42 protein-coding genes (2 of these 42 cut by a window edge) are annotated in these 57671 nt (G+C 38.6%); 24 read left to right on the forward strand and 18 right to left on the reverse strand.

The genetic code is table 11. The annotated features are described in order from the left end of the window. On the reverse strand, nt 1–801 hold the 5' portion of the coding sequence (locus R2S08_RS22335; protein WP_316837219.1) for an NEW3 domain-containing protein. It extends 57 nt beyond the left edge of the window; the window shows 801 of its 858 coding nt (coding positions 1–801); it begins with the start codon at nt 799–801; its stop codon lies off the left edge, out of view. Between the two features lie 147 nt (nt 802–948). After that, entirely contained in the window at nt 949–1467 is a 519-nt protein-coding gene (locus R2S08_RS22340) for a dihydrofolate reductase family protein (RefSeq protein WP_316837220.1), read from the reverse strand. Nucleotides 1468–1613: 146 nt separating this feature from the next. Here R2S08_RS22340 and R2S08_RS22345 point away from each other — a divergent pair, with 146 nt between their 5' ends. After that, nucleotides 1614–2024, forward strand: coding sequence for a helix-turn-helix domain-containing protein (locus R2S08_RS22345; RefSeq protein WP_316837221.1), 411 nt, complete (start codon nt 1614–1616; stop codon nt 2022–2024). 72 nt (nt 2025–2096) lie between these two features. On the opposite strand, the gene R2S08_RS22350 is transcribed toward R2S08_RS22345, so the two are convergent. Beyond that, a complete protein-coding gene (locus R2S08_RS22350; protein ID WP_316837222.1) occupies nt 2097–2597 on the reverse strand; it encodes a nicotinamide-nucleotide amidohydrolase family protein in 501 nt (166 codons plus the stop codon). Between the two features lie 288 nt (nt 2598–2885). Here R2S08_RS22350 and R2S08_RS22355 point away from each other — a divergent pair, with 288 nt between their 5' ends. Together R2S08_RS22355 and R2S08_RS22360 are read left to right on the forward strand one after the other, a co-directional pair. Beyond that, nucleotides 2886–3656 carry a hypothetical protein gene (locus tag R2S08_RS22355; RefSeq protein WP_316837223.1) on the forward strand — a complete coding sequence of 257 codons (771 nt, stop codon included), beginning with the start codon at nt 2886–2888 and terminating at the stop codon, nt 3654–3656. A gap of 188 nt (nt 3657–3844) precedes the next feature. After that, on the forward strand, nt 3845–4564 hold the full coding sequence (locus R2S08_RS22360; RefSeq protein ID WP_316837224.1) for a hypothetical protein: 720 nt from the start codon (nt 3845–3847) through the stop codon (nt 4562–4564). Between the two features lie 65 nt (nt 4565–4629). On the opposite strand, the gene R2S08_RS22365 is transcribed toward R2S08_RS22360, so the two are convergent. Then, entirely contained in the window at nt 4630–5520 is an 891-nt protein-coding gene (locus tag R2S08_RS22365; RefSeq protein WP_316837225.1) for an AraC family transcriptional regulator, read from the reverse strand. A gap of 440 nt (nt 5521–5960) precedes the next feature. Here R2S08_RS22365 and R2S08_RS22370 point away from each other — a divergent pair, with 440 nt between their 5' ends. The 3 genes from R2S08_RS22370 to R2S08_RS22380 all read left to right on the forward strand — a co-directional run bounded on the left by R2S08_RS22370 (nt 5961) and on the right by R2S08_RS22380 (nt 9273). After that, entirely contained in the window at nt 5961–7430 is a 1470-nt protein-coding gene (locus R2S08_RS22370; RefSeq protein WP_316837226.1) for a GH39 family glycosyl hydrolase, read from the forward strand. Nucleotides 7431–7437: 7 nt separating this feature from the next. Beyond that, nucleotides 7438–7749 (forward strand): L-rhamnose mutarotase, encoded by a 312-nt coding sequence (rhaM, locus tag R2S08_RS22375; RefSeq protein WP_316837227.1) that lies wholly within the window; start codon nt 7438–7440, stop codon nt 7747–7749. Between the two features lie 90 nt (nt 7750–7839). Continuing rightward, nucleotides 7840–9273: an arabinose isomerase gene (locus tag R2S08_RS22380; protein ID WP_316837228.1), complete on the forward strand. Its 1434-nt coding sequence runs from the start codon at nt 7840–7842 to the stop codon at nt 9271–9273. 177 nt (nt 9274–9450) lie between these two features. Here the strand turns inward: R2S08_RS22380 and R2S08_RS22385 are convergent, their stop codons facing one another. From R2S08_RS22385 to R2S08_RS22405, 5 genes are all read right to left on the reverse strand, one after another. After that, on the reverse strand, nt 9451–10599 hold the full coding sequence (locus tag R2S08_RS22385; protein ID WP_316837229.1) for an NAD(P)/FAD-dependent oxidoreductase: 1149 nt from the start codon (nt 10597–10599) through the stop codon (nt 9451–9453). Beyond that, a complete protein-coding gene (locus R2S08_RS22390) occupies nt 10589–11818 on the reverse strand; it encodes an MFS transporter (RefSeq protein WP_316837230.1) in 1230 nt (409 codons plus the stop codon). Before R2S08_RS22390 ends, R2S08_RS22385 begins: the two co-directional genes overlap by 11 nt. A 27-nt stretch (nt 11819–11845) precedes the next feature. After that, nucleotides 11846–12604: an AraC family transcriptional regulator gene (locus tag R2S08_RS22395; RefSeq protein ID WP_316837231.1), complete on the reverse strand. Its 759-nt coding sequence runs from the start codon at nt 12602–12604 to the stop codon at nt 11846–11848. A 64-nt stretch (nt 12605–12668) separates the two neighbouring features. Next, nucleotides 12669–13382 (reverse strand): RNA polymerase sigma-70 factor, encoded by a 714-nt coding sequence (locus R2S08_RS22400; protein ID WP_316837232.1) that lies wholly within the window; start codon nt 13380–13382, stop codon nt 12669–12671. A gap of 201 nt (nt 13383–13583) precedes the next feature. Further along, complete coding sequence (locus R2S08_RS22405; RefSeq protein WP_316837233.1) at nt 13584–14039, reverse strand: Lrp/AsnC family transcriptional regulator; 456 nt, start codon at nt 14037–14039, stop codon at nt 13584–13586. Between the two features lie 126 nt (nt 14040–14165). Between R2S08_RS22405 and R2S08_RS22410 the strand changes: the two genes are divergently transcribed. The 7 genes from R2S08_RS22410 (at nt 14166) to R2S08_RS22440 (ending at nt 30615) form a co-directional block, all read left to right on the forward strand. Further along, a complete protein-coding gene (locus R2S08_RS22410; protein ID WP_316837234.1) occupies nt 14166–15419 on the forward strand; it encodes an aminotransferase class V-fold PLP-dependent enzyme in 1254 nt (417 codons plus the stop codon). Nucleotides 15420–15677: 258 nt separating this feature from the next. Next, complete coding sequence (locus tag R2S08_RS22415; RefSeq protein WP_316837235.1) at nt 15678–16817, forward strand: FecR family protein; 1140 nt, start codon at nt 15678–15680, stop codon at nt 16815–16817. 212 nt (nt 16818–17029) lie between these two features. Next, complete coding sequence (locus R2S08_RS22420) at nt 17030–20335, forward strand: TonB-dependent receptor (protein WP_316837236.1); 3306 nt, start codon at nt 17030–17032, stop codon at nt 20333–20335. A 13-nt stretch (nt 20336–20348) separates the two neighbouring features. Next, nucleotides 20349–22049 carry a RagB/SusD family nutrient uptake outer membrane protein gene (locus R2S08_RS22425; RefSeq protein ID WP_316837237.1) on the forward strand — a complete coding sequence of 567 codons (1701 nt, stop codon included), beginning with the start codon at nt 20349–20351 and terminating at the stop codon, nt 22047–22049. Beyond that, on the forward strand, nt 22050–25253 hold the full coding sequence (locus tag R2S08_RS22430; RefSeq protein WP_316837238.1) for a glycosyl hydrolase: 3204 nt from the start codon (nt 22050–22052) through the stop codon (nt 25251–25253). Between the two features lie 40 nt (nt 25254–25293). Then, a complete protein-coding gene (locus tag R2S08_RS22435; protein WP_316837239.1) occupies nt 25294–26850 on the forward strand; it encodes a glycoside hydrolase family 28 protein in 1557 nt (518 codons plus the stop codon). 276 nt (nt 26851–27126) lie between these two features. Then, entirely contained in the window at nt 27127–30615 is a 3489-nt protein-coding gene (locus R2S08_RS22440) for a glycosyl hydrolase (protein ID WP_316837240.1), read from the forward strand. Between the two features lie 87 nt (nt 30616–30702). Here R2S08_RS22440 and R2S08_RS22445 read toward each other — a convergent pair whose 3' ends face one another. The 6 genes from R2S08_RS22445 to R2S08_RS22470 all read right to left on the reverse strand — a co-directional run bounded on the left by R2S08_RS22445 (nt 30703) and on the right by R2S08_RS22470 (nt 42252). Further along, on the reverse strand, nt 30703–32601 hold the full coding sequence (locus tag R2S08_RS22445; protein ID WP_316837241.1) for a GxGYxYP domain-containing protein: 1899 nt from the start codon (nt 32599–32601) through the stop codon (nt 30703–30705). A 10-nt stretch (nt 32602–32611) separates the two neighbouring features. Next, entirely contained in the window at nt 32612–34264 is a 1653-nt protein-coding gene (locus R2S08_RS22450; RefSeq protein ID WP_316837242.1) for a RagB/SusD family nutrient uptake outer membrane protein, read from the reverse strand. Between the two features lie 10 nt (nt 34265–34274). After that, entirely contained in the window at nt 34275–37259 is a 2985-nt protein-coding gene (locus tag R2S08_RS22455; protein ID WP_316837243.1) for a TonB-dependent receptor, read from the reverse strand. A 22-nt stretch (nt 37260–37281) separates the two neighbouring features. Next, entirely contained in the window at nt 37282–38346 is a 1065-nt protein-coding gene (locus R2S08_RS22460) for a LamG domain-containing protein (protein ID WP_316837244.1), read from the reverse strand. Nucleotides 38347–38515: 169 nt separating this feature from the next. Beyond that, nucleotides 38516–41044: a kelch repeat-containing protein gene (locus tag R2S08_RS22465; protein ID WP_316837245.1), complete on the reverse strand. Its 2529-nt coding sequence runs from the start codon at nt 41042–41044 to the stop codon at nt 38516–38518. A gap of 344 nt (nt 41045–41388) precedes the next feature. Then, a complete protein-coding gene (locus R2S08_RS22470; protein ID WP_316837246.1) occupies nt 41389–42252 on the reverse strand; it encodes a hypothetical protein in 864 nt (287 codons plus the stop codon). 61 nt (nt 42253–42313) lie between these two features. Here R2S08_RS22470 and R2S08_RS22475 point away from each other — a divergent pair, with 61 nt between their 5' ends. The 3 genes from R2S08_RS22475 (at nt 42314) to R2S08_RS22485 (ending at nt 44037) form a co-directional block, all read left to right on the forward strand. Then, on the forward strand, nt 42314–42517 hold the full coding sequence (locus R2S08_RS22475; RefSeq protein ID WP_316837247.1) for a hypothetical protein: 204 nt from the start codon (nt 42314–42316) through the stop codon (nt 42515–42517). 100 nt (nt 42518–42617) lie between these two features. Further along, nucleotides 42618–43187 (forward strand): hypothetical protein, encoded by a 570-nt coding sequence (locus R2S08_RS22480; protein WP_316837248.1) that lies wholly within the window; start codon nt 42618–42620, stop codon nt 43185–43187. A gap of 508 nt (nt 43188–43695) precedes the next feature. Beyond that, on the forward strand, nt 43696–44037 hold the full coding sequence (locus R2S08_RS22485; RefSeq protein ID WP_316837249.1) for a helix-turn-helix transcriptional regulator: 342 nt from the start codon (nt 43696–43698) through the stop codon (nt 44035–44037). 147 nt (nt 44038–44184) lie between these two features. Here R2S08_RS22485 and R2S08_RS22490 read toward each other — a convergent pair whose 3' ends face one another. The 3 genes from R2S08_RS22490 to R2S08_RS22500 form a co-directional block, all read right to left on the reverse strand. Then, nucleotides 44185–45114: a hypothetical protein gene (locus tag R2S08_RS22490; RefSeq protein WP_316837250.1), complete on the reverse strand. Its 930-nt coding sequence runs from the start codon at nt 45112–45114 to the stop codon at nt 44185–44187. A 267-nt stretch (nt 45115–45381) separates the two neighbouring features. Continuing rightward, a complete protein-coding gene (locus tag R2S08_RS22495) occupies nt 45382–46467 on the reverse strand; it encodes an HNH endonuclease (RefSeq protein WP_316837251.1) in 1086 nt (361 codons plus the stop codon). 21 nt (nt 46468–46488) lie between these two features. Further along, entirely contained in the window at nt 46489–47421 is a 933-nt protein-coding gene (locus R2S08_RS22500; RefSeq protein ID WP_316837252.1) for an ATP-binding protein, read from the reverse strand. A gap of 173 nt (nt 47422–47594) precedes the next feature. Here R2S08_RS22500 and R2S08_RS22505 point away from each other — a divergent pair, with 173 nt between their 5' ends. The 8 genes from R2S08_RS22505 to R2S08_RS22540 all read left to right on the forward strand — a co-directional run. Continuing rightward, nucleotides 47595–48662: a TIR domain-containing protein gene (locus R2S08_RS22505; RefSeq protein ID WP_316837253.1), complete on the forward strand. Its 1068-nt coding sequence runs from the start codon at nt 47595–47597 to the stop codon at nt 48660–48662. A 252-nt stretch (nt 48663–48914) separates the two neighbouring features. After that, a complete protein-coding gene (locus R2S08_RS22510) occupies nt 48915–49691 on the forward strand; it encodes a hypothetical protein (protein WP_316837254.1) in 777 nt (258 codons plus the stop codon). Further along, a complete protein-coding gene (locus R2S08_RS22515) occupies nt 49685–50290 on the forward strand; it encodes a hypothetical protein (protein WP_316837255.1) in 606 nt (201 codons plus the stop codon). The genes R2S08_RS22510 and R2S08_RS22515 overlap by 7 nt, the downstream gene beginning before the upstream one ends. A 19-nt stretch (nt 50291–50309) precedes the next feature. Continuing rightward, the gene (locus R2S08_RS22520) at nt 50310–51911 is read left to right on the forward strand and encodes a hypothetical protein (protein ID WP_316837256.1); all 1602 of its coding nucleotides are present in this window, start codon (nt 50310–50312) and stop codon (nt 51909–51911) included. Between the two features lie 864 nt (nt 51912–52775). Beyond that, nucleotides 52776–53012 carry a hypothetical protein gene (locus R2S08_RS22525; protein ID WP_316837257.1) on the forward strand — a complete coding sequence of 79 codons (237 nt, stop codon included), beginning with the start codon at nt 52776–52778 and terminating at the stop codon, nt 53010–53012. 35 nt (nt 53013–53047) lie between these two features. Then, nucleotides 53048–56047: a SusC/RagA family TonB-linked outer membrane protein gene (locus R2S08_RS22530; RefSeq protein ID WP_316837258.1), complete on the forward strand. Its 3000-nt coding sequence runs from the start codon at nt 53048–53050 to the stop codon at nt 56045–56047. Between the two features lie 11 nt (nt 56048–56058). After that, the gene (locus tag R2S08_RS22535) at nt 56059–57417 is read left to right on the forward strand and encodes a RagB/SusD family nutrient uptake outer membrane protein (RefSeq protein WP_316837259.1); all 1359 of its coding nucleotides are present in this window, start codon (nt 56059–56061) and stop codon (nt 57415–57417) included. A gap of 11 nt (nt 57418–57428) precedes the next feature. Then, nucleotides 57429–57671 carry the beginning of a TlpA disulfide reductase family protein gene (locus tag R2S08_RS22540; protein ID WP_316837260.1) on the forward strand. The gene runs 1080 nt beyond the window's last position, so the window shows 243 of its 1323 coding nt (coding positions 1–243); its start codon is at nt 57429–57431; the stop codon falls past the right edge of the window.

The following is a 57671-nucleotide window of genomic DNA, read 5'->3' on the forward strand; positions in this document are numbered from 1 at the left end:
GACCAATATACCAATCCACCCGGAAATCCATGACGTTGTGACTACCATTCTAAAAGCAGCCTGGGCATTGCTATTGGTGTTTGTTGCTGTAAAGGTGGCGGCATAATCTCCGGCGATTGTTTTGTCGGGAACCTTAAGATTTGCTGTTACGGCCTGCGTTTTCCCCGGCTCCAGTTGCGTTATCTTTGCAGGTTCGAAAGCCGCCTCCCAATTGGTAGGCAACTGGGAGGAGAGTTCAATGTCTTTCAATGGCAAAGTGCCGGAATTTTTTATTTCCAGATGAATTTCTTTATGACTGCCAGAAGTCAGTTCCTCACTCAGTTTTCCAGTCGGGGTGGTTAAGGCTATGCCATAAGATCCCTTTACTACTGCCTCCAGGTTCAGGAATAACGTATCCTTATTTGCTATTGCCTTTACAGGTATGGAATATTTTCCAGGTGCGGTGTTTGCAGTTGCATTAACCTCTATGGACACATCCCGGGTACCACCTGCGGTCATGTTGATAGAAGTAACCTGACTGCCGTCAATCTTGTAGCTGATCATCCAGCCTGCAGGCAAACTGGTCTTGAATTCAAAAACGGCTGGCTTACCAGATCCATTATGCAAGGTTGTATAATAGCGAAATGTCTCATTCGTTGCGGCCTCGATATTGATCAGTTTGGCCGTAAAATCAGAATGGACGTTGCCATTCGTAACTGGGTTTTGAGCATAAAGCGCAAGAGATGCTTTGAAAATGAACAGGAAAAATGACAGAAAGCTTAACCTCGCACAAAAATGAGTAAGTGAGAATTTTTTTAACATGATCTAAACACTAGAATTTTAATATAATAGCCTAAAAAAAATGTCTGGTTATGTTTTAATTTGACGGAACAAATCAAAAAAAGAAAATAAAATTTTCAAATGGATTTAACATTTTTTAACAAAATTCGGTGTGCCAGCTAGATTCCATTAATTTTTCTGAACCTGGTAATGAAGTTGAATTGTGTTATTGTTTAACTTGTTTACATTAAGTAAATTGAGTTTTACCTCGCTAGTTGCATTTTTCAACAGAGGTAGTCCGCCATCAAATAATACTGGTTCTATGATGAAGTAGATGTCATCAACAACTCCGGATTTTATAAATTGGCTTATGGTCATTGTTCCACCAATAATCACAGCCTGTTCATACCCTTCGTCCGTCAGTCGTTGTATAATTTCATGCGGATTTGCTTTAGTGAAATTTACAGTTGGGTTTGCAGGCTTTTCATCTTCATGCGTAGTTAACACAAGCGTTATACCATCGTTTTTAAGTGGTAAGTAATCAGGTGCAATAATATCATAGGTTGTTTTACCCATGATTACCGCCTTAAATTGCTGGCAAATACTATACATGCCCTGACCATACTCGGGCGAAAGCCAATCCGGTACATTTCTTGAATTAGAGATAAGTCCGTTCGCAGAAATTGCGATATAAATGCTAGTTTTCATATCAGAAATTTTAATAGTTTGGTAAATTGCATTTAGATTCTTCCCTAAACAGCTTGTTTATTAGTGGATTAATCTTTAGTGAAATTGTTAAAATTTCCCCTGATGCGCAATGACTGACAAAATTGTTAGTAACAAAATTTTTTACAATGAGAAAAAAAGAGTCTACAGATTATGCCAATGAACAGTCTTTATTCCAGCTTTGTGAACGCAATTCCGCTATAAGTATGATTAGTGGCCGCTGGAAGGGTCAAATAGTTTATTATATCTTTCAGGGAAATGATCGTTTCCACCTTTTGCAACAGAAATTACCAAATATATCTGAAACTGTTTTGGCAAGGCAGCTAAAGGAATTGGAAAGTCATGCTATTCTTGTAAAAAGAGAAATACCAAACACCATACCGGCAGGTATAAAATATATTTTGACCAATAAGGGCATTGACCTTGTTCCAATTCTGGACAGTTTATGTAAATGGGGAAAATTATACGCAGACGGAAAAAAAATTTCCATTCCTTCAAACGAGCAAGCTTTTACGGTTCCTAATCTTGAAACTGACTAATTATTGAAAAAAATAGATTATTCTAGGCAGTTAAGTCCTGAAATTATCAGACTTATACAACCCAGGCACTGCTTAATTAAAAGACAGGCGCGGATCACTTAAATGACTACAAAGCAAAAACGCAATATGCTGAATAGTTTGCAATATGATTTCTTCCGGGCTTCCCTGAAATACGACTCTTTCTGAGAATAAGGATTCGGACCGAAACCGACAATGAATAAACATTGTTCCGACCGGTTTTTGTTCACTTTCGCTTCCACCTGGAGTTGTGAGGCCTGTAATCCCAACATACAAATCAGAACTTACCAGGACTTCTAAGCCATTTGTAATTGCCTTTGTAACCTCCATAGATTCTGGAGTAAAATTATCTAACAGTTCTTTTGAGACATTTAATAAGGTTTCTTTCAGTTTCGCATCGTAACAAATAATCCCGCCCTTTAAAAAACTTCCAGCATTTGGAATTAGAGAAAATTCAGCCGAAACTCTTCCTGCGGTAGCACTTTCAACAAATGCGATAGTAAGTTCATTCTTTATCAGTAGATCTGTACATGTAAATAATATTTCACGGTTCATCTGCATAAACTTTCGTAAAACGTTTGTTTTAAAAAGGCTACCCCCTCCCAAGGATAGCCCTGTGTTGTTACACCGAAGGGGTATGAAGCCCTTTTCATATATAACTCTTTTAATATTGTTTAGTTTATTTTTTTTAAAACTAAACAAAGTCTATGGTCTAATTTCAAGACCATCTAAGAAAAATTTATAATTTCTGGTAACGCAGCGAGCATTTCATTCACGATCACAAAACAAAGCGCAGAAATTACTGTTCAATTGAATCAATTATACCTTAAAATCTCGCTTGTTATGAATGGATTATCTCCCTGGGCATTATCCTCAAGTTCTGAATTAGTGGAAAGCCAAACGGCACTCTACAAAACAGTTGCCGGAAGTTTTGAATTTAAAGTTTACCAGACCACCGACTCCATCTGGATCAAAGCTGAACTGCCCAATGGTGGGAGAGCTGCTTTCCGTGCAGCATTTAGTCCAGGAGGAACCCTGAAAATCACTAAAACCACCGAAAAGACACAAGGTGTCGATTTGGAACTGGACAGTGAAACTGGAAAACAACGGGTCGAAATCAACTTCGACCAGCAGCAATCCAATCCGGTATTGCACTACACCACTCACTTAAAACCGGAAAAAGATCTGCTGATTCCTTTCTGGCCGAAGGACATCCTGATGAACGGAAAAAACGGTCGTCCTGAAAATACAACTGGAAAGATTCACATTAGCCAGGAAGGGACAAGAACCGGTTTGATCTATCTGACACAGACCCGGCCAAAATCCTCGTCAATCCTTTACCTCCAAAACCTGACTGCGCTTGCCGATTACTGTGAGCAAACCGAGACCTCATGCGCCGATACTGTAGGTGGCATCTGGCCGGAACTTGGTTTTTCATTGCCGCCTGCAAAAGGCCAGCCCATAAAAGCAGACAAAGAAATCATCATCAATGATGCCTTTGTTGCAACCGCCGGTATGTCGGCAATATTTGGTACACCTATAGCAGCTAGAATCGGAAAAAAGGATGCGTATCAAAAATTGATCCATAAATATTGTTTTAACAATATTTTATAGAATTAACCAATGTTGTCCGTCGATAGGCCTTCATTCCTACCTGCTTTGGTGTTGGTTGTTCGATGATCCGGCCTTTTAGTGCTGATTGTTCGACAAAAGTCCCTGTTTGCCTAAGTTACGACCAAAATACGAATGAGGTATGCACTTGCTACCTCCCAGGTAGCAACCTGTTTAATGGGTTTAATAAGATGACTTCCAGTGAAATGATTTCGGCGCAACGAGATCCCAGGGATTCCGGGCCATCCAAAGATTCCTGTAGAAATGCTTTCAGGACTCATCCTACGGCTACTCGTCGATATTCAAAACCTCCTGAAAAAAATAGTCCTTTTCTTGCCTTGAAAGAGGATAGCCATGCAGAACATCATGATATACAAAAATGGAAATACAACGCGTTAGTATCCAATAGTTACAGTAATTCAGGAAAGATGAGGCTGGGTGTTGGCGGAGAAGTGGAGTATGCTTTGAATGGCAGGTTTTCTATCACTTCCGGACTTTCCCTAAATCAGCTTTCGGCCTTAAGCAAACTAGAAAAGGGTCCGCCTGATGTTCCGGGAAAAACCCTTACTTCTGTGCAAACTTCGATTTCCGGACTAGATGTACCCATAGATTTCAAATACAGCTTGAGTTCTAATACCTATGTGAGTATTGGTGTATCTGTTACAGGTGTGCTGCGAAAATCTCAGGTGCTGGCTTATGAGGAGAAAAAACTTGTTGATGTACCGGTATCCGGAGAGGATGGGCCAGGTTTCGAAAGTAAACTGATGTCTTCAACAGAAACGGTTCCCGTTGCGTCAGATGAGCTTCCGCAACAGAACTATCTTGGTTTTATAACTTGTCATACGGCTTTAACCAAAAGATCAGTAAAAAGCAACATTTGGTTATTGAGCCTTTTATTAAGGTTCCGATGAGGTCCTATTCAAATCTAAAGACCAATTTGACTTCTGGAGGAATCAGGCTTAAGCTGGAATTTTAATTATTCAAATAGTACATCCTGGCTTCTCTTTCTATATTCGGTTGGTTTTAAGCCTGTTTTCTCTTTAAATATTTTTGAAAAATAGAAACTGGAATCAAAATTCAAATCAATGGATATTTCTTTAATAGGGATATTGCTGTTGCACAGCATTTCTTTTGCCTTTTCTATCTTAAGCTGTAAATAATATTGTCCGGGAGATAATCCAGTATAATTTTTGAAGAGTTTGCGAAACCAGGAATACCCCACATTTAAATCTTGTGCAGCTTGTTGTGGAGAATAGGAATTGCTGATGTTGGAGCGAAAGAGTAATCTGGATTGGTTAATGATGGTCTCTTCTTCTTTGTTTTCAGCTGCGCTTTGCTTCATTGCTGCATGGCATGAACCAATCAGGTGGAGTACTGCGCCTGAGATCAGCGGCTGGTAGCCCGGTTTTTCCTCCTTTGTCTTTTCTATTATGCTGTTGTAAATATTAAATATACTTTCATTGAAGCCAATGTATAGACAAGGGTGCTCCGGATTAAGATAGCCTGAATGACAGAGGTTATCTACAATATCTCCTTTTATCCCGACCCAGTATTCATTCCATCCTGTGTTGCTGTCCGGTTTATATCGATGTCTTTCATTGGGGAAAAGCAATATAATCGTACCTGCTCTGACTTCAATCTGTTTAACACTTTCTGATTCAAAAATACCCTGACCATTTGTAATATAAATGATCTGATATTCTTGTAAAACCCTCCAGCTGTTCCAATCGAAATTATGGTGTGCCGGATGACTTTTAAATGGGTATACATTTGTTGCTTCAATATTTGTACAGCCTGCGTTAAGCACGGTTAAACCCCAGCTTTCATCTTCTTTACTTACCGGAAGGTACTTGTAAAAATTAATCATAGTTATACATCGGCTCAATCAATTACTAAAACTAATACTTTGATGCTCAATTTCACTCCATGTGTCAAAAAATACAAATGAATTATCAAATTTTTAATTTTTATATACAATAATCTTTTTAGATCGGTTTTGTTCCTGCTAAAATGAATCAAAAACTTTGGTTCATTTATCAAAACCTCTATTTAAACCACCCTGCTCTTTGGATACTTTTGAGTTAACCAAATATTTATCTGAAACTAGTAACCAAATAGTAATTATGAAAAGGAAATTTTGTTGTTCTCACAAACGCCATCCCTAATTAAAGGGATATTGATAGATTCTGTCAGCGCCCAACCCATACCTGGTTTATCGGTTAAGATAGCCAGCTCCAATGCTGGAGCTCTGACTGATCATCAAGGATATTTTTCCGTTTACACTCTTAAAAAATATAAATTAAATCAATGAAAAAGTTAATATGTATAATCCTATTTGGATTGCTGGATCGTGGGATCGGCTATGCGCAAACCCCTCAGTTGAACGTTAACTGGAACGAAACAATAATGGTTTCTAAATCCACTCCTACATTGCAGGTGGTAGGTAACCCCATGCTGCGCCCTAAAGGGGCAATGCGCGATGGAGCTATGAAAGCTCTGCGTGGTCTGGGGGCAGATTATGTAAGATACGTTCCCTGGTTTCCTTATCCTAAACTAGCGGTAGCTGAATTGGAAGCACCGGGGAAAACGACCTCCTGGGATTTTAGCTTGATTGATCCGATGACTATTGACTTTCTGGAAGCGACAAAGGGGCATCCTGTCATTATGAATTTTAGTACCATACCTCAATGGATGTTCAAGACAGAAAAACCGGTTTCCTATCCTGAAGATGCAAATCAGGTAGGCTGGAGTTACGCAGGAGGGACAGAACTGCGGGATACGACCATGAAAGAACTAACAGATTATTATGTCAGGCTGATTAGCTGGTACACCAAAGGAGGTTTTACCGATGAATTGGGCAAATATCATAAATCAGGTTATCATTATGATTTTCCTTATTGGGAAGTTTTAAATGAGCCAGATTTTGAACACAATATGTCGCCAAAAACGTATACCAAAATATATGATGCCATAGTTACTGCTATTCAAACCATATTGCCAGACGCTAAATTTGTTGGTCTGGCCCTGGCTAACGAGAAACCTGAATGGTTTGAATATTTTTTAAATCCGGCGAACCATAAACCAGGTATTCCAATTGATATGATCTCCTATCACTGCTATGCAAGTGCAAACTCCAATCAAAAATTTGATGCCTATGAATATTCGCTTTTTGACAGGGCTGAGCATTTTATAAACACAGTGAGCTATATTGAAAATATACGCAGGCGGTTATCTCCAAATACCAAAACAGACATCAATGAACTTGGTGCCTTACTGAACGATGAGATGCGTAACCAACCTATCCCTGCGGCTTTCTGGAACCTTTCCGCTAGCGTTTATGCTTATTTTTTTATTGAGCTCACCAAGGCTGGTATAGACATTATTGGTGAATCACAACTGGTAGGCTTTCCAAGTCAATTTCCTGATGCGAGCATGATCAATTATTTAAATAATAAGCCAAATGCAAGGTTTTGGGCTTTGAAATTGATTAAGGACCATATTCGTCCAGGTAGTCTACTGGTGAGAACAAATGTAGATGGAAATAATGGAGGAGATATTCTGGCACAGGCTTTTACGGATAAAGGGGTCAAGAGAATACTATTGTTGAATAAAAGAAATAAGACCATTACCCTCAAGTTGTCAGATGACCTTAAAGGTGCAGAGGTAAACACAATTGACGAATCTTCAGGGGATGATCAAGCTGTTCGGTCTTTAGTTAACGAAAATACAATTGTAGTGAAACCCTTTGCTGTTAAAATGATTGTCTTAAATAAATAAAAATACCATGATACAGATAGCCTTTAAGATGAAAATAAAACCCGGTTTTAAGTTCGAATATCAGAAACGGCATAATGCAATCTGGCCAGAGATGAAAGCGTTTCTTAAAGCAAGTGGTATTTGTGAGTATAGTATTTTCCATGATATAGAAACGAATACTTTATTTGCCGTGCAGCATATTGATGAGCAGGGTCAAAGACCGGTTGATCAAAGTGTTTTACAGAAATGGTGGGATTATATGTCTGATATTATGGAGGTTAACTCGGATCGTTCTCCGGTCATTACAGACCTGGAGCAGCTGTTTCATTTTAACCCGTAAGAAATCAGCGCAGGACAAACGGAATGTACACTTTCAACTAATTGGACCGGTGAACTTTGTTCAGGAAGTAATTAAAGAAATAAAGTAAATATGTATACAAAAATAAAGGTGAAAGTTGGTCTGTTTGGTATAGGCCTGGAAGCTTATTGGAGTCAATTTTCAGGATTGAAGGAAAGGTTAATCAGTTATGTCAATGTTGTTTCAAAACATATGGAGATGTTTGATGCCGAAATAGTTAATCTTGGTTTAATTGATACTCCTGAAAAAGCCTTTACATCGGGAGCGGAATTTAAACGTGAAGATATTGATATTCTTTTCTTATACGTTTCCACCTATGCTTTGTCTTCTACTGTGCTTCCGGTAGTTAAAAAAGCAAATGTACCAGTTATTGTATTGAACATTTCGCCAGAGGCTAGCATCAATTATCAGCATTTTAACAGCCTGGCAGACCGGACAACAATGACTGGCGAGTGGCTGGCACATTGTTCTTCCTGTGCCGTGCCGGAAATAGCCAATGTTTTAAAGCGGAGTAAAATCCCATTTTTTCAGATCACCGGGATGCTGAATGACGATCCTTATGTTTGGAAAGAAGTAGAGGAGTGGATAGAGGCTGCTAAAGTTGCCAGGATCATGTACCATAATCGTTTGGGTATTATGGGAAATTATTATGGCGGAATGATGGATATTTATACAGATCTTACCTTACAGTGTTCCACTTTTGGAGGTTATATGGAGGTAATTGAAGTAGATGAGCTATCTGGTTTAAGGGCCTTGGTTACGAGTAAGGAGATTGAGGCTAAACTTTTAGAGATAGAACAGGAATTTGATGTTCAAAGTGATTGTACTCCAGCGGAATTAACCCGGGCGGCCCAAACTGCTGTAGCCCTGGATAAACTGGTGGGGAAGTATAAGCTGGGCGCTCTTGCGTATTATCATAAAGGTACCGGTAACGAGGCTAATGAAAATACCATTACTTCGGTTATTCTTGGTAATTCGCTATTGACAGGCCAACATATTCCTGTTGCAGGTGAATATGAAATTAAGAATGTACAGGCCATGAAAATTCTGGACAGTTTTGATGCCGGCGGATCTTTCACGGAATATTACGCAATGGATTATGTGGACGATGTGGTATTGATGGGGCATGACGGACCTTGCCATCCACGTATTGCTGAAGGAAAAATAAAGGTGAAGCCACTCCAGGTCTATCATGGAAAAGTTGGGAATGGCTTATCGGTCGAAATGTCTGTAAGTCATGGTCCGGTAACATTACTCTCTGTTGTGGAAACTGGATTGGGTACATTAAAATTCCTGGTTGCCGAAGGCGAATCTGTTCCGGGTAGTATCCTGGAAATAGGCAATACCAATAGCCGATATAAATTTACTCCTGGTGCCAGAAAGTTCGTCGAAGCCTGGAACGAACAAGGACCTGCCCATCACTGCGCTGTTGGAACAGGTCATCTTGCTTCGAAAATTAAAAAACTTGGGGAAATATTAAAAATCGATACTATACAAGTTTGCTGAAAAAACATGATTCTTTTTTCCTTCCGTAGATAATAGTGTAGATCCAGATAAACACCTGTCGGATCTACACTATTACCAGCATTTAAAATTTTCTAACTTTGAGGTTAGCATAGCCATTCCATATTGTGGAATTCTTTTACAGTCCAAATTATCTAAGTTTGTATTACCAGTTACTTTTTATCTTCGGTCCTTTATTATATCGATTATATCTTCGTCTGAATGTATTCCTGCTTCTGCATCTGTTGTTTCCTGTTGGGCTTTTGATGCATATTTAAACATTCTTATTTCATAGCTTTGTATAGCCTCTTCAATATTTTGGTATTGTCCGCTTGTAAGATTTTCCGCTAAATAAAGGGCATCTAACAAGCCAATATTTACACCTATACCTGAAAATGGGGGCATTACATGGGCTGCATCTCCAATTAATGTAATATTATTTTTTGCTTGCCAAGGATTGTCCAGGGGCATTTTACGCATGGGCAAAAGCGTAAAAGTATCAGTTGCCAAAAATAATTCATGATAACTTTCATGCCAATTGACTAAAAGATTTTTAAGAAAAGTAATGATTGAGTTCTTGTCTTCGAAATTTAATTTGTGTTCAATTAGCCAGTTTTCTGGTTTTTTGAACGAAACGTAATAGTTTAAGGCATCGTTGGCTTTCGTTTGAGAGAAAAGCATTTTTTGCTCGCCTATCACCATCAGATTTCCTTTGCCACAAATTTCCTTAAAGTTTGAACAGTCGATGTCAGGATTGAGAACTTCCCCTTGAATGATGATTGTACCTGTATATTGGGGAGTAGCATCTGTAACATATTTCCTTAAATTACACATTCCTCCATTAGCGGCAATTATCAAATCTGCGGTTTCTACAAAGTTTCCATCAAAATTTAAATCATAGCCTCCATTGTTTTTTGTTAATGAAAGAAATTTTCTATCCCAAACAACTGTGCCATTATTTAGATTTTCAATCAACAGTTTCCTCAAATCATTCCGGTCAATTTCAGGTCTGTCATAAAGGTGTGCATCTTTTGGAAATTCTTCCATAATAACATGGCCATCAATGTTTGCCGCCCGTTCACCTGTTGGCCTGGCAATTTTATAGAAATCTTCAATAAGCCCTGCTTTTTCCAATGCTTTTTGTCCTGTGTCAATATGAATGTCAAGTGTCCCGCCCATAATTCTGGCATTTTCATTCTTATCACGTTCGTAAACGGTTACGCTTACTCCTTTTTGTTGCAATAGTTTGGCCAGTGTTAAACCAACTGGGCCAGCACCTATGATGGCTACTTTTTTATTTTCTAATAACATGATGTTTTTATTTTTCATTGATGATAAAACTGATTTTGTAAACTAAATAGATTGTAATAAGCATTGTAAACGAAGCTAAATAGCCTAAATAATCATAGTGAACCAAAGGGGAGTAATTATCTTTTCGTACTATAACAAATCCAGCAAGCATTGCTGTCAAACCACCAGCAATTTGCTGCAGAGAAGAGTTGATGCTCATAAAAGCCCCACGGTCTTGCGGATGGGGTATAGCTGTTGTAAGTGTTTGTGATGGGATCATCCGCATTGTAATAGCAGCCATCATCAGTAAATTAGTCACCACAACCAACCAAAAAGGTGAGACCGTATAATGCGTGTATATATTGATAATTATTATAGCGGAGATAGAAGCTCCGGCAAATAACTTGAACTTACTTACTTTATCTGCCAGTTTACCAATCAAGGGCATCGTAATTAAGCTAAAGATGCCTGTAATCATAAACATTAAAGGAAGCTGGGACCCTGATATTTTCAAATTATTAATTGCAAAGACACTACCAAACGGCATCAACATAAAGCCGCCGATAGAGAGTAATGCAGTATTTAAAAAACCTAATTGGTATTTACTTTGGGATATTGTGTGCCACAAGTGACTAAATACCGAGGTATTGGTCTGTATTTTCAAATGATTAGTGACTGGCTTTAATTTAAATATCAGAAGAATTATGATTACTCCAGCCATTATGGAAATCCAAAGGAATGGTAGTTGCCAGCTAAATTTATTTGCGATATATAAACCTAAAGGAATACCCAAGACCTGGCTACTTGAAAAACTCATTTGTACATAGCTCATTACTTTGCCACGTCGTTCAATACTGAACAAATCTGTCACAATTGCCATCGTTATTGAACTGATAACGCCACCGAATAAACCTGTAATTATTCTGGCTATTACAAGTGTTTGATAATTAGGTGCAATGGCACAAAAAAATGTACCTAAAGCAAAACCGATATAAAAAAACAAAAGTAATTTTTTACGGTCAAATCTATCTGCAAAGCCAGCTGTAAGTAAACCAGATATGCCAGCACTGAAGGCATAAGCTGATACAGCCGTACCAAATTGCGCGGTATTAATAAGTAGTGATTTCATCATGAAATCACCTAAGGGAGATATGACTGTAAAGTCTAACACAACCGTAAATTGTGTAATTGCGATTATGAAGAGGACAAACTTCTGATAGCCTGTGAAATATGAATTATTCTGTTGAGTTGAATTCATTACCGTATTTAAATTTACGGTGTAAAATTACTTTTTGCTTATAGCAGAAACTTGAATAAATCGGTCATTTTCATTTCTGTGTAATTCTCTTGGATTTACACCTGATAGTTTTTTTACCTCCCTGCTAAAATGTGCCTGGTCGGAAAAATTTAATTCAGGGAACAGTTCCCCTTTTTTGATTTGCTCAAAAGACGCCTTAAAACGAAGAATATTACAATAAGCTTTTAGAGATATTCCAAAATATTGGGTAAAATAGCGATTGATTTGCCGGCTACTCCAACAAGACTGTTTGGAAAATGCTGCGATGGTTAATTCTCCATTTGATGTGTAAATTAACTCGAAAAGTTTTTTTTTCCGCAGGTCGATGTTTTGAGGTATCAATTTTTTAATTTCCTCAGTAGCTTTGACACAATAAGCTTCAAAATCATTTATATCTTCCTCTTTAAAGCCCCAAAAGTTGGTTGACAGTTGTTGATATTCGTTTAGAAGACTTGCAATAGGTCTATGAAATAAATATTCCGCTGCCAAAAGCCTGAAACTAATAAAAAACATCTTGGTGTTGGCTTCAATTTTCCTTTTGTCGTACAGAGTACCAAGACCTAAAAGGTAAATTTGAAAAGGTTTGTCCTTATCTTTTGCAATAACTAAGTCGAAATTTGCATCGGGCATTACAACGACCTCTTTTTCAATTCCAGTTGAGTTTTCAACCATCCAAAAACACTCTACAAAATCTACAATTGATTTGTCAGGAAGTATTTTGCCATATTGGATATCGTAATTAATCATCTTTATGGAATTTCATTGCTTTATAGGGTTAGAAAATTTGATCAAATTAACCCTACTCCTTATCCTAAAAAATCGTTTTACCAAATGTTTTGGATGAGGGTTTGCTTATAGTTACTGTATAACTTGTATTGTTAACTTTAGATTCGTCACTGCCATGTATTTTAGATTGCGCATTTAAAATCGCCATAAAATCACCAGAACCAAGAGTTAGCGCTAATAACATAATACCAGGGTATTTAAAGCTCGCTCTTAAATGTTTCAGAGCATGGGTAATTTGATTTTCAACTGTGCGTTTGGAAATCTGTAGTTTCTCAGCAATTTCGTTATTTGACAGCTGGTTGAATCTGCTTAAGACAAATATTTCCTTGCACCGGTTGGGAAGAAGATCAAGACAGGTATTTACGTTTTCTAACAGTTCAAATGCCGATAGCTTTTCTTCACCTGCATTATGGGTATATCCACTTTCCTTCAGCTCGGAAGGGTCCAGATAACTTATTTTTGATAACTTCAATGACTTTAGCCGTTTATATACGCTATACCGCGCCGAAGCATTCATATACTTCTCAAACGAGTCTATTTTTAATCTTTTTCTATTCTCCCAAAGATAAATAAATATATCTTGAACAATAGATTCACATGCTTCATTATCCTTTAAATAAGAGTGAGCGGTAATAAACAACTTTTTCCAATACCGATTTAAAAGAATGCCAAAAGCATCACTATCGTTATTCACGATAGCAACCCATAAGTCTTCATCACTCGAATTTTTGGTTAACATATATTTGGTTAAATAAAGTTATGCGTTTTGATAAGAAACAAAGGAAATTAAACAAAAAAAATATCTTTCTGAAAAAAAAGAATTTATCTTGAGTTCTGTAAAAAAATCTAAAAGTAGTATGTGTGAATTGGGAAATATTTATGCTGTTGTAATAGAGGATTTTAAACGGAAAGCCAGATCATTAAAGATTAAGTCAATTTTTCATAAAACCGATGGACCATAATTTGTCTTTACCTTATCCATCACAACGTGGGTATAGAAATGCTTTAGGTAGGGATTTTCCATCAGCTTATTTTTTTGAAACTCTTCAAAGTGATCCATGTCTTTTGTGTTCACGATCAAAACAAAATCATAGGAACCTGTTACGTAATAGCACAATGAAACTTCTGAACATTTCATCATTTCGGCCTTAAATGAATCGATAGCTTTTGAGTTTCCTTCATAAAGTATAACATCAATCACACAGGTGAAATTCAGGCCTAGTGCTTTTTGCGAAATTATCGAAACATCGGCTTCAATGATCCTTTCATTCCTTAGTTTGGTGATACGCCTTTGTACCGCACTCTGGCTCAGGTTTACTTCGACACTGAGTTCTTCCGTTGTTAGCCTGTTGTTTTTTTGAAGCAAACGTAAGAGCTTCAAATCGTATTCATCCATGATATGCATTATTTACCCGTTTATTGACAAAAATAAGGTGAAAAATTCCTAAAGTATAGAAATACGCAAAAATTAATCGATGCGGTAATGCTATTTTTAGGTAAACTCTTTAAACGAATATAAGCGATGGATTTACCAAAACAATTTACTTTACCAAAGAATAGCATATTTACCCACGCAGAAATAGAAACCTTTAGAAATGAAACGCCAGGCTGCCGCAGTGTGGTCCATTTGAATAATGCCGGGGCAGCCCTGATGTCTGATGTTGTCATAAAGGCGCAAGTAGATCATATTATGCTTGAAGCAGTAAAAGGAGGTTATGAGGCAGCAGTATTGAAAGTCGATGCTATAAGGAATTTTTACGAGCAGGCTGCGCTCTTGCTTAATTGTACTCCATCGAATATTGCCTTTACTTCTAGTGCTACCGATTCGTACAGCAGAGCACTATCTTCTATTTTATTTAAGGCTGGCGACATAATATTGACAGACAACGATGACTATGTTTCTAACCAGATACAGTTCTTGTCATTGCAAAAAAGACTGGGCATTAAGATCATTCATATTAACAATGCTGAAGAGGGGGGAGTCGATCTGAACGATCTGCAGGAAAAACTGAAACTTCATCGACCCAAGTTACTGGCGATTACCTATATGCCGACTAATTCGGGATTAATGCAACCGGTTGACGATATCGCAAAGATATACAGCGACTATTCGCAGAATACCGGCGATAAGACCTGGTATATTCTGGATGCCTGCCAGGTGGTAGGGCAGATGAAATTAGACGTTCAAGAACTAGGCTGCGACTTTTTGAGTTTTACTGGACGGAAGTTCCTACGTGGCCCGCGTGGTACAGGCGTTTTGTATATATCAAATGACGCGCTTAAAGCAGGCTTGGAACCGATGTTTATTGATATGCGTGGAGCCGAATGGACGGGCCTAGACTCGTACAAACAACAGCCGGATGCCAAACGATTTGAAGATTGGGAGTTTGCCTATTCAACAGTTATCGGTACAATGGAGGCCATAAAGTATTGTCGCAATATTGGGGAGGACAAAATATGGCAACAGGTAAAATTGCTCTCTGGTTTGCTAAGGAAAGAACTAGCCGGAATAGATAATGTGAAGGTTTTTGATCGTGGACCGATGCAAGGCGGATTAGTAACTTTCAATATTTCAGATTCAGACCCAAATCATATTGTAAGTGAATTAGCTAAACGCAAGATAAATGTGTCTGCTAGCTACAGGGCATACGGCCTAATTGATTTTGACGAAAAGGGCGTGAAGTGGGTAGTGCGGGCATCACCGCACTATTACAATACCTTAGACGAGATCGAATATTTTATAGCATCCTTGAAAGAAATTATAAAAGCGAAATAACAGACTTAGATGATGAGAAAAGGTCGTAATGTACGACCTTTTCCAATTCCGTTTTAATGGAGAAAGGCAGTACCCCATAGGTCTTCATCCATCAATTTCGTTTTTTAGAAGAGCCAAGTGTGAAAATATGCCGTTGATAATCAGTATCTTGTGTTATGTCGATAAAAATACTTTTAAATGCAGTGTGTGTGAAGTAACAAAAAAAGCCCTATACAATTGTAAACCCATTGGAATAGAAAGCCTTAAATAAAGCAAAACATGACTAAACAAGAGTATATCGTGCTATATGAGAAATTCTGTACAGGCAAGTGTACTTCTGAAGAGGAAATATTGCTTGATAAATATAGCAAAGACTTTTTGATAGACGACCCATGGGTGGGGGATATGGGGAATGAAAATGAAGTTGAAGCCCGTATTACTAACCAGATTAATTATTCCATAAATAAGGTAAAAAACAGGAATTTACAAACATGGTTAACAGCCGCCGCTGCAATAATTTTATTGACTGTCGGAGCCCTGTTATTTTACAATTTAGATCAAGGGGATAAAAAATCCCAGTATTCAATCGTCAAACATCAAGGCATTAAGGGTGACATTGAACCAGGTGGGACAAAAGCTGTATTAACACTAGCTACCGGTCAAAAAATCATTTTAGATAGTGCTAAAAATGGCCTTATTGTTACCCAAGGTAATACAAAAGTTGTTAAACTGGCAAATGGCGAACTTGCTTACCGTTCATCAAATAGCGATAACTTAACAATTACTAATAATACGATGAGCACACCTCGCGGTGGCAGATACGACCTGATATTGTCTGACGGCACCAAGGTATTTCTGAATGCCGCATCCTCAATTACTTATCCCACTAGGTTCAGTGGCAATCAACGGAAGGTAAAAATTACAGGCGAAGCATATTTTGAAGTTTCGAAAAACCCTAAAATGCCATTTGTGGTAATCGCTAATGGTACAGAAACCCAGGTATTGGGAACACATTTTAATATTATGGCATATGATGATGAACCATCTATTAAAACTACTTTATTAGAGGGAGCTGTTAAATTTAAGAAGGCTAATTCTGAAGTGATTTTAAAACCGGGCCAACAGGCAGTGTTAACTGGGCTTTCGAACAATATTACTGTACAAAACGCCAATCTAGAGCAAACAATGGCTTGGAAAAATGGCTACTTTACTTTTCAGGATGAAGATATCCAAACCATAATGCGTAAAGTAGCAAGATGGTACGATGTTGAAATTATATATGAACCCAACCTGAAAAAAACCTCCTTCGGCGGATCGGTATCCAGATATAAAAATGTGTCAGATTTGTTGAAGGTACTGCAGACAACAGGAACTATTCACTTCAAAATTGATGAAAGGAGGATAATAGTTATGAATTAGTTTTACTATTTTTCTGTTTTTCTTGGTGACATAAAATAATCCAGGAGCGTTCGCTGCGCCCCTGGTTAATAGCTGAGCTATGTCAGGTAATCAAAAACATAGTGTTTCCTAAACAACCAATAATTAATTAACCTAACAACCAAATGTATAAAATTTATATCGCATATCTATGCACGCCTCAAAGAGGCGTCACATCTAAATTCCTGTTAACGATGAAACTAACTTTTATTTTGATGTTTACCGGTCTGTTACAATTGAGTGCCAGCACCTTTGCACAAACAATAACGCTAAAAAAAAATATGGCATCATTACAGGACATATTTAGTGCAATCAAGCAGCAGAGCAATTATAATGTACTATATAATTCCGAAATGTTAAAAAAGGCAAAACCTGTTACCATTGATGTTAAAGATGCATCAGTTAAAAAAGTAATGGATGATTGTGTGGCCGGCCAGCCATTTACCTATGATATTATAGATGACAATGTGATTATCAAGGAAAAAGTAAATAATATCGTTCCTTTAATTAAAGATATTCAAATTGTAGGAAGAGTTACTGATGCGAAAGGCGTGCCTATTCATGGTGTGAGCGTAAAAATAAAAGGAACAACAATAGCCACTGCAACTGATATTGAAGGTATATATCATATTAAAGCTACCAGTGGTAATGCGATCCTGGTCTTTACTGCAATCGGATATACCACCAAAGAGATCAGGGTCGGTGAGCAGACAAAGATTGATATCAGTCTTGCGGAAGACCAGAAAACGTTAAATGATGTAGTGGTAATTGGCTATGGTACTGTAAAAAGGAAGGATTTTACGGGAGCTGTTTCGTCCATAAAAATGGAAAACTCTCCTATTGCCCTTCAGCCCAATATGAATGCGCTTGAGGCACTTAAAGGAAATGTCGCGGGATTAAATGTTGGAGCAGTTAGTTCGGCAGGTGGGCAGCCGTCTATTCAAATCAGAGGACAACGTTCTATTAGTGGAACAAATGACCCTTTGATCCTGGTAGATGGGGTTATCTTTCTTGGTTCAATAAGTGATATCAATCCCGGCGACATTGCTAGTTATGATATATTAAAGGATGCTGTATCTGCAGCTGCCTACGGTTCAAGATCTGCAAACGGAATTATAGCTATCACAACAAAAAAGGGAAAAACCGGAAAGCCAATCATAAGTCTGCGCTCAGAAACCGGGATTCAAAAATGGCAAAACAGGCCTGTATTACTCACAGGAGCCGATTGGATAAATGTTGTAAATGACAGAAACAAATATGCGGCAGGCAGCACAAACTGGATGCAGGCTGGTGAGTTGGCCAATTATAAAGCCGGCAATGAAACCCTATGGTTGGATAAAGTGACACAAACGGGTATAACCCACAACAATCAGGTTTCTGTATCAGGAGCTTCGCCAAATGTAAACTATTATATGTCTTCATCTTATGACGACAATAAAGGAATTGTAGTCGGCGATATGTATAATCACCTGAATTTGCTTGGCAAAATTGATACAAAAATCACTTCATGGTTACAGTTAGGCTTGGATGGGGCTTATTCCAGAAGAGACTACTCTGGTAATGCAGCTAATGTTGGCAGTGCTGAGATCATGTCGCCTTATGGTGTTGTCTACAGAGATGATGCAGGGAATTTAGAAAAGTTTCCTTTCACCCAATCCCTGCAAAATCCATTATGGGGAGTTAATGATGGAACAATTAAAAATATGGATATTTATAATTCCTTCCGCCTAAATTCTTTTGCAGTTGTAAAAGCCCCATGGATTCCGGGGTTAAGCTATCGTGCAAACTTTTCAGCCAACTATGAAAGACATGAAAGCGGGAATTTTTTCTTTGAGAATTATTACATTAAAGAAGGCGCCGGAATTTCCGGGCGATATGACCCGGTTAGCGTTCAAAGTTTACTGTCAAATGCCAATGGCAACCTTGACAATACAAGTACCAACAGCTATATCTTAGATAATATACTCACCTACGATCATAGTTTTGGCAAGCATCAGATCAATGCAACAGCAGTAGCCACGAGGGACCACTTGTTTGTTGAAGACATTAACGCAACGGGAAGCGATTTTTCTGCAAATGGCAATACAGCACTTGGTATTTATGGTTTGTCAAAAGCTACGGTTCAGAAGGTTAACCTTAATAACAGTGAGCGGGCAAATGTGGGTTACTTGGCACGCCTTAATTATTCTTATGATAATAAGTATTATTTTACCTCATCATTCAGGAGAGACGGTGCCTCTGTTTTTGGAGCTGAAAAAAGATATGCTAATTTCGCAGCAGTTGGGGCGGCATGGTTAATTTCCAGTGAATCTTTCCTGAAAAACTTTAAGCCACTTAATTCGCTCAAACTTAAATTTTCCTGGGGACAAAATGGTAATCAGGGTTTAAGTCCGTATGCTACCTTATCGCAGGTCCAAAACGGCGCTGCCGGCAATGCAAGGTATGAGTTTTCTGATGCACAGGGAAAAATAACTTATGGACTGGTACAAACGACACTTGGTAATCCGAATTTGGGATGGGAAAAAACAAGCGCAATCAATATAGGTTTTGAGTCAGCATGGCTTAATAACCGCCTTTTTGTTGACGTAGATTACTATTCGTCAAAAACTACTGATCAGATATTTGTGCGCACCATTCCTGTAATGACTGGCTTTGCTACTCAGCTTGCATCTTTGGGTGAGGTTGATAATAAGGGGATAGAAGTTAACATTCGTACCGAAAATATAAAAAGGCCAGACTTCAATTGGTCATCTTCATTTACTTTCTGGAAAAACAGCAACGTATTGAAGCATCTCTATGGCGAAGATAAAAATGGAGATGGGAAAGAGGATGATGATATAGCAAACAGTTTTTTTATCGGTAAATCACTGGGTGCTATTTACGGCTATAAACAGATAGGAATAGTCCAGACTGCTGACGCAGATTATATTAAATCTACTGGTGCGGCACCAGGCGCCCCAAAGTACATGGACATAAATGCTGATGGGAAAATTGACGCTAACGATAGAACTATTCTAGGATATTCAAAAGAAAATTTCAGGTTAAGCCTTTCTAATACAGTTCGTTATAAAAATTTAGAACTGTATGTGATGGTGTCTGGAATTTTTGGAGGGAATGGTTATTATTTGAAGAGTAATACCTCAGCTTTTATGACATCTGGCACAGGTAGGTTCAATGACAATACCATAGCCAAACCATATTGGACAGCTTCTAACCCGAGTGATACCTATCCCTCCGCATACTTTGCAGGAGACGGACGTTTCCTTGGCCTTATGTCGCAGGCATTTGTCCGGATTCAGGATGTTACCTTGTCTTATAACATCAAAACTCCACTGTTAACAAGGGCCAATATCAGTAATGCACGGTTGTTCCTCGCAGCCAGAAATCTTGGAACTTTTACCAAATGGATTGGCGGCGATCCCGAGACCGGTACCACAGTCCAATCCAACACATTCCCCGTTGCGAGTAGTTATTCTTTAGGTATTAATGTTAGTTTTTAATATAAAAATTGAAATGAAAAAATATAATCTTATAATCAGAGCTAGCCTTATAGTATTACTCTTACATACACTTGGTTGTAAAAAAATAGACGATAAGTTTTTGGAAACAGCTCCCCAGACATTTTATACTACAGATAATGTCTTTTCCTCATCAGCCCAGATAGATCAGGCAATAGTGTCAATATATTCCCAACTGAGGGATATGTGGGCTAATCCAGATGAAAACAGCTGGACATTTGTATTTAGGGGTAACGGAACCGATATGTACGATATTCCCAGCATACGCAGATCAAGCAGTTTTAATAATTATGGCACTATTAATGCCAATAGCACCATTTTTTATCAGAATTACACAGCATGGTATCAGATTATCGCTAAAGCTAATTTAGCAATTTATAGCGCTGATCAACCTAATATAAATTTCGCAAGCCCAACCGCAAAAGCCAGTACCCTTGCACAGGCAAAATTTTTCAGGGCGTTTGCATACCGTAATTTAGCTGAACTTTTTGGAGGTGTACCTATTGTGACAGATGTTGCTAAAGCCGCCAGGTTTGATTATACGAGAACCACCCGTGTACAGACCTATCAGTTTGCAATTGATGAGTTACTCTCTATAGAAAAGGATGTCCCTGAACTCACCTCTTCAGGTGGCCGCATCGTGAAAGGGGTGGTTCAACATAATCTTTGCGAACTTTACCTGGCTATGGGCACGCAGATGGCAGCTGATGGTAATTCATCAGGGGCAACCCTCGCGTTTGCGAATTCGATTGCTTACGGAAATAAAGTTATTAACGGAGGTACTTATACGCTAATGAAAAACCGTTTTGGTGCCCGTAAAACAGAAACGCAGGGCAATGTGTACTGGGATTTATTCCAGGAAAACAATGTAAACTATCAAGATGGGAATACAGAATGTATCTGGGCACTGCAAATCGACTATGCTGCTTATAAAGCGGAAGATGGACGATCAAAACTGCCTTATTCAAGGATATACGGTCCCGTTTTTCGAAACGGCTCACCCGCCAATCTGGGAGGGGCTTTAGAAGACGTCGGTGGACGTGGGATTTCGCAGGTGATGCCCACTATGTATACCAGAGACAATATTTATCAGGGAGCTTACGCAAACGACATGAGAAATACCGAGATCGTCTTCAAAAGAACATTTATAGGCAATGTTCCAACTTCTCCTTATTATGGTATCCCAGTACCTTATAGCGTACTTTATGATAATAAGGATGATCAAAGCCTTAATTACCCAGTATCCTGTAAAATCGCAACGGACAAATATACAGGTCTTGCCGATGGAGAGAACCGTAGTAACCTATTCCGTGATGATTATTTTATCCGGCTCTCAGAAACGATTTTGCTAAGGGCAGAAGCTAAACAACGTAGCGGTGATAAAGCAGGTGCAGCAGCTGATGTTAATTTGCTACGCAGCCGGGCAAACTGTAGTTATCTCGTAGCCGCAGGAGATATGGATGACAACTTCAACACCATACTTGATGAAAGGGCGCGTGAATTGGTTTATGAAGAATGCCGTTGGAATACGTTGCTTCGGATGGGAGGAACCATAGCCGTTGACAGGATTCGTAAGTACGCCTATTGGCCCGAAGCACAGTCAACATTAACCTTTAGCTATAACCTATGGCCCATCCCGCAATTGGTAATTGATGCAAATAAAGATGTTAAACTGGCACAAAACCCCGGGTGGTAATTGAAAAGTTCCCCTATAGAAACCCAAATTATTAAAAAAGAAACCATCATTAATTTTACTTCAAGATTCGAAATGTTGAAATTAAACTTCATCGCTGTGTTGCTGGCCTGTAGTTTTGCAAGTGTAGCGCAAAATATAGATTACTCATTAGCTTCATCACCTGTAATTAACTATACTCAATTAGCCTTGGATTTTAAAAATCCACCGTCGGAATCCAAATTGAGATGCTACTGGTGGTGGCTGAACAGTATGGCTACTAAAGAATCCATTACAAGAGACCTGGAACAAATGAAAGCGAAGGGTTATGGCGGTGCTTCGCTAGTAGATGCAGGTAGTTCCAACTATTTGGTTGCGCATAAAACACAAGCCGGACCCATTTTTATGAGTCCGGCTTGGATGGAGCTTTACAAGCATGCCGTTAAAGAAGCTCAGCGTTTAGGATTAGAACTTAGTGTAAATGCACAAAGCGGATGGAATCCCGGAGGTCCAACCATAACACCAGAATTAGCTTTGAAAAAGCTGGTGTCTGCTGAAGTGAAAGTTACAGGAGGAAAGAGCATAGTGATGAAACTACCACAGCCTGATTCCCTGTTAATGTACAGAGACGTAACAGTACAGGCATTTAAAAGACCGGAAAGTGACAGTTTGGAGATAAGTAAACTAATTCAAAATTGGCGGATAAAAACCTTTAACAGCAGTTTTGGCATGATGGGAGTTTACCCCCTTAATAAATTACGTGATGAGTATGTGGGTAAACAGGTTTTAAATGGGATCCAAAAAAATGAAATCATTGATCTCAGCAATCATTATGAAAACGGGATTTTAAAATGGAATGCCCCTCCAGGAAATTGGGTAATTGTCCGCTATGGCTGGACTTGTACCGGAGCGAGAACATCTACCAACAGTGACGGATGGGAAGGACTTTCTTTAGATCACCTTAACCCTGATGCTTTTAAAAAGTTTAGTGGAGACGTAATTTTGCCATTGATTAATACAGCTCAGGCTGTGGGTAACAGCGTTCATTTTCTTCAAACAGATAGCTGGGAAATGGGTAATGTGGGCTGGACTAACAATTTTGCTGCTGAATTTAAAAAATTCCGAGGGTATGATATTTATCCATACCTTCCGGTATTGGCAGGGCATATGGTTGGCAGTGTGGAGGAATCAGATCGGTTCCTGCATGATTACCGCCAAACAATTGGCGATTGTATCCTCACTTATCATTATCAGCTTTTTACTGACCTGGCTCACGCAAACGGCATGGGGTTTCATCCAGAGTCAGGAGGCCCTCATTCGGCACCGGTAGACGCTTTAAAGGTAATGGCCATTAGCGATTTTCCACAAGGCGAATTTTGGGCCATGGCAAATACCCATAGAGTTAGTGATGCAGAAAGATTAGCCGTTAAGCAAAGCGCCTGTGTTGCACATACCAATGGCAAACGGTTTGTAGCTGCAGAGGGACCGACATCTATTGGTCCGCAATGGGAAGAGGCTCCCAAAGATTTGAAAAGTAACATCGACCGGGTTTTCTGTTCAGGGGTAAATAGGATTGTTTGGCATACTTTTACAAATTCACCAAAGGAATTTGGCCTTCCAGGCAATGAATACTTTGCAGGTACGCATCTTAATCCCAATGTAACCTGGTGGAAACATGCTGGAGATTTTATCTCGTATCTTAATCGTTGCAGCTACATGTTAGCACAAGGATTGTTTACTGCCGACGTACTTTATTATTACGGTAACGACGTTCCAAATTTTGTATTTCTTAAAGAAGATGTGAAAGATCTTGGCTTTGGGCACGATTGGGATAAATGCTCAAAAGACGCCATCATCAACCGGATGTCAGTGAAAGATCATCAAATCGTTTTTCCTGATGGAATGAGCTATAAAGTTTTAGTATTACCACAGGAAACCGCTATCGATCTTCAGGTGCTGCACAAGATAGAATCATTAGTGAAACAGGGTTTAGTGGTAGTTGGCCCAAAGCCATTAAGCGCTACAGGTTTAACACAATATCCGCAAAGTGATAAGGAAATTGAGTCCATCGCTTCAGCGATGTGGGGGTCAATCGATGGTGTAACTAAAACTGAAAATAATTACGGCAAAGGGAAAGTGATTTTTGGAAAAGATATTAATACTGTATTGGAAGAGTTAAAGGTAGGTCCAGATTTTTCATTTTCAAGTACTAACTCAAATACAGCCCTAGATTACATCCACCGCACCGGAGACCAGGCTGATATCTATTTTGTAGCAAACCGTTTCGGAAGGATCGGGACAAATGATTTTAAATACCGATACCTCACCACTTTGCCCGATCGATATGAACAGACAGAATGTAGATTTCGTGTCACCGGCATGGTTCCTGAAATTTGGGACCCGATGACAGGTAGAACTGAAGAGGTGTTAACCTATAAGGAAGAAGATGGCTATACCATTCTACCCTTGCACCTGGAACCCGATGGTTCACGGTTTGTAATTTTCAGAAAAGCCAAGGGAACACCTCATATTGTCAGTATTGAAAAAGATGGGAAATCGCTTTTCCCAGGAAACGAGTTTAAAGATGACAGGGGGGAATACATAGATTTAGAAAAGAAGGATCGCAGTATTTTAGCTACTATTTTTAAACCAGGTCAATACAAAATGGTTTGGAGCGATAGTCATATCAGCACAATTGATGCTAAACGCAAACTTAAAACAACTTTGATTTCCAATGGATGGAACATTCATTTTGATACCAAATGGGGCGGCCCCGATCAAATATACACAGATACCTTAAAATCCTGGACCTCATTTAAAGATGAAGGGATTAAGTATTATTCAGGCAGCGCAGTGTACACAAAAAAAATCACTATAAATGCAGGTCACTTAAAGCAAACAAAGGTCATCCTTGATCTGGGGAATGTACTAGATATGGCAGTTGTAAAGATAAATGGCCAAGTCTTGAAATTAGGGTGGGTTGCACCCTTTCAATTTGACATCAGCCAACATGTAAAAGCTGGTATTAACGAACTGGAAGTAGAGGTGACAAACCTTTGGCCAAATCGCTTGATCGGCGATGGTAAATTAGCAAGCGAAAAGCGCCTAACTAAAACCAACATTGTGAAATTTGACAACCCAAATGCGGAAACCTTCCTTCGCGAATCAGGCTTACTTGGCCCTGTAAAATTAATTTTTTTACCACAGGTTCTGACTACTGATAAATAACCTTATATCCATTATAATCAAATCAACTAATAGAAAAGAAATGATTTTCAAAAAAAGACAATTCAGTTCATATTTTATCATAGGTATAATAATTTTAACCATTTGCAATAACGCTTTTGCACAGAAAATCAGCCAATTTAATATCGCTCAATATGGTGCAATCGGAGATGGAAAAAAGCTTAATACCGAAGTTATCCAAAAAGTTATTGATATGGCAAATGAAAAGGGGGGAGGTAGGGTAATTATACCCGATGGTCGATTTTTATCTGGTACACTTCAGTTAAAAAGTAATGTCGAATTATACTTAGAAAAAAAGGCAGTATTGCTGGGAAGTACAAATCCTTTTGATTACAAAAAGATCCCTATGCCCGGGCTTCCGAAAAGCCCCAAAACAGATGATCACCCGCAAATGGCATTACTGGTTGCTTACAATGCAACAAATATATCTATTTCAGGTAAAGGACTGATAAATGGACAAGGAAGGGATCTTGCATTGAACGTTGATAGCCTCCATCAGAATGGTATTGTTGTCGATCCTCATTACTCTGTTGGAGCAAACAGGCCTAACGAAAAAATGAGGCCTAAATTGATCGGTTTTGCTGACTGTAAGAAAGTTAAATTAACCGGGGTAAGTTTTAAGAACTCAAGCTGCTGGGGTTTGACATTTGAGCTATGTGCCGATATGATATTAGACGGAATTAAGTTAACAAACCGTGCGTATTGGAATAACGACGGCATGGACATTACTGATTGTAAAAATGTAAAAATCACCAATTGTTATATCAATGCCGCCGATGATGGGATTTGTTTAAAATCATATTATCCTGGTCATTTTAACGATTCTATTTATGTCTCAAAATGTACCGTGATTTCAGGGGCCAGTGCGGTGAAATTTGGGACAGCATCATATGGCGGATTTAAAAATGTTTCGATCGAAAATATCAAAATTTTTGATACATTTCGTTCTGCCATTGCAATTGAATCTGTTGACGGCGGGATCATAGAAAATATTAAGGTTAATCATATTAGAGCAAAAAATACAGGTAATGCTATATTCATACGCCTCGGGCACCGTGATGGAGTTACCCCCGGAGTTGTCAAAAACATATACATGGGTGATATCAGAGTTGAGATACCTTTTCAACGTGCCGATATTAAATATGATATAAGGGCAGATGAACCTGGTTATCATAATCCTTTTCCTTCGTCCATAACAGGTATTCCAGGTTATAAAGTTCAAAATGTGGTTCTCGAAAATATCAGGATAACCTATCCTGGCAGAGCAACAAAAGGACAAGCCTATTTTGCATTAAGCAGAATTGGTAAAATTTCCGAAAAGATTCAGAATTATCCTGAATTTTCCATGTTTGGAGAACTTCCCGCCTGGGCACTTTATGTACGTCACGCGCAAGGTATTACTATGCGTAATGTTACTCTGAAATTAAAAAATGATGATTTTAGGCCAGCTTTAGTATTTGATGATGTAGATGGAGTTAGTCTTAATGAAATAAAATTGCCTAATCTTAATAAAAAAGAGATTTTTTTAAAGGATGTCCAAAATGTAAAAATCGATAATGCCTTAAATAGTAAAAAATAACATTAAGCATAGTTTTTACTACTTAAGCTCGCATTAGAAAGTGAGCCTAAAGGGATAGAGGAGTATCCTTTGCGTTCATGAGGCCTTATCGGTAATATTAATTAACGATAAGGCCCTTGTTGAATGCTTGTTAAAGCACATAGTTAAGCAGCCTCAAAGAAATTTGTATAGGTTAAATACGTATGCTGTTTAACGACTTATCAACCAGCGAACAGGATAGATAAGGATGGTTGATTCTGACATTGTAATTATCTTGGAGACAACTAATCAAATATAATGAACCGATCAATTTTTCTAATGATTCTCTTTGCGGTATGCCTTAGTAAAAATACCGCAACAGCTCAAAATGCTTTACTATCAGGCTTCAAAAAACCTCCAGCTTCAGCAAAGGCACGTACATGGTGGCATTGGATAAACGGCAATGTATCAAAGGAAGGTATTACAGCCGACCTTGAAGCGATGAAACGAGTAGGTATACAGGAAGCACAAATATTTAATGTTGATCAAGGATATCCTGAAGGACCGGCAACATTCTTAAGTCCAAAATGGCTCGAACTTTTCCAGTTCGCAGCTTCTGAAGCCAAGCGCTTAGGACTTGAACTTGGATTCAATAACGGTGCAGGCTGGTCCTCTAGCGGCGGCCCTTGGGTAAGCCCTGAAAATGCAATGCAAACAATTGTTTTTAGTCAAACCCAAGTTAAGGAGGGCAACAGGGTTCATCAAAAACTACCACAACCAACAACAAAACTTAATTACTATAAAGACATAGCAGTAATTGCTTTTCCAACACCAAAAGGAAATCAACGAATCGATGAGTTGGCTCTTAAAGCACTCACAGGAGATTCTTTCAGAACCCATATGGATCCCAGCGACAAAGTTGTAGAGCAATCTGCGATAATTGACAAAACAAAAATAATTGATCTGACATCAAAAATGTCAATTGATGGTACATTGAATTGGACAGCACCTGAAGGAGATTGGACAATTTTAAGATTTGGCCATACTGCAAACGGCACAGAGAACCGTCCCACTGGTTTAGGAGGAAAGGGGCTTGAAGTTAATAAAATGAGCCGTTCGGCAGTTGATGCCTATTGGGAGGGAGGGATAAAGCCGATTTTGGATAAATTAGGTCCACTTGTTGGATCTTCACTTACAAATTGCTTAATAGATAGTTATGAGGTTGGTTGCAATAATTGGACACCTGGATTTAGAGAGGATTTCAAAAAAAAGCGAAACTATGACTGCATACCTTTTTTACCAACATTAGCAGGTTATTATGTAGAAAGTGGAGAGGTTACTGAACGATTTCTTTGGGACTTCCGTAAAACAATTGGAGATCTCATTGCTGAAAATTACTATGGATACTTTAGTGAATTATGTCATAAAAAAGGAATGAAATTCTCAGTTGAACCCTATGGAGGCCCATTTGACTCCTTTAAAGCAGGAGCATCTGGGGATATCATTATGGGTGAGTTTTGGCTCGGAAAGAACGATTATCTGGAATCTACAAGACTAGCAGCATCCATCTCCCATCTGAAAGGCAATTCTATTGTTGGCTCCGAGTCCTTTACCAGCTTTGGAGGATGGCTTAACCACCCGGCAACCCTGAAAAAGAGAGGTGACTATGTATGGACCGAAGGAGTAAACCGTCTTATATTTCATACTTATGCGCATCAGCCGTGGAATATTGGCCCAGGGGTAACATTTCACATGTATGGTGTCGAAATGAGCCGTTTAAATACCTGGTGGGAACAGAGTTATGCCTATATGAATTATCTAGCGCGTTCACAGTTCTTACTTCAACAAGGGAAAAGTTCTGCAGATGTTTTGGTTTTTACAGGGGAATCTTCTCCAAATGATGCTATTTCACGATCTGACATTAAAGCACTGGGATATGATTATGATCAGATCGGGCCAGATCAATTGGCTTTTCTGACTGCAAAAAACGGTAAAATTTATACGCGTAATGGCTTATCATACCGCATGTTGGTACTTCCTGAAACAACATGGGCAACCCCGGAAGTGCTAATGAAAATTAAAGAACTTGTTCTTGCTGGTGCTGTCGTTAAAGGCACCAGGCCCACTAAATCACCAAGTCTTAATGGATATCCGGCATGCGATGAAAAAGTTGTCAGGCTAGCAAACGAGATATGGGACAACAAAATTTCAAGTAATGCATCAATAACTGATCTTTTTAAGAAGTTGGATCTCGCGCCTGATTTTTCGGGCGGACAGACTGGTGCTGATCTAAATTTCATCCACAGGATTAGTGGTAATAGCGATGATATTTATTTTGTTTCCAATCCCCAGATTGAAAGTCGCAAGGAAATATGTCAGTTTAGGGTTTCGGGTAAACAACCGCAGTTATGGAACCCAGAAACAGGAGAAGTTGAAGATATTTTAGTTTGGAAGAAAGGACCTGGTAACACAACCAGTATCCCAATCTCTTTCAATTCTCATGGAGCTGTTTTTGTGGTTTTCCGTAATACCAAGTCTATACCATCAAATCATATTACAAGTGAAAGGACTCTGATAGAGCATCTCCAACTAAAGCCCCTTCCTGATCTCCGGGTAATAAAAGCTGAGTATGGTACTTTCTTATCAGAAGGAATGGCTGATGTCACGGCGGCATTGGTTGAACGGATTGCTAAGAATGGAGTTCAATTTTCTGCTGATAATAGTCTTTCATCTGTTGACCCCGCTCCAGGATCAGTAAAAGAATTGCGCGTGGAATATGAATTAGGAGGCAAACCAAAGCAATTGCGTTTGGTAGAAAATGAAAAACAAGATATTAAGGTAAACAATGAAGAATTTCGATTAATCAGAGCAGTGTACGGGAAGTTTTCAAAAGAATTAAAAGGGATACCTACAAACTATTCGATATATGATGTTACAGCGAAAGTGAATGGTCTGGTTAGCTCAAATGTGCCTATGTTCACAGTCACGGATAGTATACTTGGAATAACTTCAGCAATGAATAATGTCAAAAGAGAACTTCGCTTGGTTTATTCGGCTGCTGGAGAAACACGCCATGTTTCAGTTCAAGGTGGAAATATAGTTCACCTTGAGCAGGATATTCCTAAACCTAGATTTGCTTACGAAAACGGAGTACCCACATGGATTACCCCATATTCCGGGAAAATAAGTTATACCATTGGTACTGGTTTAGCTAAAATAGTTGAAGTTAGTAAAGTGCCCAAGCCAATTGAGTTGTTTGGCCCCTGGGAGGTGAGTTTTCCTAAAAATCTAGGAGCACCTCCAGAAGCTACGTTTGAAAAACTGATCTCCTGGCCTCTATCTACCAACGAAGGTATACGTTACTTTTCCGGAACAGCAATTTATAAAAAGCAGTTTTCATTAACTCATGATGTAATCAGAACAGGCAATTCGCTGGAATTGGACCTCGGAAGCGTAGGTGTTATTGCAGAAGTTATTGTGAATGGAAAGAATTTAGGTATTCTTTGGAAAGCTCCATTTAGGGTTGACATTAGCAGCGTAGCCAGCATAGGCAAAAATGATCTCGAGATCCGTATTACCAACTTATGGCCAAATCGTTTGATAGGAGATGCGCATTATCCAGAAGATGTAAAAGGCAAGTACGGTATTCCAGATGCATGGCCAAACTGGCTAAAGGAGACTTCAAGCCGTAACTCAAAGCGAATTACATTTACTACTTGGAAGCATTGGGATGAAAACTCGCAGTTGCAACCATCCGGCTTGTTAGGGCCGGTAATATTACGAACCTATCAACATAAAAAGTTGTAAGGATTTGGATTAATGTAAATCTAACTACCATCAACTTACTAAGTTCATTTTTATAGCGCAGTAAGTTGATGATAGTTTTAGCTGATGTTAATAATATGCTTTCAGATACTTACTGGTCTGATCAGGCTTGTATTGATTTCTTACTCTCCATATCAATTCCTGTACATTGACAACTTCAAAGTCATTGGATAAATGATTGGTCAATAACTTAGCTGCACCTGCACCTTTCATATTTCCACCGCTTGCATTTTCTGCTGTTAAATCACTTGTCGATCCTAAATCTTTAAATGTGCTCCAGGCATGAACCGCAATTACAGAAAACGGAGATTTATCATCTGTTTTTAATTTACTGGCTACATAAGCAGGAGTGCCTTCAAATTGATGATTTTGTGAACCAAAATTCCAAAGAGAATACTTTACAGTAATAACAGGAATGTCATATCCTTGCTTGTTGGTTACCCAGTAGGTTTCACCATTGCCACCGGCATAGGGCGAATATTGCATAACAACAATTCCTTCTAACTGGTCGTTCGCATCCACAAAAGCCTTATAACCGGCCAAAGCATTTGCTGATTTAACATCTTTAGCCATCAGTCCCAAAACTTTTACACGGTGCTGGCGCATACTAGAAGCAACGCGTTTGGAAAGTTGTGCTAGCTGTTCAGATCTGTTGGCTCCGGATCCATAATTGTCTACGTACATATAACCACCACCTAGCGCCTCAATTAGGGTATAGTTTGGTTTCTGCTGACTAAAGATATTACTAAACTGTGCCGGTGCCATCATGTTTAAGTTAGAAACAGGCACACCAAATCCCATTTTCATATCATTAGCATATGGACTATTATAATAATCACGTACAAAATCATTCATCATCCATTGTATATTGTCCCCATCTGAAAGGTAGTAAGAAACGAATTTTTTCTTTTTGGACCAATCGATGAACTGGGGATTTACAATTTGCGCCAGTTTAGCCTCTTGTCTGCTTTTGTAAAGCAGAGAGGTCATCGACAAGTTATATATCCAGTCGCTGGGCACCCAGACATGTCCCAAAATAGAGGCTCTGTCTACAAACAGGGATTCATCTACTCCTTGTTCCCATCCATAAACCGGGGCTCCTGGATCCAGCGATTTTAAGATCTCATCTAGCAAATCAAGGTTCTGCCCACCAGAAGGTTGGTTAAACTTTTTATTAATGTTCAGTACAAATAGATTGTTTTTAATGGCAAAATCTCTTAATTCTCCGGTTTGTACCGGCATTACCACCAGTGCCTTTTTACTCACTTTATCTTTAAACTCTCTCCATGCATCAGCCGTACTTTTGCTTCTGGCATCGTAAGTCATTTTATACCCGGCAGCATCATACTTTGCTTTATCTCTGACATCAACGATAATGGAATTATAAATTGAGGAGGCAACAGACGCCACCATGTTACTTTCCGGGTTATTCGTTACATCTGTTAATATATAACCACTGAAAAGATCCTTTATCTGGATATGAACACCATCCGAACTTCCATAGGTATTGCGTGCAAGTTCGATACCACTTTGTCCGCCCTGTTCTGAAATGCCCATGTTTTTAAGCGCCTGCTTTGATAAAGTATAAGATTCACTACCTCCGTGATCCTGCATCCAGACACCAATTTCGCTGCGACCTTCCTCAACGGCCTTATTGGTTAATCCGGCAATAGACTGACTTAACAGGTGATATTGCAACCCTCTTATTTCTTCTGTTTCACCGATATTATTTCGGTTTCCAACAGTGATTACTTCAACCAAGGACCAGTATTTTTTTGGTTTTTTGGTCATCTCCGGAAGGTTATATTGACCTTGATCGCTAATTGGGTCATATAAACTATTATAGAGAATAGGTTTAGTGTCGTTAAGACCCTGATTGATCTCTGGACTTTTATATTTACTGCACCCGCTCAGGCACATGGAAATCAAAGTGAAAAAAGACAATAACGATATTTTATTTGTTAGCATAATTGTAAGATTAATAACCATTATTTTGTGCAATTCCTGATAATTTATTTAGTTCGTCCTGAGGGATCGGACGTACTAAATGGTTGTTGTTGATATTATTGTACTGCTGAACGAAAGGGTTGTAAGCTTTAGCCCTTTCAATTAATGTATGACTTCGTTTCAGATCAAACCACCGGTCATGATCTCCAAAAAGTTCTCTCGCTCTTTCATCCATGATCACATTAATATTTAAAGAATTCAATTGCATGAATTGTACATAGCTTGCATCATCCTTGGCAGCCCTTTGTCTGATTGCATTTACGCGCTCCAATGCTAAACCCTGATTGCCTGCACCCAAATAGGCTTCTGCAGCCAGAAGATAAGTATCCGCTAAGCGGAAAACCACATCTTCACGTGTCCCAAGGCCGCCCCATTCCATTTTAGTGTCTTTAAATTTTTGCACGATAGGCATACGATCTATTCCATCATTTAAAATAGCAAGCGAGGTAGACTGCGGATACCAGTTATAGTTGCCTCCGTTTTTGAAAGGATAAAATTTCTGGGCTCCGTTGCTTATTCCAGATTGATCATTCCACCTTGGAAAATAAATACCAAGCGCTCCAAAATTTGTATTTGCAGGGTTATTAACATAGAATTCTCTTTTAAAAGTAGCATCATAGCGAGTGTCAATGTCGGGATTCGTAAATAGCTCATGCGCTTTTGGGATCACCCAATATTGCCTTTGCATTGAAGAATAATCCAGTTGATTCCTTATAAACATGCCAGGTTCAAGCGCCGTAATGTTGAAGCCAAAAAGGCTCTGCTGAGGATTTCCTGATCCATTGAAATTTTTATCTGTACCATACTGGATGGCCCAAATCACTTCGGGATTATTTTGTTTGGTCTCATCATAAGCATCTTTATAATTCTTAGAGAGATAAAAAGCTGACTTTCCTTGTGAAATTACCTCATCCAGATTGGATGCTGCATTGGTAAAGTCTGTTGGTTGTGCGAAAGGTTTATATGCCCTGGTTAGATAAATTTTTCCAAGTAAATGGGTAACTGCAGCATTATTAAGCCTACCTGCTTCAGTACTGGTCAGTGGTAATTGTCCTTTTATGGCCACCAATTCTGAAATCATAAAAGTATAAATCGCCTGCTCAGGAGTCCTGGTTGCTGTTTCAATGACCTCTGTTTGTTCTTTATCATAAAAAGGTACCGGCCCAAATGTTTCCACCAGGTAGTAATAAGCCAAAACTCTTAAAAAGCGGCCTTGTGCGGTTATCTTATTATAATCACCTCCAGCTATTGCCGGGGTACAGCGGCTGAGCAGGGTATTGGATTCCTGAACAATCTTATACAGATTTTTCCAATAGCCACCCACAACAGGTGCTGTTGAGTTGAAGGTTTTATCATAACCATTGAACATCTTTTCTACTGGTCCCTCACCAATTGCCATATATAGATCCGTCCCGTAATATTGAAGTTCACTGGTATTAAACACACCTCTGTATTGAGCATAGATGTCTACCAGTAATTTTTCCTGTCCTTCTTTCGTATTGTAAAACTTATCAGTTATAATGGAAGGCGTTTCAGGATCTATAAATTTTTTGCATCCCCCAAAAGATATGGTTAACAGTATTGCGAACTGGGATACGAAAAACAAATTAAATAGTTTTTTCATGTTTTTTAGCTTAGAATGAAACATTAAGGCCGAAATTGAATGTCAAAGGATACAAAGACATTTGGGTATATACATTTTCACCAATGATCTCCGGATCAGGGCCTTTGTAGGCTGAAAATGTAAATGGATTTAAGACAGCCGTATATATACGCACCTGCTTTAAACCAACTTTTTTCTTCAATTTTTCCGAAAGTGAATAACCAAGAGTAATGTTCTGGATTTTTAGAAAGCTACCGGATATCTTTCCCAGTACCTGGGTATAATAAGACTGGGCACCAATTTCCGGATACTCATTGCTTTTGTTTTCCGGAGTCCAATATTTCACATTTAACTTATTCCATTGTTCATTGTCCCATGCCGTAAACATATAAGTGAAATCGTCGTTGTACAAGCCCCCATAACGACCATACATAAAAATGGAAAGATCCCAGTTCTTATAAGTGAAAGTATTGGTAAGTCCTCCAGTAAAGTCTGGGGAAGGAGTGCCCAATACTTTATAATCCCGTTCGTCAATCAATCCGTCGTTATTTAGATCGCGAACATGAATATGGCCTGGAGATTGTCCGTATTTCAAGGCTTCTGCACGCTCATATTCCTGCCAGATTCCTACCTTTTCAAAATCATAAATCACATTGATTGGCTTACCAATGAACCATCTGTTCGCCAAATCGTCTTTTCCATTCCCATACAGCTCTTTAATTTTATTCCTGTTTAAAGAAAATGTAAGATTGGTCTTCCAGTTAAATGACGATGTATTTAGATTAACTGTATTAATGCCCAACTCAATTCCCTTATTTCCAGTGCTACCTATATTTCTAAGTACGGTATTGAAACCGTTTACACCTGCTATGGATTGCTTAAAGATCAGGTCTTTTGTAACCCGGCTGTAAGCATCAAAAGTCATGGTTATCCTGTTTTTGAATAACCCAAGGTCCAGTCCAGCGTTCCACTCAGAAGTCATTTCCCATTTCAATTTATCATTTCCCTTAGCATCACCTAAGCCAAATCCATTGGTTCCTTTTTGCCCAAATACATATTTTGCTAAATTTAATTTGCTGAATGCAACATCATAATCTATATTGTTATTGCCGCTTTTCCCCCAACTCAATCTTAATTTGAGATCACTTATTGTGTTCTGCTTTTTCATAAATTCTTCTTCACTGATTCGCCAGCCAAGAGCCATGGAAGGCATAAACCCCCATTGGTTATCAACAGATAGCCTTGATGAGCCATCTACCCGGCCAGTTGCTGTAAATAGATACCTGTCTTTATAAGTGTAATTTGCACGTGCCATGTAAGAAATCATAGACGATTCCCAATAGTAACTGCTTACATCAGTAATCTCTTCTGCTGTTTGAATGGCATGCCAGTCAGATTCATAAGGCAAGCCTTTTCCACGCATTTGAGAACCTTTATGTGTTTCTTTTTGTAAACTGAATAATCCAACTAAATTTAATTTATGATCTTTTTCAAAGGTTTTATTATAAGTGGCAAGGTTATCCCATACATAGTTTAAATTCATCCCATCTTTTCGAAAAGCCTCTGGGTCTATAATTCCCATTTTTGATTGCGTTTGTTTACCGATCCATTCACCGTATACATTATTATCATACTGCATGGAGAGCTGAGATTTAAGCGTTAGAGATTTAATAGGATTACCTTCAATAAAAGCAGAAATATTACTGTAACGGACTTCGTTGATTTTTTTGTTATTTTCGATCTGAACAAATGGATTTATTTTACTTGAAGTTGGTTGAACTTCAAATACATATTGCCCGTCAGCTCCATATGGACTTACTACAGGAGGAAGGAAATAAGCGTTGAGCAAGGCATCATCTGCACCCTGGTTGATCTTGTTTAAAGAGAAGTAATTGTTTATCCCAATTTTTAAGCGGTCAGAGAATCGATGTTCAAGGCCTAGGTTTGCAGTGATTCTTCCAAAGTTTTCATTGCCGACCATACCAGCATCATTGGTATAACCAAAGCCAAAAGAATAAGAAGTTTTTTCTGAGTTTCCCGAAACGTTAATGGTATGGTTATTACTGATCCCAACCTTGGAGATCTCTCTTAGCCAATCATAATATTCTGAATGTTTAATTCGTCTTTTTTCGTCATCGGTAAAAAAGTCAGTTCTTCCCAAAGATGATTCCCCATACTTTTTCTTCCACAAGGCGATCTTATAATTGATATATTCGAGCCCATTTCCCTCATTACCCAGCATGTCCGGAATCCGGATAGGTGTCTTTGCAGAAACCGTCGCACTGTATTCAATTGAAAAACCAGCTTTTTTATTGGCTCCTTTAGTGGTAATTAGAACAACCCCATTTGCACCCCTTGATCCATAGATAGCAGATGAAGAAGCATCTTTTAGAATGTCAATGGATTCTATATCTGCGCTATTGAGGTGTCTGATTCCTGAGTAAGACGGTACCCCATCGATTACATAGAGCGGTTCGTTGGAAAAATTAAAAGAATTGGTTCCCCTGATCTGAACACTCATATCTGTTCCAGGTCGGTTACTGCTTTTCGTGACCAAAACACCGCTTACCCTGCCATTTAACGCTTCAGTTGCGTTGGTGGCTAGAGACTGAACAAGTTCTTTGTTGCTGATGCTCTGTATCGATCCGGTAAGGTCTTTCTTCGTTGTCGTTCCGTAACCATATACAACCACATCATTCAAAACATTTTGATCGGGATCTAGAACTACGCTTAACGCAGAGTTATTAGTTATCACAAGTGATTTTGTCTGATAACCTGTATAACTGACAGTAATTGATTTTCCTCTAGGCACACTAAGTTCAAAATCTCCATTCTCATTTGCTGTAGTACCTTTTTTTGTATCTGTTATGTAAACTGATGCACCGGCCAGTGGATATCCATCGGCCCCCCGGACATTACCTTTGATTTGTATATCCGTATTTTGTGCCAGTAGAGCTAAAGGGATTTGTATCAGTATAAACAATATCCCAGTATAGAACTGTAATGTTTTCTTCATAATTATTTATGATCTAAGCTTATTAATTAACTTTTTTCCATTTATAGACGCCCACCAATTTTGCGCTGTGTTTACCTGTTTTATCCGGAATGTTGCCTGCATTCGCAGGTACAGTAGTGAAATCCCAGGCACAGATTAAATTAGGCTCATTTCCGGTAACCTCTTTTTGCATGAGGTCTTTAACCTCCTGTGCAGACTTCGCTGCACTCCATAGCCTGAATTTTTTCATATAGCCAGTCATATTTCTATTGTTATCCTCCGGTTCCATAAAAGCCCACATTTTCAGGTTCCGGGTATTTGGCTGATATTGCTGTAGTACACCACTACCATCTTTTACGTCGTTCGTTTTACTGAAAAACAAATTCCCGTTTACATACATTTTCAGCTGATCACTTGCCGCACTGCCATCATAAACCGTAACGATGTGGTTCCACTGCCCATAATTTGTAGGATAAGCAGATCCCCATTCAAAAACTCGATCTGCCTGAGGGCCTACACCAAGAGTAGTACGTAAATTCGATCCTGAAAAATTAACCATCCAGCCTTGTTTTATCCCTTTACCATCATTACTGAATGTGGCAATGAAATCGCCGATTGCGAATTCGAAAAATCCTGCATCATATTTTAGCCAGCTTTCCACCGTAAAGCTATTGGAGCCCCCATAAGCTGATGATTCACCGAAATCGATATATCCTTTTTTGTCAATACCATTAACAAGCAGCTCTGCCGGGGTTCCCGGTTGCAAGGTGATCTGGTAGGAGGCCTGGAAAGAATTGATGGCCTTTGTTGCCGCCACACAATAAGTGTTCACCTCGTAAGGCAGTACTAATATGCCTGCCTTAGCTTTAGATAGTCCTTCTTTAAGAGCAAGGATTGCCGAGGATAACTCATCAGCATTTGATTTGGGAAAGGTACCGTCTACATCGCCAATTTTAGCGGTGTCTATCATATGCTGCATAATGTCCAGCTGACTAGATAGACAGGAAAAATCAAGATCAATTTTTTCAGGGTTATCCCGCTTGCAGGAGAAGATCATCAACGCAAGTAAGAGAAGACCGAAGTTTCTCATCATAAAAATCATGTTCATACATTTTTGGTTTTAATCATTTAGCATAAGTGTGCTTATCTTGCTACTAAATGGATTTAGTTTTAATTTGGTTAATGTGTTGTCAGGAAATTTAACGCAGCAAAACTACCCCCGATAGGTTATTTCACGGGTTAGTTTAAGGGTTAACTGGATTTTTTTTTGAAATTCTTCAATAGCCGTTCGGCCTATCGTTAAGGAGTGCGCTATAAGTATTAGAATATTGTTCATTCATAACCCGGGCATACTCTTTTGTAAAAGACAGATATTGTCTTTTCGCATCATCTTTAAGTCCAAGTTTCTCTAAAGAAGCAATCAGATAATAAAGTGCAATTTCGCTCAGTGGATCACTGATCAGACAAATTTTAGCCATCCGTAGCGTGATCTCAAATTCAGATTGGAGATACCGTGTTTCTAAAGCTTTATAGAGTTCGGTTAAGATTTGTTTCTCTGTTTTTTCTTTCATCAAATCAAACATTGGATAGTTCAAATGAAGCAGAAATTTACCTCTTTCTAATAGAGTACACAGTACATCAAGGGTATATTCTTCCTTTTTTAACAAGTTGAGGAACATCAGAAAATCACAAAAATAATCTTTATCAAACAAGAGTTTAAAAACACCTTTTTCATAAATCAGCTCAATTCCATCTAAATTGGATAGTGTTTTACGTAGTTGATTGATTGTTACACCCCTTATATTTTTGGTTTGCAAGTGTTCTTTTTCCGGCCATAAAGCTTCACTTAGTTGCTGTGAACTGATTCCATTTTTTGGGGTATTGAGCAATATGAGCAAGAATGCCTGTTTTATTTTTGTGCCAAACTGGTGACTGATGTCCACGCCGTTGCGGTCATTAATCCTGAAAATCCCAAAAATAAAAATTGCGTTCGGATTTTCTTCAGCAGCAACTTTATCTTCCAGAACAACGGTTGAACCTGTTTTTCCTTTTCCAAGCGATGTTGGTTTATTAGATAAATTGCCTGGCTTCCTTTTATATGCAAAGAAGTAATAAGCTCCTGAGGAAACCAGTAAGATAATTGCTCCAAAGATATAGATCAGGTCGTTACCTGATGAGCTAGTTATAGGATAAAGATCAAGCTGGGTTTTTTGAATAGGGGGAAAGGATAGTGCGTATATGGTAAACTTTGAACGTACTTCCTCTTTGTCAAATTCCTGCACTATACAATATAACTCGTTTAATTCTTCATTTAAAAAAAGGTTGGCATTTGTTTTTATTTTTTCAGACAAAATTGGAATTTGGTCTCCCATTTTGACAGCTGATCCATCTGCAATCCCTACGCGATAGAGTTGTAATTTAGAATTTGGCAGATACTCAGGGTAACATAACATGTAGAAATACTTGTTGGAATTGGTCACTAAATTTCGAACAGGCACCATATTTCCTTCAGGCCATTTGATCTCCCAGTTCTTCCGCATCTTAAGCGTGTTCAGATTTAAAGTATGGAGATCGTAATAATAGCGCCTGCCTATGGTATGGTCGCCGCTTTCATTACCCATCCCACCATAGATATATAAATTATCCTGTTTGGTGTTGTAAAATGATGAAGTAAAATAACGGGGCTCAATTTTTGAACCACTGATAGCTAAGGTATCCCATACTCCAGCTTTTAGGTCGAAAGCAAGCACCTTATTGCTGTAACGCTGATTTCCAAAACCTCCGGTAATGATGTACCTGTTTCTTTGCTCGTCTACAAAGCCAGTATGGTGATGAAGCTGCATCACAACAGTTGATCTACTTACTGATTTACTGGAAAAATCATTTAAATCAACAGAGGCCATTGTACATGCATTCCTGGGAAGATTATTTACCTCGTAAACATATAATCTATTTTGATACAGAAAGCTATTTCCCAGCTGTATTTTAACTGGCAATGGATTTTTATAAGAAGTTTTTCTCAATGTCCGGGATAAGAGATCAAAAAGAGTTAACGTATCTTGATTAAACAGTAAGATCTGCTGTTGTTTTACATCAAAATTTGAACCCGCAATTGTTTTTGAAGAAAGGCTTAGAATTTTTTTCCAATGGTAAGCGTCATTAATAAGCCAAATAGGCTCAGTTACCTTTCCCATTACTTTTCCACTGACATCATGAACATCACTTCCTTTACTTTCATTTAAAGGAAAAGCATATTTCTGAACGCCGGTACTGACCGTTAAATCCTTTATAGAAAAATCTGGCACATCAACTACATAATCCGACTTGCCGAAATGAATATCAGGAAAAAACTCAACTGGCAAATGAGAGATCTGTCTGCTTTGCCTCTTATCTAATATTCCCAATGTTACAGATTTGCCCTGAGAATTGAATGCCAATTTAACATCGAACCATTTGCCATGACGTAGACTGTTTTTTGTTAGCCGGATTGTGATGAGGTTATCCTTTCCTTCTTCGTTAAGTTTAAACTCCTGAATACCCTGGTCATCTTGTCTATAGATGAGATTATAAGTTAGATTTTGTTTTTCAAGATGGATACGAAGAATATTTCCAAAACTCTTGGCCTGGTTAATTGCCGTTTTGAAATTAATGGAAATTTCCTTGGTAACACGTATTTGTACTTTGGAAAATACAGCATAAGAGGTTCTTAATTCAATTGGTGCGTTATTGCCATTGAATTTTAAACCCTGGGCCAGGCATTGATAAGAAAAAAATGGGAAAAGTATTATGGCAAAGATTGTCTTCATATCCTTTATTTCAAAGAAGATGTATGATTAGTACGACTCTTCTATGAAGAAGCAAATCTAATAATATTAAGTTGATAACTAAAGAACAGGAATAGCTCAGGCTCTAAAAATTATCACCATCAGCGTCAGTGCATATGTTTTTTAGAGTGGGTTGATTCCCGGAATGAATCAAAAAATTGTCAAATCATCCAGATAAATTGACAGATCGTTTATTTTGAAGCCTTGAAGTTTATTTATTCTTTGCTGTTTATAGCTGTCACCAAATACACAGCGAAAGCAATGAACAATACAGTCACGTGAAAAAACTGGAGAGATACCGAATTAAATGATTTTGTCATGTATTTTTATTTACCGAATTTTCTTGGATAATAGGCAAAGCCCAACATAAAATATTGTTGTAAAATATTTACCGAACCCTGGGTGATAGAATTATTAAAACCATAATTGGTAAGGCCTGTATTCTGGTGTAGAATATCCAGAGCCGACAATTTTAGTTCGCCCACGTTGCCTTTAAGCAATTTGTAGTTAACCGAAGCATTCCATATAGTGAAGTTTTTAAGTTCAGCTTTGTTATAGCTGTTTTTGGTGTAAATAACATTACTTCCTATCGTTAATTGGGATGTACAGTTGATTTTCAAGCTTATTGCCGATTGGGTAACGAGACTGGAAAGGTTAATTGCATCGGCGCTACTCTTGGAATAATGGTTGTAAATTTGTTTTCTAACAAGATTTAAATCCAGCCAACTCTTATAGGTATAATTTATCCCAGGATTGTAGGATAAAGAAACATTATTAAAATAGGTAAGAAGTCCGTTAATAAGATTGGGTGATCTTTGAATGGTTGCAACTGGCGCTACGCTAAATTGTATTTGATTATTTGTCCATTTAAACGCTTTCTTAATTTCTGCAGACCCGCTCAGATAATGGTAACCATCTGCATTCACTGTAGAATAGACGGTGCGACCCAAATTGTCTATGATACTGCTAGTGGTGAAATAATTTTTGACATAGCCGCCACTTAAGCTTGCCGACCAGCTTAGAATGTTGCCACTCCTTTCACTAGTATGTTTAAACAAAAAAGTCAGATCGCGAGTATCCTGCTCCTTCAAATGCAAATTTCCTTTTTGTATTAGATTTAGGTTAACGCTATCTATAAGAGGAGCCAGCTGTTGCACAGTAGGAAATTGAGCGGAGGTACTGAAAAGCATGCTGATACTGTTAGTGTCATTCAGAGTTGCCAACGATTATCATTTTTTATATCAACCGGGTATGAATAACTTAAATTATAGTTTTCTGGATGCCTCAATTAAGTACAAGCTAAATGTTTCTAAAATTGATTTAGAGTTACAGGCCACTAATATTGGTAATGTAAGTGCTTATCAGGAAATAGTAATTTCAGACCTAACTAAACAAATCAGTAATTATACTTTACCGGGAAGGCAAATTTTATTCAAGATCAATTTTATTTTGTGATGGCTGTTGTAAATTTCAGGACCAAAATAAAGAAGGGGCCTAAATCTTTCTTGTTGGTTAACAATAATTTGTTAAATTTAAGCTACATACCTTCTTTACTATGAAACAAACTTCGAAAACAGCAATACGATTGATTGGACTATTGTTCTTGGCAGCTGTAACAGGAACTTTATTAAATGCTAAAGGTTTATCTCATTCTCCTTCATTCATCGAAGCAAGTTGGAGTAGAATGAATTTTGAGAAGCAGCATGTATGGCCAAATTCAGCCTCTGAACTCATGAAAAAAATAACATTAAATGATCCTGATATGCATTTTAAAAAGGGAAAGGATGTCAATAAATTATCTTCCCATTTTGCCAATAAAAAGGGGAAATCCAGTGTTCTTATATATTGTAATGGTGATCAGGTAAAGTCTGTTCAATATATGGTTGTACTGGATGTTGAGGATGGAGTTCTTAGTAATCGACTGAAAGAAGTACGTAAATTTATGTTGAGTATTTGGGGGACACAAAGAGCCGATTGGATTGATGGAGAGGTTAGTAAAGTTGAAAAGAATGTAGGACATTCTGTGAAAAACCGCATGCCAGATACAGATATTAAACTCGAATTCGAATATCTGGCTCCACATAAGGTCGCAAATATTATTTTCAACCAGATCGTTATCCAGTAATCAATGCAGCTGTTTTGTAGTTCATAATAATTGGCTTATTAAAAATCGATATTTAAGTGCTTTAATTGGGAAGAGATAGGTATCTCTTCCTTTTTTATTTTTAACCAAAATCCTGTCAACCAAAACAATTTCTTGGTTTTATTTTCACTTCTGTTAAATCTGGTTCAAAATTTTGCCGGTCATTTTTTCTTTATAATACTGTATATTTAATTTATGTGTAAAATTATCTGTTTTATATTTGGATTAGTACGAAATAATTTTTAAACTTGATTAATATTTGAATTAATTAAGTAATACACCTAAAATTAACGGAATGAGCATCTCAAACTCACGTAACCGTCAGGAATCTGCTAGGGGAGATCCGGTTGAACAAGAAACAGATGGTTACATCTGTAAAACTGGAAAGCAGCCTTAAAACTGGCAAAAAGAGGAAGGTCGTTACCTGCTGCAGAAGGTTGATCCTTTTTCTCCCTTATTAGATTTATTATTCATTTAACACAAAAAAAATATGAAAACAATCTCAAAAAATATCAAGTTCCTCCGTCAAAAAATGGGGTGGAGGCAACGTGAAGTAGCGGAGCTACTTAAAATTTCTATTCCTGCATTTTCAAAAATTGAAACAGGAGTAACGGATGTCAATATTAACAGGCTCCGTCAAATTGCAGATCTTTTTAAAGTATCTATTGTTGATATGTTTTCCAGTGACTTTACGGGAGTAAAATCTGGGGATACCTTGAAAATTGAAGAATTGAGTGAGAAGTTGCATCAACGCGAAAGCTTGTTGGTAGACCTTCAAATGAAGTTGTTGCAGTATTATGAGAAGAAGCCAACAATTATCAACATAGGGTAATATTGATCCTTCCCACCCTGACCGCTCGGTTAGAGCGGTCAGGGTTTTATAATTTAGTCTCATTACTTACTTTGAGGATGAGGGATCTGCGACGTTAGGAAGATTTGGGTAGGGCTTTTGAAGTGCTTCATTTGCAAATTTTTCTAATTATAGCCCCATATCCCTTCTAATAGCAAACCGACCAAATTTTTCTCGCGAGATCTCAGAATTAAATTTATAAAATTCAAAAGCGCCATTTTCATTCAAAAAGCCATCATAAAATGGAAATATTTGAAAAGCGCTATTTAGACTTGGGGGACCTAATTTGCATACCATAAGACCACAAAACATTAAATTCTCCTTAGCTTTTTCCGCACTAAAGCAGATGTTAAATCCGAGGTTCATTTCTGTTTTAATAGATGGGTATGTAAAAGCATCAATAAATGGACTATAGAAGAATTTCTTATAAATTGCTATCGAGCTTTTATATTTATATTCCTGACTAGGAGCAACAGCTTTTGTAAATTCCTCAAGTAAAAAGTTATGTAAAATAGTATGTTTTGCATTTTCTAATTCATCAAACTCAGGCAAATATGAGTTTACATGTATTTGTGATAATCTCATTTGCTTTCTATTCTCATAAATCATTAAGAAAAACCACTCACCTTCATTGCAGGAGGTTTCGTAAATTGCATTTGTTGCCTGGGCAGCCGCGTATAAAACAGATTCTTTAATTTGATTTAATCTGCCGAGAGTATTTACGTCCGCACTTGGTCGAGTCCAAATGTCTTGCTCTTTCTGCATAGATGCGAAACACATACTATCTAGACCTTGATAATCCTGATCTGAAAATTTCCTTATTCTGTAGAAATGGTATTTATTATGCGGTAGGGTCTGTGTATCCGACTTTAGGAAAAATGAAAGATGTTTTTCATTAATTTCAACACGAAATAGATTTAGTAATTCTTGATTTAAATGTTCTTCAGTAATTGTCTTTAAATTGACGCGTGTACGATAATTGCTAATTCGCTCATTTAGTTCCTTTACGGAAATTTTTTTGAAACAGTCCTTGAAATTATTTATGTCATTAGCATTCATACAAACAAAGTTACTTTTTTATAAGCTATTTAGGGCTTCCATAACGAAGCATTGGTGGAGTCTGCACAACAACCCTATATTGATTTAAATGTAAGGTTGTTGTGCTTTTGTAATTGGCGGGCATAAATTAATACTGAATTATTTAGATGTATGATGCCCGCTAAAGTCATATTTCGAAGATGAATAGCTAGTGCAATCTGAGTCTTGTTATCGGTGAGATACAATTAAGGCCAAGGAGCAAACAGATAAATTATAAATTTTGGTCGCTTAAACGCTCAGGTCATTAAAATCTATTGGCCCGTGATGTTTGCTTAAAAATACTTTGGTAATCTGATTGGGGACAAACGGCTTGTCGACAAATTGTTTGGTTTTTGTATCATAAGCATTGGTAAATAACTTGCTGTCTGCTCTAAAGCTTATAAATCCCTGTTGCCCTTTCAACTGCTCTGAAGAAGAAAGGTCAAGCATATCGCAATGGAATTCGGCGGGCTTTTTATCATCGGTAAATATTAATGGCGGTGCGTATACAAGATCTACGATTCCTGAAAAATTGATTTCTGTGTCTAGTTTGTGAAAGGGAATACATATTTGATATGACACATTCTCAAAAGCGAGATACATCATGTGCATAGGCACCTGATCTTTTAGATTCTGCTTTTCGAAAATAATGCAATAGGGTAGTTCTGTACTGAATTCAGTCGTCATCCGAACCACTTTGGCAAAGGGCTTGAAATACTCTGTATGTGACCCTTTTAAAATAAATTCACGGACGGCTTGGTAATTCTTAAGCTCGTAACCAGGCAGTACACTCAGTGCAATCTTTAAAAGGCATTTGTATACATTCAGTGGGGTATGCGGATTCTTTTTATATATGATCTGCCAGGAGCTTTTCTCCTGATCAAAGTAAAAGTTGTCGCCACTTTCATCTGAAATGGTAATAAAATCTTTATTGGCACCACTACTTGTTTTAGCGGCAATTAATGAGTCTAGGGGCGAGGTAAACTTTGGTACTTTATTTCTGCCCACTGCGGTAACGGTTCTACTTAGCCCCAAATAGTCGGCAAAATGATTCTCCAGGGTTCCGAAATGTAAATTACATGTATCACACTCAAAATCGGACACGCCATAGTTGTGTCCGAGTAACCTCGGGATGATATGGGGTTCATGTTTAAATTTGGTCTGAGTGGCATCTTTCCCGCAAAATCTGCATATTCTATTTTTTTTTGGTATACGGTTCAGAATTGGTGGTATAGGAGGGATATATATTCTGTGATTTGGATAATGCTGAAAGAAAATATCAAGCTTATCTGCATAATTTGCATAAGTTGTTACTGTTATAGTTTCTGATTCCATTTTTCAAAATTAAGCTAATTATCAATGCCACCCCCAATTGTGCAAACTCCTGTTCTGATAGGTTAGTATGGGGGCTAGATCAAATATTCTTTCCTTTTTCCCATTGGAATAATACAAAATACATATTAAGGGCTTCTTTAGCAAGCTGAAATTGTGCGGATCTAGCCTAATTTCAAATGATTGAACCGTGGTGAGCTCCTGTTGGAACAATGGTGTTTTATTGCCAAAGCTGAAAACAGAATATTCGTTTTCATCACGAATATGCGCCGTTTTTATGTCATTGTGACTGTCGCTGACAACTCCTTTTGGAAAATGAACTTCTAGCTTGTAATCATGCTCGATACTGTTACTGGTATTTTTGATCTGGAAACTCAATTTATATCTTGCATACTGTAGCGTAGTTTGTGCTAGTAAGCCTCCACCATTTGTTTCGATCAACACTTCCATGATTTCTAGTTCTGACTTGTGAACTTTTTGGAATAAATTTCGCACCTCATAGTCTTCCATTGGCACAGACTGGAAATTATATCTACGATAATAGCGTTTATCTGAACTCATATGGGGAACTCTGGTGCTTGCGGGTATTTTCACTATATATACAGTCTGATCAATCTTCTTATCAAACCTAACAGGGTGGATATGTATCCCTTCAATGCGCGGTGAAATTTGTGTATTGATCACATTTTCAAGCCATTCTTTTGTTATATTGTTTCCGTCAATATATGAGATTTCAGACGCTACATGGTTTTCTTCTTTCATGCCATAGACGATAATGCCGCCGTCAGCATTCGCAAAAGCCGAAACATCTTTTCCGATTTCTACCTTTTTTTTATCTGATTTTTCAAGACTGCCTCCTGATTTAAAATCAATGTGTGTAGATTCTTCGGCCTGTATTTGAATAAGGCCAATTAGATCATTTTGATCGTAATCTTTCTTTTCGTAAAAATCTAGCATTATTAAAAATGGTTGTGATATAAAGTTAAGATTTAAACAGATACATATTTACAAATATAGAATTGTAGAAACAATTAGCTTCTTGTATTTTACACCGCTATCAAATATTCACAAGTTCTTGGATATTTATTAAGTTTGTATTGCAACACTTAACCTCGAATAAAAATATTCACTTGAAAGTCTTCTTACAATATAGTTGGGATAGCGAGTCACATAAAAAGTGGGTCTTGGAATTGGCTAACCGATTGACTTTAGATGGCGTTGATTTGTATTTTGATCGATATGACCTAAAGGTTGGATCGAACAATCTTCACTTTATGGAACAGATCGAATCATCCACGAAAGTCATTCTAATTATGTCCAGTGGATACAAGGCAAAAGCGGATGCTAGGTTAGGTGGGATTGGTTACGAATATCAGATCATGTCGACTGAAATTGCTGAAAAGTTGCTATCAACTCAAAAATTCATTCCAGTGCTGAGAGACGGTGACGCGACAACCTCCATACCAAGACTCCTGCGGCCACTCCTTTATCTTGATATGCGTGATGATGAGCACTTTGAGCAACAGTATTTGGAGCTTTTACACTTGATATTTGATGAGCCTTTAATCAAAAGACCTATGCTTGGCCAAAAGCCACTATTGGGAGAGATGTTGGCTTCAGCACAAGAACTCCTAAAAGAAGATCAGCTGAAAACCTCGAAAAAGGTACATGATGTAATTGCTAATTCACTATATATGTTGATGGCTGAAATTGAAAATGGGGTGGGAGTAGATCGTGAAAGAGTACTGGACAGGATAGAGAACCTTTATGAAAAGTCACGTGATATCTCATACAATATACCTGAGTTTAAAGTTACGGAATTCAATAAGATCGTATCCCATCTGCTTCTTTCTTTTGCCAACGAAAATACTAAGATACTTATAATAGGAAATATAGAGCTGATTTGGGTCGACGTTGACGATCAAAAGCGATATGAATTGGAAAAGATTATGCAGGAGCTAATGATCAATATGAAAAAGCATAGTCGTGCAACACAAGTGGTTTGGCGATTTGAACATGTAGATAATAATTTCAAAGTTTCTTATAGCGACAATGGAATAGGAATGGAAAAAGACCAAAAGATAAATAATGGTCTAGAGAATGTAAGAAACCGAATAGATTCTATTGCTGGAAAAATTGATTTTAACACTAAAAAAGGTGATGGATTAAATATTCAGATATCTTTTCCGGTTCGTTGATATTGCAAATGGATTAATAAAAGTCAGGCAGAAAGGGTGTTATTAAAAAAAAACAAATCTGCTTTTTAAGCAGATTTGTTTATAATATTAAATAATTTCAAAAAACATTAGGCAACTCGGTCAAAAAATGGGATGGAGGGAAAGTGAAGTAGCGGCGATACTTTAAATTTCGATTCCTGCATTCAAAAATTGAAGAACTCAATGAGAACCCCTTTAAGTTCCTTTATTGGCCTAAGAAGTTTATCTTAGATTATGATTTGGCCTAATTTTATCACAGAGGTTGCCGTTACCGGTTCAGAACAGTTATTTCAACTTGTCCTAGAAGAAAAGTTACATAAGCCGTTAAATAAAAATGGCTTTCCTATTAGTTTAATTGAGGTTGATAAAAATAATATTACCCCTGCTGACGGGTTTTTATATTTTCCTTCATGGATCAATCTCTATCTGACAGAAGACTTTGTTGTAAACGATTACAATCAAGAATCAGAGTTTTGTTACGAGTTTGTGGCCAAACTTGAAGACATCTTTAAAATGATTGGCAGAAAGGAAGAAAGACCTACATTTGAAACGATTAGAGCAGCCACATACTCCATTTTTTATAAATCAAATGACGGGAAGATATTACTGTTCCAACTGCATAACGACTTGAACGAAGTCTTAATGTTGAAATTTAGACAAGCTCTTAATTTTCTTTCAGATTTGTCAGCTGCAAAAACACCAGATGTCGAGAATGCTATCAGCGAAAGCTATTCTTATAACAACGTTGTTTATTACGTAGGTTATCTGAATGATTCCTGGAGAATTGTAGATCCCTTGCTATATGTGGCAGACCAAATTAACTCGGAATATCGACAACATGCAGATCTAAGAACTCATAAACCGGATATCATTTTACAAGAAGATAATCTCAACAGGCGACACACTTTTGGTGATAATTGGGTGTTGGAATTTGATGGCCTTTCTACTTTTTTGGATCGACCAAATGATGTTGGGTTGTATTCGAGCATTTGCGAAAGGATCTTTTGTTAGCAAGAAAGTTTTATGATGATACTATTCTGATAAGGCATCAATATTACATCGGTAACTTTCCCATACCAGAACAGCAGAAAGAGTATTTTGACTATTTTGAACTTATTACAACTGCCCTGATCTTTGCTTATAGTTCAATTGAAGGTTTTATAAATAATTTTATTCCGGAGGATTACAGCTACACCAAGCCAAATGGCACCAAAGTGATGGATAAAAATCATATTGAGCGCTATTTTTCATTAACGGATAAGCTGAAAAATATTTTCACGGATATATATCGCACGCCAGACCCGCAGCTGGAAACATGGTGGCAAAGCTTAACTGACCTGCAAGAATTGAGAGATCAAACCATTCATACCAAGCAAGATTATTCGCAAACCCGATATTCTAAACTACTTAGCCGGGACATTTTTGATACCATAGAAATCTATAAGGTCATTATTTCCTACTATGGTAAATACATTTTGGGAAAAGATAAAAACCTTATTAACGACTTTCCTTATAATTTTGGTTTCGACCAGGTATATCCGGCCCTTATGACGGACCGCACTTATAAAGACATTTACAACAGTCTTCACAACCCGTCGAACCCCTTGTAGGTAGATACGTGTTTTTGACTTGAAAAGTATATTTATGACCCCAAAAAACTCCCTTGCCGAACTTTATGACCAGTTAAAAAAGTTCCATTTGTCCGACGGACTGTATGTGATTGGCGCCGTGAATGCGGCATTGAAATATGGCACCCTTCAACCTGTCAGAGAGAATATTCCGGACTGGGTATGGGTTTGGTTACAGGCTAGAGGAAGAAGTGAGCAGGATAGGCGATCGTTATCTATTGCGTTCTCCAGGATGGCACGTTTCCTGCTTCTTTCTTCTGCAAATGATTATAAAGGAATCTTTCTTGATTTAAACAATCCAGCGGTTGGTAAAGCTTACAATCAGGTGATAAATTTGGAAGAGTTGGATGAATCTTTAGGAGAAAATACACTAAGCAAGTTTTCCCTGTATTTTAATAGAATAGGACAAATTCAATTTCCCTTACAGGCTAGTAAGAAGACAATAATTGGCAGAGGTTTCTTATTGTTTCATAAGCTGGTTCTTGCTACTCCAACAAATTATGATTTTGATAAGAAGTTTAAAGAGTATTTTGGACTGAACCTTATTGAGTTCATGTCAACCGGCTTTGCCATGTGGATTTTATCAAATGGCACGCTGGACTACGAGATAAAAAATGAAATAAAAGAACTGAAACATGTCATAACATTGGAAACGCAACGGATATTCCTGTCATTGTCTTGCGGGACACCACAGCGTTATCGGGAATTGGTACGGGGAATTGCTTGGAAAACCCCTCACAAGCTTAAAGATATGTATGCGCTTGAACCCTTAACAATTATGCCTGCTGTTAAGGTAGAAAAATCGTCAAAATTGTCTTCCACAACTTATGTGATTCCACAAGCTAAATATTTACTCGACAGGGCAAGTTCGGGTATTTTCTATCTGTTGGGGGATAAAGAAAAGGAATTGGCCGAAAGCGAAGGTAAAAAAGGTAGAAATCCGTTTAGAAATGCTTTTGGAGCGGTGTATCGTGCCTATGTGGGTGAGCATTTGTCCATACCTGGCAGACATAATTTCATTGATCTTGACAATGACTTTGTACAAACCAATGGAAAACTACCGGACTTTGCAATTGTACAAGAAGATATATGCATCTTATTTGAGGTAAAAACTTCCTTGCTTAACATTGATGCCCGGACATATTTTGAAAAACAAACACTGGAAAAGGAAGTAAAAGCCGGTAATATTCAAAAAGCAATCAATCAATTAATGGATTTTAAGCAGAAAATCCTATTGGGGCAAATCAATGACGCTAGATTTTCACAAATCACAACAGTGGTCGGTATTATCGTTGGTTACGAAGATATTTTTTCTATTAATTCAATCCTGCTACCAATGCTCGACACGCTCAATGGCGCGATGGTAGACAATCTCCAATTTGCTTCAATATCGGATATTGAAGCTATAGGCAGTGCTATTGATCAGAAATTAAACATTATCGAACTGCTACAAAAAAAAGTTGCAAGTCCTGCCGAACGGCAATGGTCAATAGCTACCCTATTCCATAAAGATATGGATCATAGAAATTCGGTATTGGATCAAGCCTTTGATGAATTTATTATAAAAATGGGCGTTCCTGATTTTGCAGGGAAATCAGTTTAAAAACTTAGCCGAACCATTTTCCATTCATGCTTCGCCGTTATAGGACGGTTCAAAACTAGGCAGATTCTGTGAAGTAAGAGTTACATATATTAATAATCATTTCTTTGTAGAAGAAGCTGTAACAATATTTATCAATAATAAACCTATCCATAGCAATTTATTTTCATCTCGGTTTTTAGATATAAAAATTAGAAAGTTACACCCGTAGTTAAATCATATTCCAACTAATACCTCCTTCAAAACCAACCCTCAAAATCCTGCCAATTTTCTCAAAATTATCTCAATTTTTACAGAAATTAATTTTAAAATAAATTACCAAACTTACAGTTGCTATGATTATCTTTGGTTAAAGAAATTAACTGTATGAAGTAAAAGACATTAGAAAACATAAAACTTCCTAATAAGAGGTATTAATTAAAAGAGTCTCGATCTCCAAATTCTGACAAGTGCCGACGAGACAATAGATTAATGCCCATAACAATTTTTGCGTACTTTTGTGTAAAAGAGAATGCACTATAGCGTTATGGGCTCTATTGTAATCCGTTCGGCATGGCCGTCAGAAAGCCTGGAGATACGGTATTACGTAGGGCCCGCTATAGTGCATTCTTCGTTTTGAGGTATCATTCCCAACGAAATAACTAAGGCAAATCTGCTAAATCCCAACGAGACTCATTTTAAGTTCAACTAACTAAAAATGAGAATATGCAACTAACCAAATTTCCCTGCTTAAACAACATTCTCGCCCTCATCATCTGTCCCCCAGATTAGCTCCTTCACGAGCCGGTCATTCCTGCGTAAGCAGGAACCTCGACCCGGAATTCAATTGATTAATCAACAAAAAATTCAAATGCTTACCCTCTTTTTATGGAGAAAACGAACAATTGTACATGCTTTAACAACCCTCAAATCACAGGTTTCTTTCAAGATTACAACCTGGATGAATGCGGAACCTTACTATGGCAGCTCTTTAAACTCAGTACGGTAGCCAATCGCACGGAAATACTAAGCGCAAATGAATGGTTCAACCTGCTCTCTTTCTACGAAAGCCTGGATGAACTGTTAAAGATCGTGTACATGAACTACTCAAAGCAGCAATCCTAGAAAAAGAGAAAAAAACAAACTAACCAACATATCACATGAAAAAAACGATTCAAACCATCGTACTGGCCGCGCTTTGCCTAAATTTTCCGGCCAGCGCCCAGCAGAAAAACCCGCCACCATCCTCTAAACAGAGCCTCGTTAAAGGGAAAGTCATCTCCTTAAAAACGCGCGAGCCGCTGGAAGGTGCCGCCATCCAAAACATCAATACCGCGCTCACGCTTTTCACCGATAAACATGGCGAATTCCCCCTAGACCTTCCAGCCGGCCGCTACCGGCTCGCCGTATTCCTGGAAAACTACCAGACAGAATACCTGGAAATCAGAATGCCGCTAAAAGAACCCCTTGTCATCGAACTCGAGCCCAAAGACAACAATTTAAACGAGGTCCAGATCATCGGTTACGGAGAAACCACCAAAAGGCTCAATACCGGGAGCATCTCTACCATGACCGCCAAACAAATCGAAAACCAGCCTGTGACTAATGTACTCTCCGCGCTATCCGGCCAAATGCCCGGAGTCTATGTACAAACCACTAACGGACTGCCAGGAGGCAATATCAATATCCAGATCAGGGGCAAAGGCTCTATCGCCGCCGGTACCAATCCGCTGTACATCATAGACGGTGTACCTTTTCCCGGATCTTCTTTAGTGAGCAATTCGCCTTTAGGGGGAGAAGGTATTGTTGGAGAAATCAGTCCATTAAACTCCATCAATCCCAGCGATATAGAAAGTATCAACGTGCTTAAAGATGCGGATGCTACGGCCATTTATGGCAGCAGAGGGGCCAACGGGGTTGTACTGATCACTACTAAAAAAGCTAAGGTTGGGAGTGTTCAAACCGATGTGAATATTGCCCAGGGCTTCTCCCAGGTGGCCAGCATGCCAAAGCTCCTGGGGCTGGATGATTATTTGAATATCCGGCGTGAGGCCTTTAAAAATGACGGTTTGATACCCTCTTCCGATCCTACATCTTACAGCTATGCACCCGATTTAACCCTTTGGGATAACAAAACTTCTACCAATTGGGCAAAATATGTGATGGGACACACGGCCAGAACTACAGCGATCAACGCTACGGTATCTGGAGGAACGATGGAAAACCGCTTTTCTATAGGGGCAAATTACAGGAACGAAACCTCTGTAATGATGGGAGACAACGATTACAAGAGGGGCGGTACGCGCTTAAGCCTTGAACACCATTCTGCAGATGAGCGGTTCAGTATACAGTCTTCATTGTCCTATACCAAAGAAGAAAACAAGGGGGTAAACCCCAGGGAAGCTTTTTCCAGTTTTGTGCTGTTGCCTCCAAATTTTCCACTGCGAGACCCAAATGGCAATCTAAACTGGGCACTGGGCTATAATCCCTTAGCGGCTATTCAGAATACAAGCCAAACTAAAGTAGAGAACATCCTCTCCAATACCACTATAGGGTATGAAATCCTCCAGGGGCTGCATATAAAGGCAAATATTGGTCTGAATACGCTTGGAATGACCCAGGTGATGGTTAACCCCAAATCAGCAAGAAACCCTAATGCCGCGCCGGTAAGCTATACTTATTTTGGCAATACCGCCAACCGGAGCATTATCGTGGAGCCTCAGCTGGACTATACGCTTAAAATCAGAAAATCTGCCATCGGCATTCTGGTCGGTGGAACCTGGCAGAATTCAACAAAAGAGAACCATTTGATTACCGCTACAAACTTTAATAGCGAAAGCATGCTGGAAGACATGAGTTCTGCAGGACAGTTGAATGCCAACTACACTGACCTGGTATACAAATATGTTTCTGTATTTAGCCGGATCACCTATAATGCCGATGATAAGTATCTCCTTAACCTCAGTGCCAGAAGAGATGGTTCTTCTCGTTTTGGAGCCAACAACCAGTTTGGGAACTTTGGTGCCATAGGCGCAGCCTGGGTATTTAGCAATGAAAAATGGGCAGCGGAATACCTCTCGTTTATAAATTATGCAAAGCTGCGGGCAAGTTATGGAATTACAGGTAACGACCAGATTACAGATGACCAGTTCCTCTCTACGTACCGTTCTTCGGGTTTAATCTATCAGGGCAACGCGGGCTTAATGCCTGCACGTATTGCCAATGAAGATTTTAAATGGGAAAGCAATAAAAAACTGGAGGTAGGATTGGAAGCCAGCCTGTTCAAAGAGCGGCTCAGGTTTACCATCAATCATTTTGAAAACATCAGCGGCAACCAGCTGGTCAATTACACACTGCCCCTGATGACTGGCTTTGACAGTTACCAGGCCAATCTGCCGGCAAAGGTTAAAAACTCCGGATGGGAGGTTGAACTGAATACAAACAATATCAGGAAGGAGCGTTTTGTTTGGACTACAAATTTCAACATCACCTTGCTGAAAAACAGGCTCCTCAGCTTTCCGGATTTAGCCACTTCCAGCTATTCCAATTTTCTAACTGTGGGTGAGAGTACCCTTAGGGCAACAGGCTTTAAATACCTGGGTGCCGATCCACTTTCAGGGGCTCCTTTGTATGCTCTAAAAAACGGAGGAAGCAGTTCTTATCCTGATTTTGAGAATTATTATACGACCATTGGAGATAAAAGCCCTGCCTATTATGGCGGGCTGGGCAATAGTTTTAGCTATAAGGGTTTTGGGCTGGATGTGTTTGCCCAATTTGCCAAACAGTTCTTGTTTGGAAGCTTAACCTCACCGGGAACCCTAACGAATAATTTTGCCCTGGCAGCCGGGCGCTGGCAAAAGGAGGGAGAGGTAACCGATATTCCTAAAGCCTCTACATTCCGTGATTTCTATTACGGTCTTTCCTCGGCCAACTTTTTTAAAGCAAGCTATCTCAGGCTTAAAAATATTCAGTTGAGTTACCGGCTGCCGGATAGCTGGTTAAAAAGGAATAAACTGAACCGGCTCAGGATCAATCTGCAGGTACAGAACCTGCTGACTTTTTGGAATAGAAATGCCGCTTTGTATGATCCTGAAAGTGGTGCAGATGCCAATATTCCGCCTTTAAAATCCTTTGTGCTGGGCATTCAGCTTGGTCTTTAAACTATATGCATATGAAACGATATATCTTTCTTTTATTCATCGGCCTTTCGGCCCTGAGTTGTAAAAAACTGATCGAAACTGGCGATCCAAAGAACCAGCTCACTACAGATAAGGTCTTTGCAGATAGCACATCTGCTACCGCTGCCCTGGGTAACCTCTATGCGCAGTTTGAGCGAGGTTTTGAGCCTAATTTAACCCCCAATATTGGTTTGTACACAGATGAGCTCAATGTAACCTCTACAGGAACAAATGAAAGTGAATTTTTGCAAAGCAGGTTGTCTGTAACCAATTCAACTAATCTAGGTCTATGGCAGGTTTTATGCGCTGTAATTTATGGCTGCAATGATTTATTAGAGAAGACAAAGAGTTCGCCAGAATTTCCGGTTTCTAAAGTTACACAGTTAACCAGTGAGGCCAGGTTTTTAAGGGCCTATGCGTATTTCTACCTGGTTAATTTGTACGGGCGCGTTCCATTATTGCTCAGCACCAATGCAAAAAGCAACCGGCAGGCTGCGCAAAATGATCAAACAGAGGTATTCCAGCAGATCAATACAGACTTACAGGCCGCAAAACAAGGGCTAACAGAGGTTTATCTGGGTCCGGGTAAAACCCGCGCAAATAAATGGGCTGCGGGGGCTATGCTTGCCCGGGTCTATCTGAACCAGAAAAACTGGGCAGCTGCAGAGGATGAAGCCAGTCAGGTTATTGGCTCTGGATTGTACCTTCCTCTTGATGCAGCAGCAGATGTATTTAAATCAGGTAGCAAAGAGAGTATTCTTCAATTTTGGACGCAGCAGGGCTTTATAAGCTCATCAGCTAACCTGTTACCAGCCTCAGATACTTCTTTGCCAGCTTATCCCATTACAGATGCGCTCTATACGTCTTTTGAAGCTGCCGATGTACGTAAATCAAACTGGACTGGAACCAGTATAGTTACCACAGCAGGTGTTTCAGAAACCTATCATTATTCTGCCAAGTACAAAAACAAAGAGGCGGGTTCCGGCAGTCCGGAATATCTCATGGCACTCAGGTTATCAGAGCAGTATCTGATCCGGGCAGAAGCCCGCGCATGGCTTGGGCGATTGCCGGAGGCTAAGCAAGATCTTAATGTCATTAGACACCGGGCCGGGCTTCTGAATACTACCGCTGGGAATCAGCAGGAATTATTAGAGGCCATAGCGCGTGAAAGAAGGGTGGAGTTATTTAACGAATGGGGCGCACGCTTCATCGATCTTAAAAGAACCGGAACCATCAATGCGGTATTAGGGAGCTACAAAAATACCTGGAAGCCAACAGCGGCATGGTTTCCAATCCCCCAAAGTGAAATCAATTACAACAACAAGCTTATTCAAAACTTAGGATACAATTAAACAAAAACATCATGAATTTAAAGAAAACAACCAACATCATTTTACTACTGATTACCCTTTTTTCTATAGGCACTTATGGTCAGGATCAAAAGATCAAAGCTTTGAAAATTGGCGACAAGGTTCCCGATTTTCTAATCGACAATATTAAAAACAGCGAGTTTAAAACCAGAAAAGCTTCTGATTTGTACGGTGCCGGGCTATTGATCATCAATTTCTGGGAAACCTATTGTGTACCCTGCGTAAGAGAGATGCCC

Origin of the sequence: Pedobacter nutrimenti, assembly GCF_032678445.1 — a bacterium.
Lineage (GTDB): Bacteria > Bacteroidota > Bacteroidia > Sphingobacteriales > Sphingobacteriaceae > Pedobacter > Pedobacter nutrimenti_A.

Coding starts and splice junctions, on each gene's coding strand:
- R2S08_RS22530 (WP_316837258.1), top strand. CDS start 53,048: ATGAAAAAAACGATTCAAACCATCGTACTGGCCGCGCTTTGCCTAAAT.
- R2S08_RS22470 (WP_316837246.1), bottom strand. CDS start 42,252: ATGCTTTTCAGTACCTCCGCTCAATTTCCTACTGTGCAACAGCTGGCT.
- R2S08_RS22510 (WP_316837254.1), top strand. CDS start 48,915: ATGATTTGGCCTAATTTTATCACAGAGGTTGCCGTTACCGGTTCAGAA.
- R2S08_RS22460 (WP_316837244.1), bottom strand. CDS start 38,346: ATGAACATGATTTTTATGATGAGAAACTTCGGTCTTCTCTTACTTGCG.
- R2S08_RS22445 (WP_316837241.1), bottom strand. CDS start 32,601: ATGCTAACAAATAAAATATCGTTATTGTCTTTTTTCACTTTGATTTCC.
- R2S08_RS22350 (WP_316837222.1), bottom strand. CDS start 2,597: ATGAACCGTGAAATATTATTTACATGTACAGATCTACTGATAAAGAAT.
- R2S08_RS22450 (WP_316837242.1), bottom strand. CDS start 34,264: ATGAAAAAACTATTTAATTTGTTTTTCGTATCCCAGTTCGCAATACTG.
- R2S08_RS22490 (WP_316837250.1), bottom strand. CDS start 45,114: ATGAATGCTAATGACATAAATAATTTCAAGGACTGTTTCAAAAAAATT.
- R2S08_RS22495 (WP_316837251.1), bottom strand. CDS start 46,467: ATGGAATCAGAAACTATAACAGTAACAACTTATGCAAATTATGCAGAT.
- R2S08_RS22525 (WP_316837257.1), top strand. CDS start 52,776: ATGGAGAAAACGAACAATTGTACATGCTTTAACAACCCTCAAATCACA.
- R2S08_RS22415 (WP_316837235.1), top strand. CDS start 15,678: ATGACTAAACAAGAGTATATCGTGCTATATGAGAAATTCTGTACAGGC.
- R2S08_RS22355 (WP_316837223.1), top strand. CDS start 2,886: ATGAATGGATTATCTCCCTGGGCATTATCCTCAAGTTCTGAATTAGTG.
- R2S08_RS22485 (WP_316837249.1), top strand. CDS start 43,696: ATGAAAACAATCTCAAAAAATATCAAGTTCCTCCGTCAAAAAATGGGG.
- rhaM (WP_316837227.1), top strand. CDS start 7,438: ATGATACAGATAGCCTTTAAGATGAAAATAAAACCCGGTTTTAAGTTC.
- R2S08_RS22345 (WP_316837221.1), top strand. CDS start 1,614: ATGAGAAAAAAAGAGTCTACAGATTATGCCAATGAACAGTCTTTATTC.
- R2S08_RS22340 (WP_316837220.1), bottom strand. CDS start 1,467: ATGAAAACTAGCATTTATATCGCAATTTCTGCGAACGGACTTATCTCT.
- R2S08_RS22440 (WP_316837240.1), top strand. CDS start 27,127: ATGAACCGATCAATTTTTCTAATGATTCTCTTTGCGGTATGCCTTAGT.
- R2S08_RS22535 (WP_316837259.1), top strand. CDS start 56,059: ATGAAACGATATATCTTTCTTTTATTCATCGGCCTTTCGGCCCTGAGT.
- R2S08_RS22465 (WP_316837245.1), bottom strand. CDS start 41,044: ATGAAGACAATCTTTGCCATAATACTTTTCCCATTTTTTTCTTATCAA.
- R2S08_RS22500 (WP_316837252.1), bottom strand. CDS start 47,421: ATGCTAGATTTTTACGAAAAGAAAGATTACGATCAAAATGATCTAATT.
- R2S08_RS22475 (WP_316837247.1), top strand. CDS start 42,314: ATGAATAACTTAAATTATAGTTTTCTGGATGCCTCAATTAAGTACAAG.
- R2S08_RS22420 (WP_316837236.1), top strand. CDS start 17,030: ATGAAACTAACTTTTATTTTGATGTTTACCGGTCTGTTACAATTGAGT.
- R2S08_RS22390 (WP_316837230.1), bottom strand. CDS start 11,818: ATGAATTCAACTCAACAGAATAATTCATATTTCACAGGCTATCAGAAG.
- R2S08_RS22370 (WP_316837226.1), top strand. CDS start 5,961: ATGAAAAAGTTAATATGTATAATCCTATTTGGATTGCTGGATCGTGGG.
- R2S08_RS22395 (WP_316837231.1), bottom strand. CDS start 12,604: ATGATTAATTACGATATCCAATATGGCAAAATACTTCCTGACAAATCA.
- R2S08_RS22360 (WP_316837224.1), top strand. CDS start 3,845: ATGACTTCCAGTGAAATGATTTCGGCGCAACGAGATCCCAGGGATTCC.
- R2S08_RS22455 (WP_316837243.1), bottom strand. CDS start 37,259: ATGAAGAAAACATTACAGTTCTATACTGGGATATTGTTTATACTGATA.
- R2S08_RS22400 (WP_316837232.1), bottom strand. CDS start 13,382: ATGTTAACCAAAAATTCGAGTGATGAAGACTTATGGGTTGCTATCGTG.
- R2S08_RS22405 (WP_316837233.1), bottom strand. CDS start 14,039: ATGGATGAATACGATTTGAAGCTCTTACGTTTGCTTCAAAAAAACAAC.
- R2S08_RS22480 (WP_316837248.1), top strand. CDS start 42,618: ATGAAACAAACTTCGAAAACAGCAATACGATTGATTGGACTATTGTTC.
- R2S08_RS22385 (WP_316837229.1), bottom strand. CDS start 10,599: ATGAAAAATAAAAACATCATGTTATTAGAAAATAAAAAAGTAGCCATC.
- R2S08_RS22365 (WP_316837225.1), bottom strand. CDS start 5,520: ATGATTAATTTTTACAAGTACCTTCCGGTAAGTAAAGAAGATGAAAGC.
- R2S08_RS22435 (WP_316837239.1), top strand. CDS start 25,294: ATGATTTTCAAAAAAAGACAATTCAGTTCATATTTTATCATAGGTATA.
- R2S08_RS22380 (WP_316837228.1), top strand. CDS start 7,840: ATGTATACAAAAATAAAGGTGAAAGTTGGTCTGTTTGGTATAGGCCTG.
- R2S08_RS22425 (WP_316837237.1), top strand. CDS start 20,349: ATGAAAAAATATAATCTTATAATCAGAGCTAGCCTTATAGTATTACTC.
- R2S08_RS22410 (WP_316837234.1), top strand. CDS start 14,166: ATGGATTTACCAAAACAATTTACTTTACCAAAGAATAGCATATTTACC.